The following is a 57,671-nucleotide window of genomic DNA, read 5'->3' as shown; positions in this document are numbered from 1 at the left end:
GCTGCAGGTGATTTTGACAATGATGGTTGGGTAGATTTATACGCGATAGGTGGTGAAGGGCAAGCCAATGTTTTATTAAAAAATCAAGGTGATGGTACCTTTACCGACCGAGCTAGCTTTTCAGGTGTTGCTCAAAAAAATAAAGGCAGTGGTCCTGCTTTTGGTGATTTTAATGGTGACGGCTTATTAGATTTATTTGTTGGTGGTGTCGGTGGCGATGCGGCAAAGCTTTATGTTAATCAAGGAAATGAACAATACCTAGACATTACTGCGAGTTCAGGTCTGGTACTGCCGGGTAATAATTTTTCAGGCACTTGGGCTGACTACGATAAAGATGGTGACCTTGATTTGTTTGTTACTCATTGGACCGAAGAACGTAGCGGTTACTTTGCCTATTTTTGGCAGAATAATGGCGATTCAACCTTTTCAGATGTCACCTTTGAAGCCGGTATAAAAAATACCAGTAATGCCGATAAAACCTTAACCGCAACATTCTCTGATATTAATAACGATGGTTGGGTCGACCTACTCTTAGTAACAGATTATGCGCAAACCCGTCTTTACAAAAACAATAAAGATGGCACGTTTACCGATATCACTGACCATGAAGTGATAACAGATAATACTGGCATGGGCTCAGCAGTGGCTGACTACGACAATGATGGCGACTTAGACTGGTTTGTTAGCGCAATATCTTATCGAGACGAACCGGCAAAGTTAGGTTGGCTGTCTCCAGGCAATCGCTTTTATCAGAATCAGGGCGATGGCACTTTTCTTGATAAAACAGACGAGCTTGGTGTTCGTCATAGCTCTTGGGCATGGGCGACTTGTTTTAGTGATTTCAATAACGACGGCTTACAAGATTTATTTGTTGTTAATGGTATGTATGGCGAAAATATTGAAAAAATGTTTTTAGACGATCCTTCTCGACTCTTTCTTGCTAATGGCGATGGTACTTTTAAAGAGTCATCCATCGATGTCGGTATTGATGACAAGTCGATGGGGCGAGGCTTAGTATGTTTTGATTATGACAAAGACGGTGATCAAGATATTTATATTGCTAACCATGATGAGCCACCTAAGTTGTTTTGTAATAATGGCGGCAGTAAGACGGGTCAGAATAACTTTATCAATATCAAATTGATTGATGCAACCAGTAACTCTCAGGCCCTAGGGGCAAGGATATATGTCAGTAGTGGTGATATTCGTCAAATGCGGGAATTAAAATCAGGGACAAATTATGTATCACAAAACCCGGTTGAAGCACACTTTGGTTTAGGTAAGTCGTCAATAATAACCCGTATACGTGTGGTGTGGCCTGATGGCGAAGAGTCAGTGATCACTCAAGTAGCGGTCAATAAATTTGTGACTATCGAGCGTATTTAGCCGCTATTGACTAATTATTTAGTTGCTAGCCAATAATTGTTAGAATCAAAATAAGTATAAAAATAATAAGTAGACCTTATGATTAAGCCGAGCAAAATGAAAATAGTAAAAAACATTATCCTGCCACTCATGTTAAGCCCATTATTATTAACGGCTTGCGGTGGTTCAAGTTCAAGCAGTAAAAATGAAGTGATTGTTGCTGCGCCAATAACAATAACACCCGAGCGAAGTGGACAGTCAGTTGCAAGACAGTGGAATGAAGTTTTACTGCATGCGATACGAAATGACTATGCGCGCCCTACGGTACATGCTCGAAATTTATTCCATATTTCATCAGCAATGTTTGACGCTTGGTCTGTTTATCGCCCGCAAGTGAAAGCTTTTTTATGGGGCAATAATGTTGCTGGGTTTAATTGTCTTGCACAAGCCGTTGATTTGCCTATCGACATTATCCCTTTTCAAGAGCAAGCGATAAGTTTCGCCAGTTATAAAATGATCAAACATCGTTTTCGCTTATCACCTGGAGCCAATAATATTATTGCCACAGCGGATGCTTTAATGACGCGCTTAGGCTTTGATGTTGATGATACTTCTGTCGACTATGCTAATGGTTCAGCTGCAGCTCTTGGTAATGCTATCGCCCAATGCTATATCAATTTTGGCTTACAAGATGGCGCTAACGAACAACAGTTTTACAGTAATCGCCATTACCAATCGGTTAACCCTGCGTTAGCTTTGGGAACTGGGCAGTCGGGTAACCCGACTATTGTTGACTTAAATCGCTGGCAACCCCTTTCTATTCAGGGATATATTGATCAAGCAGGAAACCCTGTTGACGATATGCCTGAATTTTTAAGCCCAGAATGGGGACAAGTTGTTCCATTTTCCTTATCTGCAAATGACAAAACTGTTTTTACCCGTGATGGATTTGACTATCAGGTTTACCATGATCCAGGGATGCCGCCGTTGATAGGTTCAGATACAGCGGATTTATATAAGTGGGGCTTTTCGTTAGTCGCGATATGGTCAGCTCATTTAGATGAGAATGACGGTGTCGAATGGGATATATCGCCAAAAAGTATCGGTAACATTAATAGCTTTCCAACAACCTTTTCTCAATATAATGAGTTTTACAATCAACTTGACGGCGGAGATACCAGTGCCGGTTATATCCTTAACCCAGTAACTAACCAACCTTACCAAGAGCAGATTGTGCCTCGTGGTGACTATGGCCGAGTACTCGCCGAGTTCTGGGCAGACGGTCCTGAGTCTGAAACACCGCCGGGTCACTGGTTTGTCATCCTAAATACCGTTAGCGACCATAATTTACTTGAAAAACGTTGGGCGGGTACTGGCGAAATATTAGGTAATTTAGAATGGGATATAAAAAGCTATTTTGCCATGGGGGGTACTATGCATGACGCGGCAATCGCAGCTTGGGGGATCAAGGGGCGCTACGATTATATTCGACCTGTTTCAGCCATTCGTGCAATGGCCGACCTAGGACAAAGTAGCGATGAGCAATTACCTTCTTATCACCTTAACGGAATTCTTCTTGTCGATGGTTACATCGAACTTGTTGGAGCGAACGATGCATTAGCAGGGGACAATAAACAAAATGTCGGAAAAATTAAAATTTATGGCTGGAAAGGCCCAGATTACATTAACAACCCCGCTACTGATAAAGCCGGTGTTGATTGGATTTTAGCTGAGAATTGGTGGCCTTATCAGCGTCCCTCTTTTGTGACCCCACCTTTTGCCGGCTATGTATCTGGGCATTCTACTTATTCTAGAGCCGCTGCCGAATTAATGACCGCAATGACAGGTTCACGATACTTCCCTGGCGGAATGAGCGAATTTGACGTGGTTGCCAATGAGTTTTTAGTTTTTGAACAAGGGCCAAGTGTCAATATGACCCTGCAATGGGCGACTTATCAAGATGCTTCTGATCAATGTAGTCTGTCACGTATTTGGGGAGGTATTCATCCACCTGCCGATGATATTACCGGTCGCTTAATTGGTGAGAAAATAGGTAAAAATAGTTTTGAGTTTGTACAAGACTATTTTAGTCAATAACCTTTAATGCGACTGCAAATAATAAAAAGAGAATAATAAAAATGTTGGCCATTCAAAAAAACCTTAGTAAATCTTTCTATATGCTATTGAGCCTACCCGCAACAGCGATGGGGTTTGCTTTATCAGTACAGATATCAGCGCTTAGCTGGATATTAACTACTCAATACGGTCTTGATATTCATCAGGTCGGCTTAGTGTGGGCCGCAGGACCTATTGCGGGGATTTTAGGACAAGTTATAGTTGGTATTATTAGCGATAATGTTTGGTTTTGGAATGGCCGTCGCCGTCCGTTTATCCTCATCGGTGGTGTGTTAGCCGCTATGATGTTATTGGCTTTACCCAATATTGATATTGTTTCTTCATCACTTGGCATCTCAGGATTGCTCGGCGTAGCGATTGCTGTTGCGTTAACCTTAGATTTATCGATAAATATTAGTTTTAATCCAACACGTGCCATTATCGCGGATGTAACCCCTGAAGGTGATGCTCGCACTAAAGGTTATACCTGGATGCAAACGGTATCAGGCTCTTTTGGTGTATTGGCTTATGCGGTTGGTGCTACGTGGGGGAACTTTATACTTATTTATTTAGGCGCAGGATTAGTGTTTTTTCTATCAATATTAGCTCCTTTTTTTATTAGCGAACCCAAAGAATTATTAGTAAGTCAACGCGATGTTATTCAAGATAAAGTCTCGTTTACAATGGTGTTGATGAACATAAAACCCTTGTGGGGCTTCATTATTTACGATATTTATGCGATGGCTTTACAAATATCAGGTATAAAAACCGATCATTACTGGGCTGAAGTTATTGCGGCAATCATTACCTTGTATTTTGTTGTTATTACTTTATTTGCTAAAGAGAGTTGCAGTGATAACAGCATTGGTTTTAGAAAAGTATTAGCCGCTCATTCCTTCAGTTGGATTGGCGTACAAACGATGTTTGTTTTTATTATTGCTTTTCTTCAAGACAAAATGCCAAGTTTGTCAGACGATGATTTAGGCAAAGTTATAGCGATGAGTTTTCTCATTTTAAGTGCAGTGTCTGCTTTATTACCGGCATTTGTGCTTGAACCGATAGCTAAAAAAATAGGACGAGTAAAAACCCATACCTATTGCATCGCCAGTATGGCCGTTGGCTATGGATTAGTCGTCATGTTTGGAGATGTAAAAGAAGTGCTTTACTTACTTATGGCGTTATTAGGAATTGGTTGGTCTGCTATTATTAGTTTACCGTTTGCCATTATGTCTGAAAAGGTTGAACAGTCTCGTATGGGCCTATATATGGGCCTATTCAACTTGTCTGTTGTATTACCGCAGTTGTTAGTTAGCTTAGCGATTGGTTTATTCATCAGTAAAGTTGCCGATAAAAGTGTAGTGTTTCAAATTAGTGCTATTGCACTCGCAATTTCAGCGTTGGCTTGGACGAAAGTACAGGAACATTCAAAAGCTTAATTCAGACAAAATAACCTTATAAAACGATAAGTATTAAACAACTTATCGTTTTTGTATCGATTTAATAACAGCAATTAAAGATTCTTTTCGTTTAATTATTAGCCATCTATAGACAAGTACCCCCAATTTAAATTATAAAATGCGCAACGTTATATTTTAGGAATTAAGATGAAAATTTTTCAACCGTTAGCTTTATTATTTTTTTGCTCGGTAATGGCTTTTAATGTTCGTGCCGATATTAATGAAAATACCACCATTAACGACATTCATCAGCAAATGCAAAGTAAACAATTAACCAGCGAACAATTGGTGCAATTCTATTTAAAACGCATTGCGACATATGATGACAAAGGAATGACGCTAAATTCAGTGGTGCAATTAAATAAAAATGCCCTCAAGCAAGCTAAAGCACTTGACCTTTATTTCCTTAAAAGTGGCTTTAAAGGCAGCTTGCATGGTATTCCTATTCTGCTTAAAGACAATATAGATACTACTGATGGTATGGCAAACACAGCAGGCTCAACTGCTTTAGCCAATAACTTTCCAGATGATGATGCTTTTTTGGTTAAACAACTCAAAGAAGCTGGCGCGATTATCTTAGGAAAAACCAATCTAAGTGAATGGGCAAACTTTCGCTCAACCGCTTCATCAAGTGGTTGGAGCGGTTTATATGGACAAAGTAAAAACCCTTACGATATAACAACTAGTCCTTGTGGCTCTAGTTCAGGTTCTGGTATTGCTGCTGCGGCTCACTTCGCTACGGTAACAATAGGTACTGAAACTGATGGTTCAGTGACTTGTCCTGCGGCAATTAATGGGGTTGTTGGAATAAAACCAACCTTAGGCACCGTTAGTCGCGACGGTATTATCCCCATTGCCCATAGTCAAGATACAGCGGGCCCTATGGCGAGAAATGTAACCGATGCGGTTATTTTGTTAGCGGCAATGGTAAAAGCAGACCCAAGTGATCAAGATGTAATGTCTTCAACGATAGATTACCTCTCACATTTAAAGCTTGATGGTCTTAAAGGTAAGCGTATCGGTATTGCTCGAAATCTAATGGGTTATCATCAAGGGCTAGACAATGTTTTTAGTCAGGCAGTACAAGACCTTAAAAGCCAAGGTGCAGTGATCGTAGACGACGTTAATTTTGAAAACAAAGATCAGTGGGGCGATGCTGAATTTGAAGTGCTGCTTTATGAATTTAAAGACGAGCTTAATAAGTATCTTTCAAAAACAGCACCAGGCATGCCAAAATCACTCAGTGAAATGATTGAATTCAATAAAATAAATGCTGATATTGAAATGAAATATTTTGGACAAGAAATATTTTTGATGGCACAAGCTAAAGGGGACATTACTGATAAAGTTTATCTTGATGCACTCGCAAAAGCGAAACGTTTAACACAACAAGCAGGCATCGATGCGTTACTTGAAAAGCACAATCTTGATATGATTATTGCCCCAACCACAGGGCCCGCGTGGAAAATTGATTGGGTTAATGGCGACCATTATTTAGGTGCTGCATCTTCTGCTGCGGCAATATCAGGTTACCCTCATATTACGCTACCCATGGGCTATGTACATGGCTTACCTGTTGGCTTATCAATGTTTTCCGGCAAGTTACAAGAAGGTATCTTGATTGAAGCTGCTTTTGGTTATGAACAAGCGACTCAACATCGCGTTGCGCCAAAACTACAGTAATTATCTCTGGTAAATTAATAACAACTAGATGAAGTAAATAATGCAGATGCACGGTCTATAGTTTTAGTACAAACATTTACTTCATATAAGAGTTTATAAAAATTATGGTTGATAACAAAAAATATATACCGGTCATTGTCACTTTGCTTTTCTCGATGCTTTTTATTAACAGCGCTTTTGCCAAGCAGACTTCAATAAACGTTGGGCCTAAAGTGGGTGACAAAGCACCGGCTTTAACGGTAACAGATGCAACAAAATCAGTGGTTAACATTGCGGACTTAACCGCTGAAAAAGGATTGATCATCTTATTTTTTCGTTCAGCTGACTGGTGTCCCTTTTGTAAACGCCACTTAATTGAATTCAATGAATATGCTGATAAATTTAAAGCGTTAGGTTACGGTGTTGCTGCTATTTCTTATGACAGTACTGACATCTTAAACGGTTTCTCTAAGGCGCATCAATTAACCTATCCTTTGTTGTCAGATCAAGCGGCGGCGACGGTAAAAGCCTATGGTATTCTTAATAAAGATTACCAAATGGGCGATGATAATTATGGCATTCCTTATCCTGGTGTTGTGATTATTGACCCTGCAGGGACTATCTTTCATAAATACTTTTTTGAAGGTTATCGCAAACGTGTAAAGTTTATCGATTTATACCAGCAGTTAAGTACCATCAAATAAGCGATAGATTTTAGTCGTATAACAGCCTCTACTTTTTAAAATAGTAAGGAATAGAGGCTAAACAATAATAAATAGATAATAATTAAAAAAAATGTTTACTTTCACGTTTAAGCTGTTTATAGTTGTTCTGTTAATTATCCCCCTCTCGTTTATTTAACCTATTGTCACTTGTGATTAGTACTTGTGATAATCAATGTTATGTCTTTCCCTTTCACAGTCAGTCATCACTCAAATTACTAAGCCTAAATTGTTGTCTGAGGTTATCAAGATCCATTATTTCTTGATCAGATATTTATAAATATCTAAACGTTTTCACACAGTAATATGGCTTTTATTATTAATGCGCAGCAGCGCAAATTAAAGAGTTTTATTATGTCTTATACATATAAAGGAACGATTTATTCAATTAAATCACCTATTAATTTCATTTCAGTTAACAAACACAATGTTGTTGTTAACGATCAAAATGGTACTAAGTTAATCAAGTTTGGCAATAACACCGATTCTAAATGTTTTTTAGAATGGATATACCAAGCTTAATAACAAGATAAACCCTCAATTCAACACCATGAGTTGAGGCAATGATTTAAGTCGAATCTTAGCGATATAACCACTAAGCTTCGACTAAATCGCTACTTTTACTTCACTTCACTTCAATCAATCCCCCTGATTTATCAGATTTGGCTAATCTAGCTACAATATTCTTTGCTAATTTCTCTAAATATTTATTAAATTATATTTATCTACGATATCGATAAATGATTAAGTTATCCTATGTTACGATTTTGATGCTAGGGTGTTTTACTTAGCTATTCATTAGCCGATGGCCCCGCTAACTGATATTAATAAAAATTAAGTTAACCTATTAAGACAAAGGAACAACATAAATGAACAGTGTTAAGCATGATGGTCTCGACTTTATCCCTTCAAAGGTTGTCTGCATTGGCCGAAATTATGTCGAGCATATTGAAGAGCTAAACAATGAAATTCCAGCAGAGCCGGTAGTTTTTATTAAGCCTAACTCCGCCATTTCTAATGAGATAGAAAGCCATCAATCTGATGAAATACACTATGAAGGTGAGATCAGTTTTATTATTAAGAACAATAAAATTTCTGGTATAGGCTTTGGCTTAGATCTGACAAAAAGAAAGCTTCAAAATGTGCTTAAATCAAAAGGTCTACCTTGGGAGCGAGCTAAAGCTTTTGATAAATCGGCCGTATTTAGCAACTTTGCCAACTGTGATGGCGATTATAAAAGTTATAAAATGGAGTTATTTATAGATAACCTTCTTATACAATTCGCTAATTACCCACTGATGATCAACAAACCTGAAATGTTAATCACAGATATACAAAGTTTCTTAACCCTTGAAGATGGAGATATTATTATGACTGGCACGCCTAAAGGTGTGGGCATTATAAATTCGGGTCAGTTATTTACCGCTAAAATATATAAAAATGAAGAAATTATTATTGAACAATCTTGGCTTGTTCAATAACTTTATAGGCGCTAGATAAAAAGGGCCATTAAATATAGCGCGACTAAAATAAGATGAACGCTTTAATTAGTCGCCCTCCAACGCTGCCTCATCGTTAAGGAAGGTTCATTAATAAAGTTGTTTTATGGCGAAAGGGACGTCATATCGACCTTGTTTAGCGTATATCACTTTATAAAACTTCCTTCATCTATCGATAGTGCAAAAGACTTATACTCCATGTCAGATTTTAAAATATGTTTAGCTAGCCAGCTATAAAGAAATATCGCTATTTTATGATGTATATCGATATTATAATGTGTGAGTTTTTCTTCTAGTAAATGAAATTTATTTCTTAGCTCAGCGTGCTTTCTTATATGATCTTCAGTGTCAGGATGATTCGGTAAGTTAAATGATTTCATTAGCCATTTTCTTTGTGTTGAGCGTTATGTTGATTTTTTTGTTTGAATGCTAACAACCACTTTTCAAAATCACTCGCACTTAGCGGTTTACTATAAAGAAAACCCTGATGGTTGCTACAGCCTAACTCACACAACTTATCTGCTTGTTCTTGCGTTTCTATACCTTCAGCAATGAGGCTAACGTTGAAGGTTTTCGATAGCAAAATTAATGCCATTACTATTGCTCTGTCTTCTGGACAATTTACAATATTATCAACAAAGCATTTATCAATTTTTACATTATCAATAGGTAAACTTTTTAAGCGTTGTAACGAAGAATAGCCAGTACCAAAATCATCAATTGCGATTTTGACTCCTAATTCTCTCAAAGCCACCAAAATAGCAGTGTGATGATTATTATCTTCAGAAAAAAGAGATTCAGTGACCTCAAGTTCAATAGCATTACCAGGGATCATCTCCTCTGTTAATACTTTTTGTACCTGAGCAAAAAGATCATTGCGATCAAACTGTCGCAATGAGATATTAATCGCCATAACCCCAGTAAACAAATTATTAATTCTCCACACTCGTAATTGCCGGCATGCGCTTTTTAAGACAAAGTGGCCTAGCTCTTTAATAGCTCCGTTTGCTTCTGCTATTGGAATAAAAAGGGCGGGTGATATAATCCCCTGCTCAGGGTGAATCCATCTAAGTAAGCATTCGATGCCATAAACTTCACCATTATCAGCATTTATTTGTGGTTGATACCAGACTTCAAACTGTTTATTTTCAATTGCTTGATAAATTTCTCTATCAAGTTCCATCCTACGTTTAATTAACTCTTTTTCTTTAGTATCAAATAATGAATAATAATTTCCTCCTGACTTTTTTACTTTCATCATAGCAACATCAGCAAATGAAATAAGCTCTTTAACATCAAGTGAATCTAAAGGAAATGTACTTACACCAATACTTATCGTTGTTTTAAACTCACCAAATTTGGTCTTAAAAGGTTTTTCAAAAAGGGATAATATTTGTTCACAAATTTTATCTAAATTTCTTAGTGACTTTTCTCCCTCAACAACAACTATAAATTCATCACCACCACTTCTTGCTATAATGTCATTGTCACGTAATTTAGCATTAAGCCTATTTGCGACACTCTTTAATAACTCATCTCCTACTTCGTGTCCTAGAGAATCATTAATAGATTTAAACCTGTCTAGATCACAAAAAAGCACAGCAAAGTAAGTGGGGGTTTCACGATGAAGTTCAGATAAATGTTCAAGTTTTTCAAATAATAGATGTCGATTAGGTAAGTTAGTTAATGTGTCGTGATAGGCATGAAAGTGAACTTCTTCTTCAGATTTTTTTCGACTGGTAATATCGGTAAACTGACAAATATAATTAGAAATGTGACCGTTACTGTCTTTGATACTGCTTATATTTAACCACTCAGGGTAAATTTCACCATTTTTTCTTTTATTCCAAATTTCGCCTTGCCAACCCCCTTCATTAATAAGCTTTTGCCAAAATTGTTTATAAAAATATTTATCTTGTTTTCCAGAGCTTAGGATAGCTGGGGTTTTTCCCCAAACTTCTTCTTGCGTATAACCGGTTATATGAGAAAAACCTTTATTGACTATTTGTATATAACCTTGATTATCAGTCACTACAATCGCTTCATTGGAGTGGTTAAAAATTTGTTCAATAATAGAAATATTAGATTTAGTAATATCGTTATAATTAGTTGCTTTAAAAAAGAGTAATGTTTGTTCTTCGTTATTTTTTGTTAAAGAAAAAAAACAAACGTCTACAGGAAGCTGTCTGTTATCTTTTTGCTGTAAAGTTGAGCTGAAGTGACCAAAGTCAGGGTTACTGTTATTTTGCTGAACTTTATCTGCAGAAAACTTGTGTATTTTATCAATTGAATAACCGAGTAAGTCGGTCTTATCAAGCCCTGTCATCAGTAAGTATTCAGTGTTTACTGCTACTAATATGTAGTTAGCATTTAATGTTAGAATACCCGCAGTTATTTCGTCTTTCATTAACGCTTTGTCCAAATAGCCCATATTTCATATTCCCTCATTAACAACATAGCGTGTCAGCATTATTAGTTGTTTTATAATCTTAGTTAAAATTAAGTAAAAAGCTCGTTTTTATGAAATTTATTTAACAACAATATGCGAGATAATGACTATAGTTAACTAAACCTTATCAGATGCTTAAGTTATAAATACCAATAATACACCTAAAGACTATATTCCTTTGTCGAGGGGGCGGGATCATAGGCTAATCCAAGTGTGTTATAGCTCTTATTGATAAATTCAGCCTTTGTGTGATAAAACATTATAAGTACTTTAATTTTTTAGTGAAATTTGTAACCTTTATCTTGCGTGTAACATCTAAAATAGTATCAAAAGTTAACGGGGAAGCCCTTCGATCGCGTTAATATAATCATTTCCTTATAACTGAAGACTTTATGAACAATGAACCACTAGAAAAACCTTATTCAGATTTACGCCTTGCGGCTATGGCGCCTAATACATTGCTGGGCACAATGCTTAAAATTACCGGGCCTTTTTGGGATAAGTTATTAGGGATAAGTAAACTGCGCAGGGTTTATGAGTCTTGTGAATTATCTGGATTAAACAAACAAGAATTTTCACAAAAATTACTCAATGGTTTAGGTGTTCAGGTTTCTGGTATTAATGGTGTTTTGGCAAAAATACCGCAACGTGGCCGTTGTATTATTGTCTGTAACCATCCTTATGGCATGATTGAAGGGGTTATTATTGCGTATTTATTAACCGAGGTTCGTGCTGATACTAAGGTCATGGCAAACGTCGGCTTAACAATATTTAAAGAAATTAAAGATTACTTTATCTTTGCTAATCCATTAAAGCCTAAAGCTTTGATCAATGGCTTGGCAATAAAACAATGTTTTCGACATCTCGAAAAAGATGGCTTGTTGGTCATATTTCCAGCAGGGCGTGTTTCTTTTTTTCAAGCGGATAAACAACGAATTGCCGATGCTGATTGGAATCGACTCGCAATTAAGCTTGCCACAAAAACCGACTCGCCTATCTTACCTGTTTTTATATCAGGTGCTAATAGCAAACTTTTTCATAATATGGGGAGAGTTTATTATCGTTTTCGACTACTAATGTTAGCGCATGAAATGTTTAAATTACAAGCACATAACATCGCTTTAAAAACCAATAATCTGCTCACCATAAAGCAACTTAATGAATTTAATGGTACTAAAAGAATGAATGATTTTGTCCGCTTACAATGCTATTTAAACGATGATAACTATTTTAGCCCTTGGCTTGAGCATGAGCAAAGAACATCATTTGAAGCGGTTATTCCTATGGTGGATAAAAAAGTAATGAAAAAAGAGCTTGCTCAACTGCCTGAAATACAACACTTATTAGATTTTAAGTCATTCTCTGTCTATTATGGTTATCAACAACAAATTCCACATTGTGTAGAAGAAATTACTCGATTACGGGAAATAACGTTTAGAACTTTAGATGAAGGGAGTGGTGAAGCGTGCGATACCGATAAATTTGATGCAACGTACATGCATTTATTTATTTTTGATCATAAAAATGAAGAGATTATTGGTGCCTATCGAATAGGACAGACCGACCTTTTACAAAAAAATGGCGATGTATCAAAACTTTATCTTGCGCAAATGTTTGATTTTGCGCCTGAGTTTATTAATCAACAACAACCTTGTTTAGAAATGGGCCGCTCATTTATCATTGCTGCGCACCAAAACAGTTTTCATGGCTTACTGTTATTATGGAAAGGCATTGGCGCTTTTGTCTGTCAAAACCCACATTACCGAACATTGTATGGCACGGTATCATTAAGCAAACTATATGATCCTCGCTCAGTTGCCTTAATTGATGAAATTATGGTGACAGATAAAGAGGGCGTTAGCGCTAAAAAATCCTTTGCCGGGCAACTTCATCCAGAAGTAAAAGATTTTATTAGCGCAGCACCTGTCTCTTTAAATCAGTTGTCGGCATTAGTGATGGGCATCGAAGAAGACGGTAAAGATGTCCCGGTATTATTGAAACAATATTATAAGTTAGGGGCTAAATTTCATTGCACGGGCATAGATGTTAATTTCAATGACACGCCAGGCTTGTTGCTTAGTGTTAATTTACCAGCTGCACCTGACAAGCTATTAAAACTTTATTTAGGTTCATCTAAAACCGCGTATATAAATTATGCTAAAAGTGGTGAGTTAAGTGCCATTTGAGAATAATAAATATTAAGCGAATTCAATGCTCTCTTCTTTTGGAGACAAAACTGTGTGAGATTTTTGTACAACATTATCAAAGTACTCAAAACAAATTTCACTTTCTTTAGCGAGACAAGTTTTTATTGATAAGTGAGATATACTGACTGTTCTCGCATCTTCTCTTTGCATATTAACCGCATATTTACCGTCTTTTTCTGTCGAAAAATGAAAATCTTTGTGTTGCTTTGATAATAATTCTTTACCATTAACAGACTGTTCAAAGCGATCTTCTCTCTTTTGGCGCACGTCAATAAAATCAAGACTTGATGATGTTATCGGTAAGTCAGCCTTACCATCAACGCTTACCTCAATCAGTTGCTTACCATTCCACTTTACGCAGTGAATTTTTGGTTTTTTAATCGATAAATCTTCAGGGAAAATGCACAGTTGAAAAGGTTGGAAAACCTTTAGATCCATAGTTTCTAATTGCTCAATAACACTCGTTTGGTTTTGCAGCAAAGAAAGAATAAGTTGTCCACGACTGATCACGTTATCGTGATTATTAGCCGGTGCTTGATAATTATTTAATAAAGCGAGCGATAAGCCTTTTTTGCTGACAGCTATCCATGTACCCGCACCAACAGGGTCTACGGGATAAATGGCGCCACTTATTGGATAATATTTAGGGGGAATAGCTAACAAGCGAGAACGTTGTTCATCACGATTGAAAAATAACTCATAACCATTATCATTGAGTAAATACGTTAACGTGCACATTTAATTAATCACAGATAAAAGTTTATTTTTACTTTTAGCATCAGTAGATTGTTCATTACACTGTCTTAAAAAAGTTGCTGTAGCAGGCGCCAAGCCAAAATCTTGGGGTAATTCGGTTGCTTGTAGCGCATTTTTTTGAGCAAAAGTTATCTGAGCAATCATCGCATAGTGATGAACAGCATGGCTACCGACAAAAACTAATTCTCTAGCAACAGAGGTTTGTAGTTTTTGTATATTTTTATTGGTTACCGATACTTCTGTCGCTAATGTTATCACTTGATTGAGCTTGTCTTCGGACATGCCTTGAATCCAATTAGCTATTTCATTTAATTTAGCGATAGCAAGTTCAGGAGATAACTCTATTTGGCCACCACGCATCCTAAGATCATAGTTAATCAACTTATTTTCAATACCTGACATTATCGCTAAATAATGATCAATAATATGCCGCATATGGGTGCCTGCAGAACTGATAAAGTTAGGTTGAACGATTTGTGTATAATTTTTTTTAGAGACAGTATTAAGATACAACTGACCTTGTTCAATAATTTCTAATTGACTGATGATCATTCTTTTTTAAATTTCCAATAGTAAAATTAATAAAATGAACTATTTAGACGTTCGACTCTTTAAGATAGCTTGTATAAGATCTTCTGGGACCTCTGGGCTCTGCTCAGCTTTAATAAACCCTGTTTGAGAAAGACGAATGGCATTTTTATAGCCCTCTAAGTAATCTCTGCATTCTGGGCACATACTTAAGTGCAGTTTAAATTTAAAGCTTTCAATGTAAGATAAATTACCGCCATGAAAATCATATAGAAAATTGTCAACCTCTTCGCAGGTCAACATACCTGGCATGTGCTGGGCTATTAATCGCTTAATCATTAACATATCAGTTTACCTTCCAATTTTTTTCTGCGTTCTTTATGTCTTCCTGTTCTAAAATAGTTTTTAAAAGTAACCTAGCTCGGTGTAATTGAGTTTTCACTGAAGCTTCAGATATTGCTAAAATTTCAGCCGTTTCTTTGGTACTTAGTTCTTGGATGTCTCTAAGCAGTAAAACGTTACAATATTTCTCAGGAAGTTGGTAAATAATATTATTAAGCGATAATTTTGCTTCACCTTTTTCAAATAGCATTTCAATATTATTATTTAGGTTATCGTTTAAGCTATGGCCTAAATTATCGGCAAATTGCGTACGCTCTCCATAGTCATTGTATTGCTGATAAAATGTTTCTATTGAGGTAGTGTTTTGCCTTTTTCTTTGTCGAAGCATCATTAGCGCTTCATTTACCGTAATACGGTGCAGCCAAGTCGACAGGTTTGAATTTTTTTTAAAAGAGGTGATATTGTTAAAAACTTGAATGAAGGCTTTTTGTAAACACTCTTGTGCATCGTCATCGGTGGGAAAAAAGCGCCATGCAAGGGTATACATTTTTGCGCTGTATTGACGTACTAATGCCTCGTAAGCGAAAGCATTATTATTGATCAGCCCCTCAACTAGTTCATCTTCTTTATCGATATCTTGGCTTAAAGTAGCGGAAGATTGTTTTTTCAAAAAAGTTGTAACCTTTTTAATTTTAGCGCATCAACTAACTAAGTTAACGAATAATTAATTGAAAATCACTATTTAATTTTAAGGCTGTTTTTTTAGTGTCATTAATGTTCACGATAATAGTAGCAGCCGTTACGGTACCTTGGGATGATGGCTGGTAAGCGATAACAGACCCAAGTGCACCTTTACCCATGAAAGAGTTATTGACCTCTAATAAATTAGTTATCGTAAAAGAAGTACTACAAAGCACGCTCATTATGATTATATAACGCTAAGCGGCAGTGTGGTGATGTTAAATAACGGTATTGCGTTTTCTGTAACCTGTTACTATTCGTCTTATTTATTATGGGTGGACTTTAACTGATAATAGGTAATAGGTAATAGATAAAAAGTGTTAACAGGCTTAAAGCAAAATTGCTTACGGGCACTTGATTACAGCAATTGAGTTGAAATATAAGATACTCTACCTTGTCTCTATTGCGTAATATAAAGCATTGTTATTGAGTCATCATAAGTCCCTGCAACTTACTTTTGCATTTCATGGCTTGCATAAATTTTTTCTATTGAGCCATTTTGTTTTAATTCTTTGATCACTTTATTTACCGCATCTTTTAGTGACTTGTCTTTAAAAGCCATATTCGAGTAGGTAAAGGGCCATAAATAATGTATGGTAAAATTGTTACGGGCTATGCTCGCTTCATCACTATAATATTTATTATTTAAATCATACCAAAATACGTTGATATCACCGACTCTAATCACCTTTTCTCCAGAAAGCATCAGTTGAGTGGTCTCTTTAGGGTGGGCATGCTCTGAATATTTTGTATTTTCTTTTGCTATATTCTTAAATTGTTCACCAAGCAGCTCTGTAGCTCCTTGGTATGCGGCAATAGACTTTCCTTGCAAGTCACTTATATTATTAATAATTAACTGAGCTGACTTTTTCGAAACTGCTACATCTCTAAAGCGAAACACTGGCTCTGATAAGTAGGCTTTTACTTTTGAACTGGGAAAAATATTAGAAGCAACATCAATTGACTTACCATAGTTAATTTCATGTAAGATCCGGTTATTACTCATGGGGATGTATTGCACTTTATATTGTGGCAGCTTTTTGAATATTTCATCAATGATTTCAACAAATAAGCCTTGTGTGCCTTTTTCAATAAAATAAGGAGGAAAGTTACCAACACCCACTTTTATGACTTGCTGCGCCGTTGACACCGTTGAGAATAAAAGTAGATAGGTAAAAAGTAGGCCGCTTAATATTTTTGACATGAATATAACACCACAACTAATTGTTCATTGATTAAGAGTGTAGTTAAATAATAGTAAATAAGGTAATTTAAATCTGTTGATATTATTAATCTTTTATTAATAAATAACAGCAAGTTTTAGGCTTTTAGTTGGCGGTGAATCATAATCGCGTGCATCATACTAAGCCGCGTTTATTCTCTTAATCGCGGGATCTGCTACCGACATCATTCAGTGATTTCTTATCAACTAAAATAAACTCGCTATTTAGTCTGCCATTGCCCTATAAAGCTTAGCTATAACAGCGTAGGATAACACTACTTTAGATAAAAACTTAGGTTTGCACTTCAGGTGCACTAACATAAATAATTATGCAACTAACAGCAAAAGCATCACTTACTAACGCTTTACTTATTTCTATTTGCACACCGCACTTTAAAGGTGATGAAGCAACAGAATCACTTGCAGAGCTTGCGCGCTTAGTGACAACACTTGGCTTCAAAGTGGTTGGCACTCAATCTCAAAAGCAGAGTTCGACTAAGAAAGTTAATGTACTGGGCTTGGGGAAATTAGCTGAAATAGCTCACCTTACGGGTAACCAGGGTGTCGTTGAAGGCTTAGATGACGCTGATGATTTACTCGATGAAACTGACATTTCTGCTGTGCCTTCAGATATCCCATCAGAAAACCTGCCTTTTGGTTGTGCAGATGTCGTGGTCTTCGATTGTGACTTAAGTCCATCTCAACTGCGTAACGTCGAAAATCAGTTAGGCGTAGAGGTGTTTGATCGCACCGGTATTATTATTGAAATATTTAGTCGTCATGCGCGTACTAAAACAGCAAAACTACAAGTTGAAATTGCTCGTCTTAATTATGTAGCACCACGACTTCGTGAAACATCATGTGGTGATAAAGAACGTCAGATGGGTAAAGGTGCAGGTGAAACAACACTTGAACTTAACCGCCGAGCAGTACGCGACCAATTAGCCGACCTTAAACGCGAATTGGTCAGTGTTCAACATGAAATGAAAGGCCGACGTACTCAACGTTCTGAGCTTTTTTGTGTGGCATTGGTGGGATATACTAATGCGGGTAAATCATCAATGATGCGAGCGATTACCGGTAGTGATGTTGTTGGCGAAAACAAACTTTTTGCAACACTTGATACCACAGTTCGTGCACTATACCCAGCCACACAACCACGGATATTAGTGTCAGACACGGTTGGATTTATTAAAAAGTTGCCGCACGATTTGGTTGCCTCATTCCATTCAACCTTAGCCGAAGCTCATGATGCTTCGTTACTCTTATATGTGGTTGATGCTTCGGATGCTTCCTTTCGTTCACAACTCGATGTCGTGCACGAAGTGCTGGCAGAAGTCGGTGTTGAAGACAGTAAGAAATTACTGGTACTCAACAAATCTGATCAACTTAGTATTGAGCAACAACAAGCACTGATGGAAGAGTTTCCTGATGCTATGATCACCTCTACTCGAAATCCTCTTGATATCACTAAGCTGCATAAATATATTGTTAACGCAGCGCAGGACGATATGATTGAAGATGAGATTATTATTCCTTATACCGCTAAAGGTATCATAGGTGAAATTCGATCGAGCATGAGTGTTACCAAGGAAGACTATGAGTATAGTCACATTAAACTTACAGTACGCTCAAACGCGATTGATTTAGAGAGATTAAAAAAGCGTATGCAGAACTTATAAAGTGATGGCTGTGCTGTTCATTAATTTGAGCAATGTCTGTGGTGACCCCGGTGATTTATTGCTGAGTCATTAATGTTCTGGGATTATACACGGATAAATATTTAAAAATCTAAGGTTTCTCTAGTGAATCAGTATGGTGTTCGAAGGTTAATTCATTTAAGTTATTTCAATTAATTAACTATTGGCTCTATACTGATTTTATTTTCAAGCCACTTTATCTGTGTGGCTTCATGGTCACGCTTAAAAGCATAGTTTTTAGTGGCGACTTCAATATTTACACCTGAAAGTATTGATTGATATGCTGTTAGCTCAAAAATCGCTAAATGCTCATTGATATTATTCGCTTTTTCTAGCCATTCTTTATTGAGTTTACCTAACAAGTATAAGTGCTGCTTTAATGCATGGGTAATACGATTTATCTGTTTAGTATTCTCGTTATCTAGGTCGTTAGCCTTTTGTAATAATTTATATATTCTAGGTAAGCGCCTAATTATTTTATAGTTTGCTTCATCTGCACTTATTTTTAATTCTTCGACAATTTTGGGCCAATAATTGAAATTTAAATAGGTCATTGCGCCACAAGCTGAACCAAGAGTGCCTATATGAACGGAACCTCCTGTGAGTACACGGCTACCAAACAACTTTCCATCCGCTTTATCATTAGTGATATTACCCACCCATAAATCACCTTCAACTGTAATGTGGCTATGAGAAATATATTGTGTAATGTTAATATCTTTTTTACAAAAAAAATCGACATATTGTGCAAACTGCGCGCTAATATCTCCATCTGCTTTGATCATTGTACTGTTCTTTAACTCATTTTTGTCTGATATTTGTCGACCAATAATGCCCAGTGCAATCGATATATTGCCGCCTGCAGAAATTGAAGCGGTTTCAACTAACCCACCAATGACGATGTCTTCAGTTGCGGATAATTGCATACCTTCACAAACATTGCCTTGCACATAAATAGAGCCATCAAAACGAATGTTTCCGGTGCCAACATCTATATTTTCAATTTCCAGTAACTTATGCACAGCGACACTATTATCTAAATACTTGGGCATACCATCAATAGCAGCAACAAGAATGTTGTTGTTTTCATCTAAAAAAGACGAACCTTCAGACTCCTCTAAAAAACATGTTTCACCTGATACTGCATCTATAGCCGCTCCGGTTACATCAAAGCCTTTAACACCATCGGTTGGTGGTATTAGCTTAGCTAATTTTTTACCTGCTTTTACATGAATTAAATTACCTAATTCACGCATATCTACATTGCCATTTTCGAGCTTCTTAGGACACATAATTTGCTCTGCGGGGTTATCGACTAAATATTTTACGTAACCATCCTTTCCATTTCTGCTCATTTTACCTTTTGCTATTTCGGTAGATATACTTTTACCTCCTTGAAGTAACTGCCCCTCTTTTACAATATTGATGATGTTTTCTTTAATGATACCCTTGGTTATATTGTTTTCTTTTAATACATTAATAACATCAGTATTTTCAATGGCTTTACCACCATAAGCTGCGGTAAATTCTAATGTAGCTGACATATTTTCAGGCCCCAATGTGACCTTTAAATTCGCATCAACAGCATTTGCTATGATTGAACTTATACCTGTCGTCGTTTTTGATTCATCACTCTCATCACTTTTAGCCACTTCTGCTAGTAGTAACTCCATCGCCCCGTCAATCAGTAAAAAAGTAGAATATGTAGATAATTTGAATGTTGTTTGTAGTTTTTTTAAGTTAGCTTTTGGCTGTCCTTTAACAGGCGTGATGGTCATTAATAAATCTTTATCTTCGTTTTGAAGTGTTAATTTTATATCACACATATATTCTTCATTGATTTGTCTGCATTAATATCAACTTTATCATTTAAATTGAGGTTAATTGCTAATAAATAAGGTGTTTACGGCTACTGCTGTAATATTGTTTATTATTTGAATACTAATAAATTCAGCCTGTTCACTGAATTGACAAGATTAAAGTTTATCGACTCGTTTTAATCTTTCAATGCGTGTTTTTTAGTCTGCTGTCACTGTACACCTAACTAACCATACGTTGATAGGTTTTATTATGTTTTATAAGTATTTACATAGATTTTCTAGGAAGAGCAACTACTATTAAAGGACGAAATCTCATAGGTTTGATTAATGGAAATAGTATTAAACACTTTCATCGCAAGGCAAGCGATTTTAGATATAAATCTTAAAACTATCGGTTATGAATTACTCTTTAGAGACAGTTTAGAGAATGTATTTAATGGGGATTCTCCAGAAAAAGCAACCTCAAAAGTTATACTTCAAAACCATATATTGGGTGATTTAGCCGATGTTTGCCTTGGAAAATTGGCCTTTATTAATTTTGATGAGTTTACCTTATTACAAAAATCGCCTTTGCTCTTTAACCCAAAAAATATCGTGGTTGAAATTATTGAAACAGTTAACATCTCTGATGAACTCGTTTTCAATGTTGCTCAACTTCATAAAAAGGGTTATGTCATTGCGTTGGATAATTATAATTTCGAAAGTAAATGGGAAGTGTTTTTTCCATATATCTCTATTATTAAAGTTGACATTGAACAGGTTACTTTCACTCAAATAGAAGGGCTGAAAAAACGCCTATTATCAACTAATAGTCATATAAAAATAATTGCTGAACGCATTGAAACGAATCAGCAGTACCAACAATTTAAAGCGCTAGCTATAGACTATTATCAAGGCTACTTTTTTCACAAACCCGAGATAAAGTCCGGCACGTCTATATCTCCTCTAAAAATTAATTTAATTCAACTTTTTTTAGAAGCTTACAAACCACACTTAGACTTCAACCAACTGACTGAAATTATTAGCCGTGATGTAACGTTAGTGAGCGGTATATTAAAGTTGGTAAACAGTGCCGCAGAGTGTTGCAATATTGAAATCACTTCTATTAAGCAAGCTATTACCTACTTAGGAACAGATAAAATAAAGCCGTATGTTGCAATTATATCAATGTCAGCATTATCATCTGAAAGTTCACCAGAACTTTTTATCGAGTCTTTAGTACGCGCTAAAATGATGGAACTCATAACGAAAGAAAAATCATTCAGTCACCTTAATGAAAAAGCTTTTCTAACCGGAATATTGAGTAATTTAGATGCCATATTAAATTTACCCATGGCAGATATTGTAAAGAGTTTTCTTTTTTCATCTGATATCAAACTGGCGTTATCTGAGCAACAAGGTGAATTGTCAGAACTATTAACATTGGCTAAGCATTATGAAGTATCAACGAGTAAGCGTGTTACTCGTTGTATTGACAGTAATAAAATTTCTGAAACTAGATTGTTAAATTGTTATTACGACGCATTAAAGTGGGGGATGAACATCTTTTAAGGTGGTAGCCCTTTGACATTTTATATCACTAGCAACTTTATCCTTAAATATTATGAGTTCAAGGTTACAGTGACTAAACTTACGAATAACACTAACAACTAATTTTGGGAATGTCTTGCCAGTTACTCGTGTACTGTGGACTTAAAAAGTGCCGTTTCATTTGCCAGGAGTCTGATTTTCCCTCTGCGCCCAAGGTCAATGTCCCCTTACCGTAACGACTATTAATACTATCAAGACAATTCATTAGTATTGGGTTTGAATGATCAGATAAAAATAAATCAGCTTGTTGATGTTGTCTGCTTTCCAAGGCGATTGCACCGACACCACAACGATAAAAATGCACACCGGGTATAAATATTTCAGCGAGTATTAAACTGACCGCTGTAGCAATATCACAACTATTATCTGTTGCTAAAGGAAAAGTATAAACCATTGTTTGTTTATAATAATTTTCATCATGGGGGGAGCTTGAAGCGAACACGAGCAGTTTTTTGATAAGTGAAGATTGACACCTTACTTTTTTAGCGACTATCGTACTATGGGTAGTTAAGGCTGCTTGTAATGTATGTATATCTACAATACGTTGACCAAAACTACGTGTAGAGAATATTTCCCGTTTAGGTGCTTTTACATCATCCCAGCTTAAACAGCTAATCCCCTTTAATTCGTTAACCGTACGTTCAGTGATAACACTAAATTGCTTGCGCATAATTTTAGGGCACTGCATTGATAATTGATGAGCTGTGCTAATATTTTGCTGCTTTAGTCGCTGAGATATTTTATTACCAATACCCCAAACCTCATTTACCGCCATTTTTTCTAATATTTCTTTCGCACTTTGCGCGTTATCAATAATGGCAACACCCTGGTAACCGTCAAGTTTTTTAGCTGCATGATTTGCTGCTTTAGCTAAGGTTGATGTTGTGCCAAAGCCAACTCCCACCGGTAACCGAGTTTCTTTCCAAATAGCACGTCTTATTTCATGGCCGTATTGGTGCCAATCTTTAATAACGCCACTATAGTTTTTAAAATGTAAAAATGACTCATCAATTGAGTAAATATATTGGTCATCACAATACCTAGCAATAACATTCATCATTCTTTCACTTAAGTCAGCATATAGCTCGTAGTTGGAAGAGCGTACCACTACACCATGCTTATGTAGTAAGTCCTTTATCTTAAAATAGGGGGTGAATTTTGGAATACCCAGCCGTCGAGCAATAGGACAAACAGCACAAATGCAGCCGTCGTTATTCGTTAAAACAACAACGGGCTTGTTTCTTATGCTCGGGTCGAAGACTTTTTCTGCGCTGGCATAAAAAGATACTGCATCAACTAATGCATACATGCGGTTAATTCAGGAGCTTGATGATGGAGTCGAATAGAGCGAGTAACAATACCTTCTAATTGAAAGTCGTCTTCGGGCTTGATGCTAACTGGCGCAAAATCTTTAGACGCTGATAACAGCCGAGCTTGCTTTTTATCAATCAACTTACAGACAAAGCAGCCATTGTAATTTGCCACGATGACATCACCATTTCTGGCGGTGAGTGAGCGATCAACGATAAGTAAATCACCATCAAAAATGCCCACACCCTGCATGGACTCACCAGATGCTTGGCCAATAAATGTGGCATTAGGATGCCTAATAAGAAGTTTATCTAATGATAACCCCAGTTCTTTATACTCGGCTGCGGGTGATTCAAACCCTGAAATACCTGCTTCAATGTAAATAGGAATAACTTTCATTACTTAAATCTCACCTGTGTTTTTATACAGTATAGTTTCTAAGTTGATTATTGAACAGAATAATTTAACATTGCTTACGAGTAATGATTACTTTCATTTTGAAATATAGCCGTTAAAATCAGCGCTGCATAAATTTATAGGGTTAACTTAGATGCATGAAAATGCCAATTCGTTAGTGGTACTTGATTTTGAAACCACAGGACTATCACCCAATCAAGGTGATAGAGCGATAGAAATAGGTGCGGTTAGAATTGTAGACGGTAAGGTTACCGATAAATTTCAATCATTAATGAATCCTGGTTTTAGGATCAGTGGTTTTATTGAGCAATACACCGGAATATCTAATCAGATGCTTGCTAAGGTCGGCTCTTGTGGTGAAGTGATGGCACGATTTGCCGATTTTCTGGGGGACGATAATTTACTTGCCCATAATGCTTCCTTTGATCAAAAATTCTTGGACGCTGAGTTTAATAACATTAATCGAAAATACTTTGGGCAATTTATTTGTTCATTACTTGTCTCTCGCAGAATCAATATAGACGCACCTAATCATAAATTAGGTACGCTTATTCGTTATAAAAATATTCCATCAGATGGGGCTTTTCATCGGGCGTTATTTGATGCTGAGATGACGGCAAAATTGTGGTTGTTGATGCTTGATGATATTGAAGAAAAAATTAACCACGAGTTTGTACCTTTTGCATTAATACAGAAGTTATCAAAGACAGCAAAAAGTGACGTAAGTAAGCTGTTAACTAAATGGTAATTTATCTTGTTGGTTTTTAATTTTTTATCTCAGGTATACTCACAGTTCAACGTTTATTAGAGTTAACATTATCGACTATCCAGATAAAAAAGCCCCAGAAGAAATAGATCCCATACTGCCTTCTATAGCTGTATCAAATTTACAGCTTAAAATAGCTACTTTTAATTTGTTTAATTATCTTGAGCCGCCCAATGCTTTCTATGAATTTGAACGAATTTATAGTGCTGAGCAGTGGCGTAAAAAGCAACATTGGATTGCTGAATATTTACGTGAATATCAACCTGACATTATTGGCTTCCAAGAAGTCTTTAGTCCTGAGTCTCTAGAGCAATTAGTTGCAGAGCAGGGCTATTGTTATTTTGCCGTGGTTGATGAACCACAAGTGATAGATGATTTTATTTATAAACGTCCTGTTGTTGCCATAGCATCTCGTTACCCTATTGTTGAAGTTGCTGCGGTAAAAGCAAACACTGAGCTTGCACTATCATTAGGTTTAACTGATAAATTCTCTTTTAGCCGAAAAGTGTTAAGGGCAACGGTTGATGTGCCTCATATGGGTAACTGTGATTGTTATGTTGTGCACTTTAAATCTAAGCGCTCTATGATTGAAGTCGATGATAAAAATATAAGTCGCACGCCAGAGCAAACTATTATTGAAAGCCTAAAAGCACAAGTGGCAGGTGGTTGGGGCTCAACGATACAACGTGGCAGTGAAGCGACGTTATTAATGATTGAAATCATAGCGCGGCGTGAGGCTACCGGCCAGCCAATGGTATTAATGGGGGACTTCAATAATACCTTAACTGATGGTGTGCTAAGTCATCTACTGACTAACACCCTAAGGTTTGTCTCGGCCATTGACCGTGATGCCTATCTTGCTAAATATTGCTTGCAAGATGCTTGGGATTTATTTCAAGTTGCAGTGAAAAATGAAACTCATCAAGAGGAAAAAATACAGCGCACTCCGACACATTATTTTGGTGCGAGCAGCTCAGTACTTGATTATATATTATTATCATGTGATTTTGACGCTAGTTATCACGATAGTCTTTATCAGGTCAGTGCGTACGACACCTATGATCGACATTTAATTAATCCTATCTTTGAACGAGATGGCGAAAGTACCGATCACGGTATTGCCTTGGTTACACTAACGTTAAGATCATAAATTAGCCAAAGACCCAATAAAAAAGGCTCCCAAAGGAGCCTTTTTTATTGGTAATTCTGAGTTTATGTTTTTTTACGTTGCGCTTTAATTGCCAAACCGAAAAGTGCTAGAGCGAATAACCACAGTGTTGCAGGTTCGGGAACTTGAGTGACGGCAATGCTATCTGCAGAAGCTCTGGACTCGCCATTGGTACAATCTTTTTTACCAATAACAGTATCAGCACCAAATTCAATAAAATTACTTGCTGAATAAGCGCCGCCACAATCATCGCCTATGCCCGCTATCATTGAATCAGCACCTGTTTGAACAAAACCTCTAGCAAAAATATAACCTCTAGCCTCAGCGCCGGCGCCGAGTTGTGTGTAACCTGCTGAGCCGGTTTTATCGCCAAGAACATTCCAGATAATAGTGCTGTTATCGGTAACATCTTTCAATAACACTGTTGAGTTTGCAGAGAAGGTCAGATAGTTGGCGATATTAAAAATCCAAGAGCCATCGATACCTTTACCATCAAGCGTTAAGGTTTTACCTATCGCGATGGTTAAATAATTTATTGTGCTGTAGATACCCGCTTCAAGTGTTTCGTCGTTGGTGCCAAAAGTGGTTGATACAAGTTCTGTTCCTGTCCCCATGTCTTTTATATCTTGTTGCACAGACATAATGAGCGCTTCCTGACTATCAACGATGGTGGGCAGTGCAACCATTTTCAAAGAATTAGCAGTAAGCGTACCAACGATTTCAACACTTGCACCAATGGTGGTGGTGGTTCCAGCATCAACATCGCCCCCGAAAAGTGAGCCTGCACCAACGGTTACTGTGCTGCCAGCCAAAACATTGCCGCCAACCTCAACGGTTGCCGATATGGTTACTGTTGTGCCAGCGCTTAGCTCGCCATCAACTTTTGCACTCGCACCAATAGTTGCTGTGGTACCTGCAATAATAGAGCCGTCGACAACAGCAGAAGCGCCTAGGGTAACGGTTGTTGTACTTTGAATATAGCCATCGACACCGGCAGCTGCGCCAAGTGTTACTGCGGTTCCAGCCTCAACGTTACCACCGACAATTGCATCAGCTGCTAGTGTTATCGCAGTAGCACTTTGGATATTGCCACCAATAGTTGTTCGTGCGCCCATGGTTATATAACCACTGGCATAAAGCGACTGGTTATTTAGTTCTGAGCCTAGCAAAGGTTGAAAACTCGCTTGTGCGTCAGACACAGCAAATAACACCACAATACAGAGGATTGAATTGATAAGTTTCAAATTAGACACCATTTCATATAGCTGAGCGTTCAGCATATAAAAAAACTTAATTTTTATAGAACAAAAAAACTTATTCCAAGAATTGTACAACTGTATAATAGCAGATAAGACGGTGTGTTGTTTGTTATTCGAACATTTATATCGTAAGTTATTGTAATTATTTTCTTTTGTTTTTTATTACAAAGCAGGTGATATGTTCATAAGTTAACATAATACGTCAAGAGGTTAACATGATGCACAAAAAGGTTAGCGAGATGTGATGCAGGCAGATCACAATTATAATTGTCTTGTTAAATAATGTAGTAAAACGAGCTATAGCCAAAATGCATAGTTAGCACAAATATAAAGGCCACTTAAGGGCTATTTTTAAATATTCAAAGGTTATCTGTGCTTTCTATTCACTATCATAGCTATGTCTAAACCTAAACCTAATAACCAAATAGTGGCAGGCTCAGGTACGTCAACTGCTCCGCAACCTTGATGTCCAATGATACTGATTGTTGCAGCAAATGTGACGGTACTGCTTACTGAAAAAACACCACCAAAACGGTCATTTATCTGTGCTTTCTATTCACTATCATAGCTATGTCTAAACCTAAACCTAATAACCAAATAGTGGCAGGCTCAGGTATGTCAACTGCTCCGCAACCTTGGTGTCCAATGATACTGATTGTTGCAGCAAATGTGACGGTACTGGTTGCTGAAAAAACACCACCAAAACTCTCATTTATCTGTGCTTTCTATTCACTATCATAAATATACCTAAACCTAATAACCAAATAGTGGCAGGCTCAGGTACGTCAACTGCTCCGCAACCTTGATGTCCAATGATACTATCTGCGGCAAATGTGACGGTACTGGTTGCTGAAAAAACACCACCACAACTGTCACCTATACCTGTTACTAAAGAAATAGCCCCGCCATCAATGGCTCCCTTAGAAAGAATATGACCTCTAACTTCTGCACCTGCCCCAAGTGATGTTAAGCCTGCTGTGCTTTCTCCCAGTACATTCCAAAGAATACTGCTGTTATCGGTGACGTTTAACAATACGACCTTGGAGTCAATGCCAAAGCTTAGATTATTGGCAATATTGAAAACCCAAGAGCCATCCATACCATTACCATCTAAGGTCAGTGTTTTTCCTGCGGCAATAGTGAGATAATTAACAGAATTATAAACGCCAGCGACGAGTGACTCATCGTTGTCGCCAAAATCATCCCAATCTAGTTCTTGATCGGTTACCAATGCTTTTAGCTCGGCTTGCACCGTGGTAATTTGATTTTCTTTACTGGTAACAACAGGAGCAGGAGGTGGGGCTTTTGATGAGTCGCTGGTAGCTGGTCCACCATCAATAATAACATTAGCAGCAATGGTTGCCGTAGTTCCGGCATCAACATTTTGATGAATATGTGACCCCGCAGCTATGGTCACTGTGGTTCCTGCTACAACATTCCCCATAACCTCTGCATTTTGCTCTAATGTTACTGTGCTTCCTGCTTCAATATTTCCCTCAACATACACACCGGCGCCGAAGGTTGCTGTGGTACCCGTTTGAACCTTACCGATAACGTTTACATTGGCGCCTAGCGTTGCGGTAGTGCTCGCTTCTATATAGCCATTGACAATAACATTATCGCTTAGGGTTGCTGTAGAGCCAGCCTCAATATTGCCACCAACTTGGCCATTGGCCGCTAATGTTATTGTGGTGAGGGCCTGCATATTACCATGAGTAATCACACCATCAGCCATTGTTATCGTACCGTTAGCATAGACTGATAGATCATTGAGGTCTGAATCTAACAGAGGGTGAAAACTTGCGTTTGCACTAGAAACTAAGATTATCGTTAAGATAAATAAGAGGTGTGTGAGGCGCTGCATAGTAGACTCCATGTCATATATCTCAAAATTACAGACGAAAAAACTTAATCCATAAGTTGTATACTTTACACAATATATAATAGGAGGGAGCAGGGTATTTGTACAATAAACGCACGCTTAATTGTAAATATAGTTACCTTTAGTTGTTAAGTTACTGTAAATTTTGTTTATTTTTTTTCTAATTTATCAAATAATTGTTGAGCCAATTGATGTTCTTCAAAATCATCGGGTAAAGCTATTAATTTAATTAATACTTTTTTTGCCTCATGGATACGTTGCAACTTTGCTAGGGCATAAGCAATATGGTATTGAATATCTGGGCTAGTGGAAGATAAGCTGAATGCCTGCCTTAAGTAAGATAGACCCAAATCTAACTCTTCAGATAAAACCAATGCCCAGCCAATAGTATCTATAATGGAAGGCATTCTAGGGTCAAGGTTCAAAGCTTGTTTAGCGGTTTCTATTGCCATAGTAAAGTTCTTATCTCTAATATAAATAGTCGCTAAATTATTCAGTGCTAACGCTCTTTTTGTTGGTGGTATATTATTTTTAAGCAGTATTTGATATTGTTTTTTTGCTTTTTCAAAGTGTTTATTTTCTAGCAAATGATCCGCCAACAAATGACGATGCAATAACAATTGAGGATATTCAGTGATAAGGTTATTTAATTCGGCAATAAATTTTTCTGACAAAGAGGCTGTTTTACTGATTTGATATAACTTACTTAAAGCCGTTAAATTAGTATGATCTTGACTAACCGCCTTTAAGTATGAATTAAAAGCTTGAGGCTTATTATTGCCAGCATTATAAATATCGCCTTGTAAAATAGTAAGCTCGACATTGTCTTTAGGTATTCTTTGTTGAGTTTGTGCAAGTAACTCAATGGCTTCGTTAATTTTATTTAATTGAATTTTAATCTTAATAAGTTCAATAACAATGGGTAATGAATTAGGCGCAAATTTAAAGGCTTTTTCCCGACTATACTCTGCGCCAGCAAAGTCTTCTACTTTTAGTTGTAGTCGACTTAGTTTCATTAATAGTGGCACATTTTCATCAACCAATCCCGCCAATATATCTAATTTACGTTGAGACTTTTTCGGTTGATCTAATGATAATAATACTTCAGCTTTTTTAAATAAAGCCTGAATGTTTAGTCTGTTATCCCGCAACATTTGGTCAATAACTAACAGTGCATCTTGCCATTGTTGTTCAGCAATATAAATATTCGTTAACTCAGTCAGTGCAACTGTCTTTACTGATGGTATTTTAGCTTGCTGCTCAAGCCCAGCAATAGCCGCCTCTTTATTACCAAGACGATATTCAACTTTGGCAAGTAATAATGCACTTTGATTATTATTTTTATTTTTATTTAGCACATCGCTCAATATCTTTCTTGCTAAGTCTAGTTTGCCAAGATTAAGTTGTAATAATGCATAACTGGTACTGATTTCACTATTTTGTGGCTGCTTTAAATACAATCTTTCTATAATTTTTTGGGCTTGGCTAAATTGTTGTAATTCAATCAATATTTGTGCAGTTATCAAATGATAGCTGACATTCTCTGGATAAGTATCGATTAATGGTGTTATATAATTTAAGCTTTTTTGGAAAGCTCCTACCCTTAATGACAACAGTGACAACGCGTATTGATAACTTTCACCCCCTTTGATATTTGCATCTTCTAATAAAGCAAGCGCTTGCTCAATACGGCCAGAGCCTTCTAGTACATTGGCTGAGAGAATCAACACCGCTTCATCTGTAGGGTAATCAACGCGCAGTTTTGATAAAACAAAATCAGCTTTATAATTTTGGTCAAATTTAAGATATAAACCAGCTAATATCAAGGCGTACTGTTTATTGAAGATCAGATCTTTCTCATTCTTTTCGAGTAATAATAAGGCATGTTTTGGTTCTTGCTGTTGCTGGTAAACATCAGCAAGCAGCATAATCTCACTCATTTCAGTTTGAGTAGAGCTTTGACTTAGATATCTTTTGAATTTACTTTCAGCTTGTATCCAATTTTCTTGAGCATAACTGCTCATGGCATCAAGCAATAATAATTGCGGCTGAGAAAGGAGATATGACTCATCAAGCTTAGATAATTGATTACTGAGTTCAACAAGCACTTTTTTTGATAATTCTACTTGGTTAAGCTCTTTTAAAATGAGAGCTTTCATAAATGTTGTTTGAGGGTCATTTTCTGCGGTCTCAAGTACTTTATCTGCAACCTGATTAGCCATGTTAAAGTTTTGAATATCGACATAACAGCCGATTAAAATTCGCAACGTTTCAATATTCTTCGGATTCAGTTCATTCGCTTTAGTTAGGTAGTTAATAGCATCATTAAATTGACCATCACTACGAGCAAGATGACCTTTTAATTGCCAGAGTATTTCGTTATTAGGCGCAATTTTGTTCGCTTTAGTAAGCAGTACCTTAGCGTTGATATTATTTTTTTGATAAATATAAACTGTTGCTAACCCTAATAATGCGTCAATATTATTGGCATACAGAGTAAGGATACTTTGGTAGGTTATTTTGGCGTTTTTTAGGTCATCTAAGCTAATATAAGCTCGTGCTTTTATTTGGTTATACGCTAACTCTCCTTCTTTTTTAAGCGTCATCTTACTGGCAAATGTTAAGGCTTGATCAAACTTACCTTGATTTAAAATGCTCTCACCAAGTGGAAAAACAATCAAATTATTATCAACACCTTGAGCAAGTAGATCATTGAGTTCTTGCTCAGCAGCAGGGTAAGAATTTTTATCTATTAAAACCTTAGCGAGTAATAATTTGGCCGGTAAATTACGTTCACTTTGCTGCAAAGCATTTTTTAAATGAATATAAGCTGTTTCAATCTTTCCTTGGTTATAAGCTTGAAGTGCGGCTTCATAATGGTTTTTTTCGCTGTTTGCTGCCATTGCCGCATTTACCATTAACACAGCAGCTATTTGAATAAAGGAGATAATTAATTTCCGTATTTTTTTCATCATGACTTATGGCCTTTATTTTCTTCTAACAACATCTCAAACAACAATGTATTAAAAATAGAAATTTGAATTTTATGACTATTTAAGTCATCAGAAAAACATTAAGTGTTGGCTTTGAAAAATGAACCCGTATTAATTTGCTACGTGCTAATCTAACAATTAGCACGTCAACAGCTAAATTATAACCTTGCTGATTAAAGCTCTGTGGTGAAATAAACGATTACGGAGATTATGAACAATATCCTGTCGTTCATCTTTGTAAAAAGCTGGGCCTGATCACTAGGCCTAAAATTTGATAAACTATGTCTAAGTAATAAACTGCCATTCATTGAGGCTTGATTTCAAGGACCTCATGGTTACTAGAGCAGAAATGGATTGGTTGAATAGCATTTATGCTACTTATAAACCCCATTTATCCATAATATTTTTATAGGTGCCATCGGCTTTTATTTGTTGTAATGCAGCAGATAAAATAGTCACTGTTTTATCTGCTGTTTTAAGTCCAGTCGCGATGAAAAGATCGCCAGGAAAATCATGTAGTTCAATAAAAGGTTTAATGTCATCTTTGTTAAACCCAATACTCTTCATTTCTCTATCTACTGCAATAAAGTTTGTTAAAATAAAGTCTATTCGTTGTTCAAAGAGCATGCGCCACATATGTTTATAACTAACGGATAAATGTAAATTTTTTTGCTCTAGAAAGCCTGTGTTTTTTAAATATTGCTCCGAGTGATAGCCACGGATTGTACCCACGACAAACGACTTTGCCTCTTCAATATTACTAATATTGATATCTTCGCGGTTGCGAAGACCCACCAAAAAAGCTTTGCTCTTAAATATTTGACCAACCCACTGGAAAAGATCTTTGCGGTCAGAACTCTTCATTAAAGAGAGCATAAAAATATTTTTATTATTTATGGCTAAATCATAACTACGTGCAAAAGGTATAAACTCGATTTGAGCAGAAAACTGAGTTTTAATCATTAAAGCTTCAATAACTTCAACTAAAGCTCCAGCAGGTTTGTTATCTGCGCCCATAAAATGAAAGGGGGGTAAATCTTCTGTAACAAATCTCAGTTGCTGAGCATAACTTGCCCATGAGAATACAAACAATAATAGAGCAACAATCGCTTGCTTAACTATATTATTCATATCGGCTTTCTAGCCAATTTTGATTGAGGGAAAATTAAGATATTGATACTTACTCTATTGCACAGTGTTTACCTATTAGTATTGTATTAATAATAAAACGAGTGTTATTGCAAGGGAAGATTACGATTTTTTAGTAAATAAGGCAGCAGGTATCTGTCCAAACTTGGTGTTTTTGTATCATTAGGGGGCACTACCCTGTTGACCTGCTATTGAGCTTTGTATTGCTTAGCAGGGTGAATGTGTTGACACATTTACATTTATTATCAGGTAATTGTTGGCTAAATAAATAAGCGACTGTCTATTTTCTATAGCCGATATTATCGAAAGGCTAACTGGTTGCTAGATGTTTATATAGTTGTACATAATTGACTTCTAAACTTGAGGTTGTACGCCAAGTTTTGGTTAGGAGACTGTAGGACATGCCTATTTCTGTCACCAAGTGCATATGTGCTAGCGTCGCCATAGTGTTTAATTCAAGTGGTGTTACAAAGGCACGCCAGCTGTGTGTACCTATAGGTAAATAACGCATAATATATTCAGCGCCAAGAATGCCTACTAGGTAGGATTTAATCGTGCGATTTAGCGTTGCCATTACCACACAGCCACCCACTTTGCATAATTGGCTACACTGTTTTACCAAGTCTTTTTGGTTGGGAACATGCTCGATGACTTCCGCATTAATCACCACATCGTAGCGATTTCTATCGCTTATACTGGTATGTTGCGCATGTTCGTGGCGATACTCAATATCAAGTTGAGATTTCACCGCATGGCGTTTTGCTACTTCAATACTTATCTCACTCACGTCTATACCGACCACTGTGGCTCCGGCTTTTGCTAAAGGTTCGCAAACCAGACCTGCGCCGCAGCCAACATCTAAAATTTTTAATCCTTGCAGCGGTGCTATATGATTAGGGTCGCGACCATAGAAGGCGCAAATTTCTGCAATAAAATACGCTACGCGTACTCGATTGAATTCGAGTGCCGTTTTGTATTGACCGTTTGGATCCCACCAACTTTCAGCGAACTTATTAAATTTAGCGATTTCTGCTGGACTAAAATTACCAGCTGGCGTGTGTTTAATGGTATTATTTTTCACTGGACTAAGCTTACTTTTGTCTAACATGGTAGGTATATCCATTTTATTTTTGTTAATTAACACAAGGCACCTTTATGGACAATCAACTGAATGTATTAGGTACAGATTTAGAGTTATGTTGTAGTAATACGGGCTATACCCGAAAAGGGTTTTGTTTTGTGCCCGAAGTTGACTTTGGTAACCACAGTGTCTGCGCAATTATGACCGACGATTTTCTACAGTTCTCAAAATTACAAGGCAATGATCTGATCAGCCCTAATTCTCAATATAATTTTCCTGGCTTAAAAGCGGGTGATAAATGGTGTTTATGCGCTGTTCGTTGGTATCACGCTATTGCAGCCAATGTTGCTCCACCTATTGTGCTTGAGGCAACCAACCAAAAAGCACTAACAGTGGTCTCATTAGATGTTTTAAAGGCCCATGAATATCAGCGTTAAGGCGTTACTCTTGTTGATAAAATAACGAACAACACCGATACCACTGTTTAGGTCGAGTTAGCGACTTAATAATCAAGGTCGTATAGCAGAGATACCAATAACATCATTATAATTTTTTTATCTCTTGGCGAAGTGTGGTGTTGCTATCGGTGACGATTTTCTCCAGTACGATCACTCTTTCAACCAGTATAGCTAATTTCTCTTGTGTTGCTCTGGCGGTATGACTATTAGTTTCTTTTTGTAACGCTAATAATTGTTGATTGGCTGCTGATTTGTAACGAAAGTAATGGCGAACCAAGATAATTATTAATACCGGTGATGTCAGTATTATCATGACTAAAAATAATTCAAACATAGCTAATTCCCTTTAAATACTTTGAGTGGTTAATGTCGCTTTTGTACTTGTGGCCGATTGATTTTTCCACAAGTTTAAAAAGGTTATTTCACGCTTTTTACCACGGCAAACAAGCAGATGAATGTAAAGCAAAGTTAAAAAAATTGAGCTTGCTTTAAATATATTGCCCGCTAAGTCTCCCGCTGCACCACCTGACATGCCAAATATTCCGTAAGCTGCATTCATGAAAATATGCATCCATAAAGGGAACCAAATTCGATAACCAGATTCACAAAATAACCATGCAAACCAAGTACCGGCTACCGAAGTTATTGCGAAAGCTGCAAAGGCTGACATTAGGTCATGCCCTTGATATATATGCCCAAAACCAAAGATAACAGAACTAAATAAGGCAGCAGGTATAAATCCTAAGTGGCAATATTGAAATAAAACGCCAAACAATACCGCTCTAAAAAGAATTTCTTCGAACACCCCCGCGTATACCGAGCCAACCATTATCCCTGATAGGGCAAGGTTCAACTCGCTACTTAAATAGGCGTAACCGATTGTCATCGGCAAGCAACAGGCAACCGCCGCTAAAAAATAATGTTGAAATCCTGCTATTTTTAGACCTAAAATCTCAGTTAAATCAACGTCCTTAAATAGTAAGCTTGCCACTAACACTAAGGGACTATATATAAAGAGGTAGCTCGCGGGTGTTAATAAAAGGTGGGATTGATTATCTAGTGCCAGTAAAGCTTCACTCCAAGTATCTCCCCAAAAGTATTTCATTATATAGCGACAGAATATAAAGGTAGTGATCATTATTAGTGTTTTAATTTTGTTATTCATATTTACCTGCTTAACTAAAGTTTAAATTTCAAATTAAGCATGACTAACACTCAATTGAATATCCATAAATTAGGGGTAAGCTAATAAAAAAGGTATTACTAACAATATATTGGGATGATTAACAAGCTTTTGGGACTAATGACAAGGCTTGTTTTATTGTCTCTACATAAGAACGAGATACGGGGATAGTAACATCAAGGGGTTTCATCATTAATTTCAAACCGCCAGCATTGCCGGTGCTAAGTTCTACTAAGGCTAGGTTTACAGCATAAGATCGATGGCAGCGCATCACCGTTGAGTCAACAGGAAGTTGTTTTAAGATACTGATCAGTGAACTGCGTAATAATTGATAGCTAACGTTGTTATCTTTAATAATGACTAACTCACAGTAATTGTCAGCGGATTTTATAAATAACAGCTGTGATAAAGCTACTTGTAATTTGTCGCCTTTATTATCACCGGTTAAGGTTAATGGCTGAGTTGATATTCGCTCGCTATTAACAACATTTTCATTTTGTTGATTCGTTGCATTGTCAGTTTCGATAACTTGTCTTGGTAAAGCCGTTTTCTGCGCATGGCGATTGACAAGATACATAAAAATGATTGGAAACAGTCCAATAGCAAAAGTATATAAAATAAACAGTAATTGGTTTTGCCAATGCCAGGAGCCAAGAATAGCCACGACAAAGTAGCTGTGATTAAAGGCCGAAACTATAGCAATGTATAAACAAGGTATGATGATCAAACGTAATATGTTGTTAATCTTCAGGCGAGTTGAAGCTATTTCTAATGCTCCAGAGAGTAATAGCGCGCAAAAGGTTACCAAGCCATACCCGGAAAGTCGTAAGAATTTGAAGGGAATAGTATGGTTGTTGGTGCCAAAAGGCTGGAATACAAATAAAACGAATAAGGTAACTGTGGAGAAAAGTACCGCACGCTGTAAAACTACTTTTCTGGATGCAAAATCATCCTTCAACCACAGGCTCATTATTTAAAATCTTTTGAATATACAATGGATAAGAAAAGTAACATATATTAACCGTTAGTTGCTGATATTTTTAAAATTAATAGCACTAAAATTATCAATGAAGCCTTTGTAGTTAATTAACTCTTATAACGGGATATTGCCACTCACTGATTATTTTATCAATCTTTCCCGTTATCTTCAGTTGATTAATTGCATAGCGTAACTGTTCAATTATATAGGGTGATGTTTTTATATTACAGGCAAAATAATAGTCTAAGGGCTTTGTATTTAGTTGGTAAACATTTTCAAATAAATTAGGGTTTAAATTATTAAATTGAGCGCGATACCTAATGGTATATCCATCGGCTAAAATCAAATCGATACTTTTACGCTTAACTAACAGCATTAATAATGAATGAGTATTATTAACGACAGTTAAATTGAGACCTTCTGTAAAGCCTTCTTTCACTAAAAGTTGGTGGGTAACATCATCACGGATCACGGCAATCATATGTTTCTTTGCATCTTCTAATGAAGTAATACTTAGCTTTCGTGCAGTTAAACCGATAAAAGAAATATTACGCTCGGCGATGGTATTTACCCAAATAAATTGCTCTTCACGTGCTGGGGTTCGGGCAATAGAATAAATACAGGTGTTTTCTTTATTCAAAGCCATATTAAGTGATCTCGCCCACGGATAGACATTGATATTGAATGTGTACGGTGTACTCGACAGCGCCGAAGAGACTATTTCTGTGGCGAATCCCATTACTTTATTGGGTGTATCTATTTGAAAAGGGGGCAGGTGCTCGGTTACGATTTCAATATGAGGCTGAAAAGTAATCTCTTGTGAGCTTGTTGATAGCGTAAAAAAGCAAAGAAACAAGGTTAAGTATTTGATTTTATTGTAGGTGGTCACTATAGGGTTAATCTTCCTTGATTTATAGATAAAAAAGATTAACACTAAAATTGCTGAAAAACCACTCAACAAAGTCGCAGCGAGAAATTACTGAGTGTTTTACATGATGGTATTTCTCTATACATTACTGCAAGTTTTGGTGTGGCTGATTTTAATGCTCAAATGAATGAATTATAAGATCTGATAAAACTTGCTGATGTGGCTTTATATAAAGCTAAAAACAGTGGGCGAACTATCGTTTGTCAGATGCAAGAAACACCTAAAGAAAATGACAACGAAGCAGTAAATATTATCCATACAGTAAACTAGAATCACCATAACCCCGCTATTTTATTATCTTAGTTAGTCTAAAAACATTATTTATATTAAAACCGACTTTTTAAAGATTTAACGTTAACTTTTTGTTAATATTGTTGTTTAGCGTTATATTACTTTTTTTGTAAAGCGTGATAAAATTTCAACATAACAAATCAATGAATAAAGAAAAGTTACACTTTATTTTTCGTTCATCCCCTTTTTGCTCATTATATATCGCCACTTAAAACGGTTAAACCAGATAGTCGTTTTCGTTAAGGTATTTTAATGACCAAAAAATATATTTATAAAGGAATATATGTGAAAAAGTTAATAACGATTGTTTTATTTATTTTATCTGTTCAAGGATGTGGAGGAGGTTCTAGTAGTGACAGCACTAAAGCTAATGGAACGAACACCGATGTGGCCGTTGTTCCTCTTGATTATAAAAGTATTAAATATAAAAATGAAATATCAAACAAATATAACGCTGTTTTTAGAGGGGGGATCACTTTAAAAATTCCTCTTAGTTGGTATCAAGAACAAAGCCTTGATCCAGAGCCTCTTGTACTTAGTACTTTTTATTCCGAAGGTACTTCTCCTAAAGTTATTACTATCGTAAAAACTGACAGTTTTATTCAAAGTAGGCAAGGACTTTCAAACATAAGTGAAGTCTCTTCTAAGCCCATTAACTTTTCGAGCTTTGAGGGAACAGAGATTATATTTACGGCGAATATTGACGATGTTGCGTTAAAATTCATGCAAAGTTATGTGGAAGTGAACTCCGTTTACTATTCTATTTTCTTTTTTTCGGAAGCCCAAGAGTTTGATCGGTATATCGAAGTTTCTCGATATATTGCCCGGACTTCGCACTTGAGTATATTAACGCATGAGACTACCGAGATAAGTGTAACAAAGGCAGATGATGATTTTTTATTGTTGATTTGTGAACCATCAGCACAGAATTCTAATGAATATCAGCTCTATGGCAAAATTATGTCGCAGGAGCTCACTTTTAGTGAACAATTTTTAATTGATGATAAATCTTTAGGTTGTTTAAATGTCAATGCTAAATACAGTCAGGGTTCATATCTCGTTGTATATGGCGCTGATTATAATGATCGACACCTTGTTGCTAAAAGAGTCTCAAAAACGGGAGTGGTTTTAGATGATGTTCGTATTCCAGTATCATTTTATAGTAAATACATAGATTTATATTTAGAACGAGAGTTTTCACTTAGTAATAACAACAAAGAAATAAACATTCTTTTTGATGGTGATAAATATTTAGTTACTTGGCGCTGGAAAACAGGAAATAGCAGTGAACATATCATGGGGCGTTACATTGATACTTCAGGTGTCACTTCAGAGATATTTTCTATTCATGAATATGTAGACGGTCTTATTGATAATACGATTAAAGCGGCTATTAGTAACAATCAAATTTTAGTTTCTTGGTCAATTAAAGAGTCGAATAATGATGATTTCCCTATAGTTACCTATGGAAAATTTATTAATGATATTGATATTGATGTTGTCAGGAAAATTGAACCTTCAATCATAGATGAAAATAATGTAACTACTGCACGATTCCAAGATTTAACACCCATCGATAATGGCTTTGTTTTCTCATGGGTACAAGGGGGATATTGTAGTACATGTGAAGGTTTGAGTGACGAGGCAATTAAAGCCAGAATAATTAACCGTGATGGTTTGCTAACAGATGTAAAGGTATCTTCTAACGTCATAACTGTCGCAGAGCAAACTACTTCTGGAGGTGCTAGCATTGGTGAAGCAGGAGATAGAAGTTATTTTAATATTCAAAACTTAGATAATAAGTTACTTTTCTCTTGGATCACCGGGGGAGCATTTGAAGAAACTATTTATTACATGGTTAGTGATCAAAGCCTAACTGAAATGTCAGATATTACGATCAGAAATAAAAAAATAGGTTACATGCCTAGCTTAGCTGAAATAAAGGTCACTTATTCTGAAGATAGGTTGTTTATCTTTCAGACTGCCTATAAAGGTACGGCTGTTTGGGCTGAAAATAAACCAAGTCAGTAGATTAAATAAAAATAGACAGTTGAATCGTTTCGGTTGCAATATCGGTCGTTTATTGTCAAATAGTTCACTGACAATAGCCTTGAAAACCTGTGGTTATAGTACTTAATCGATACGATATAGCTAGGTTATTTTAAGACGTTGTTGGGGATTGTTGAATTTAAAACTGCCTGATACGGGCAGTTTTATTTAGTTAGTAAAGGTTAAAAACTGATAGTTAATGACTGGGCTATCAGGTAAATATCTATAATTAATGGCTTCAAAGAGTCGGTTTGCTTGCCGACATCTAAGCCATTAGGTTAATACTATTTTTGTTTTATTTTTACTTAACGCCGTAACACCAGAACCAATAACTAAGATCACTGCACCGACAATACTGGTAGTATTGAGTGGTTCGTTTGTAATCGCTCCTGGAGAAATATAATTAATGATCTGCATAAAAATTAAGGTCAATAACGGCGTTATGGCTAATGTTGCGCTAACACGAGACGCTTCCCAATGTTCAAGAGCTTCTGCAAAAGCGCCATAAGCCAAAAGCGTATTTGCCCCACAAAAAATCAACAGTAACCAGCCTATAGTATCTAGTTCAAACACTAAAGACGGGGCCGACAACGGTAAAAACACCAAGGTTCCCGCTAAATAAATCAGTATCATAATTTCTTCAGAGGCAAAGTTTTTCAACAGTTGCTTTTGTGCTAAGGCATAAATAGCCCAAAGAATTGCCGCAAGAATAATAAAGAAAAGGCCAAGAGCATAGTTACCCTGAAAACTAAATAATTGTTCAAATCGCTGATTAAAAAATAATACCAGTCCTAAGATAAAGGTTAACAAGCCCACTTTTTGTTTGGTATTAAACGACTCTTTAAAAACACAAACACCACCAATAAGTAATAACATCGGGGCTATTTGAATCATGACCTGTGTGCTTTCTGGTGATGTTAAGGCCAAGCCCATCATATAGAGAATGTAGTTTGCTAATAAACCAAAGACGGTAAGTATCATTAACACCAGGACTCTATTGTTCTTAAGTGATGATAATGAAGGTAAGCGTTTGGTGATGACTAAGTATCCGCCCAAAAATACGGCCGCAATAAGAAAACGAAACCAAGTAATGGTATTTACGTCCATATATTGCAATAGCTCTTTGAGCGCAATCGGTAAAACGCCCCATAATATTGCCGTAGTAAGGGATAAAAATAACCCCAGTTGCCATCGACCACTAATTTCATGCATAGGAAAAGCTCAGCTTAAAATGCCACATTGAGCATTTCTTTAAAAGTGAGATATTATCCATAAACTGCTTGAAAAATACTATCGTTATTAACGCTAGTATTGTGTTTTATCAGAGATAAAAGCGAAAGTTATCTTATAAGCAGCAATTAAAGCCATCAGCTTTAACAAAGAGGGCGTTTGAGTGTAATTACCCATAAATATCCTAGATGAATTGAAAATGGTTAAACTGAGCTTAAAAGAATACTGGTCTCACTGTTAAGCACTCCTTCTATCGTTCTAACATCACGCAGTACGTGGTCAAACTCGAGTAAATTTGATGTTTTAACCTCAGCCACTAAATCCCAAGTACCGTTAGTTGTGTGAATCTTATCAAGTTGGGCAATACCACGCAGTTTATTAATCACTTGTGTGGTCGACCTACCGACAACTTCTATCATCATTATAGCTTTAACGACTTCAGTCTCTAACTCATCATGAGCTCGAATCGTGAATCCCAAAATAGCGCCAGAATTAATCAGTCGATCCATTCTATTTTGTACTGTGCCACGCGAGACGTGGAGTGACTTTGCCAACTTAGAAATAGAGGCCCTAGCATCAAGGCGTAAAATAGCAATGAGCTCTTTATCAATAGCATCGTAAAGAAATACCCGCTTCTTCAGGTTCTTGTTATCGGTCATACTCGGCTCCAAATTATCATTTTGACAATAAAACTAAACAATATGATAAATATTTACTCAATAATTGCAACATATTGCCATTTTGATTAGCACCTTCAGCAGATAGTATAGGGTTCAGTTAAATAACAGCTTTGTATAGCGCTCTGCTTTATCTGCCAAGAGAGAAATTATGATAAAGCATAAAATACAAGGTAACAGAGAGAAATTATGCCAGTATTTCCACAAGCACCAAATGCGGTCGTGATGATCCGCCCACATCACTTTTTTCCTAACGAAGAAACAAAGCAAGACAATAGCTTTCAGTCAACAGAGCTTGTAAACCAAGACCAAATTAAAGCCCTCGCTTTTGATCAAGTAACTAGCGCAGCAACCATACTTGCAGCAGAAGGGGTTGTTGTTCACCTCTTTGAAGATGAAGGACTTGAAACACCCGATTCAGTATTTCCTAATAATTGGTTTTCAACACATAGTGGTGGTCAAGTCGCAATTTACCCTATGTATGCAAGAAATCGCCGCAAGGAACGCCGCACAGACATTATCGCCATGCTTAAACAACAATATCGTGTGCAAGTCGTTTTTGATTATTCTGGATTAGAATATGATGATATTTACTTAGAGGGTACTGGTGCTATGGTGCTAGACCATATTGAACGCATTGCTTATGCGGTTAGTTCAAAAAGAACCGATTCACATGTCCTTGAACGCTTTTGCGCTCACTTTAATTTTGAACCTATGGTTTTCGATGCTCAAGACAAGAAGGGCACTCGTGTTTACCATACCAATGTATTAATGTGTATTGGCAGTGATTTTGTCATGGCCGGCTTTGAAATGATGACCAACCCTAAACGCCGAGATGAAATTATTAAGCGCTTTGAAAATGCAGGTAAAAAAATTATTTATTTAACTGAGCAGCAAATCAATCAATTTTGCGGTAATGCACTCGAATTGCAAGGGACTTCAGGGCGCATACTTGCGCTTTCGTTAACTGCCTATAACGCATTAACACCACAGCAAATAACCTTGCTAGAAGAAACAGTGAAATTAGTTCCTCTGAATGTCTCTGCCATTGAAATGGCTGGTGGCTCAGTACGTTGCATGTTGGCAGGGGTTCACTTGTCAAAAAGATAATTTATTGATTAACGATTGAGTCAAAAAAATTAAGCATATAATTTAAAAAAGTATCGTACTATACTGAAAATTAAAGAGTAAATAAGGCAAGTAAATGGTTAATGAGATTGTAAGCGCTATCAACAATATCCTTTGGGGCCAAGGCCAAATATTAATTTACTTGTTACTTTTTGCCGGATTTTGGTTTTCGTTCAAACTTCGCTGGATACAGATACTGCAATTCAAATATATGTTTACGGTGATGAAAGGCAGTACGCAATCTGACAAGTCAGGTATTAGTTCTTTTCAAGCTCTATGTACGGGGCTTTCAGCGCGAGTTGGTACGGGTAATTTAGCGGGTGTTGCCATGGCTATTTCGCTGGGTGGCAGTGGCGCGGTATTTTGGATGTGGGTCATTGCATTATTGGGTATGGCGACCGGCTTTGCTGAAAGTGTTCTTGGCCAGTTATATAAAGTGCGAGATGAACATAAAGAATTCAGGGGCGGCCCAGCTTATTATATTCGGGCAGGACTCAACAAACCTTGGCTGGCTATTCTTTTTTCGCTTTGTCTCTTTTTAGGCTACGGTCTTACTTTTAGTGCAATGCAAGCCAACACCATCGCAGATGCATTAAACAATACTTTTACCATCCCTCGTGAATATTCAGGCGTAGTTATTGCGGTACTCGCCGGAAGTATCGTTGTAGGTGGCATGCGGAGTATTGCTCGATTTGCCGAACTTATTGTACCTTTTATGGGGTTAGCCTTTGTCGGGACAGCGGTCGTTATCACCTTGATGAATATTCAACTTTTACCCTCAATGTTTGTCGATATATTTTATTCAGCTTTTGGTTTAAATGAAGCGGGTGCCGGCGCTTTAGGTGCAGCAATTAAGAATGGCATTCAACGAGGCTTATATTCAAATGAGGCCGGAGCAGGTAGTGTGCCTCATGCAGCCGCAGGCGCTTCACCTGTTCCTAATCATCCTGTTGCTCAGGGGTATGTACAAATGCTAGGGGTTTTCTTAGACACCATGGTGCTTTGTAGTTGCACAGCTGTAGTTATTTTGTTGTCAGATATTAATATCAGTGGCGAAATGGAAGGTATTCGAATGACACAAGATGCGATGACGAGCCATTTTGGTAGTGGTGGAAACTATTTTGTTGCCGCCGCGATTACCTTATTCGCTTTCACTTCTGTGGTTGCTAATTATGCTTATGCTGAGAGTAATTTACATTTATTTAAACTAGACAATAAAGTAGGGCGACTCTTTTATACCAGCATTTATCTATTTATGGTGTTTTGGGGAGCAACGGCTTCGTTGAAAGAAGTGTGGGGATTAGCAGATATGGCACTAGGGTTAATGACGCTGGTGAATATCTACGCCATTATTTTACTGACCCCAACCGTATTGAATTTAACTAAAGACTTTCGCGAGAAACTCAAAGAAAATGGTAAGCCTACCTTTTTACTTGATGATGTCGAAATACAAGGCAAAACAGAGCCCGGTGTCTGGACCGCGAATAAAGCCAAAGAAACGTTATAAGTGCTTTGATATATAAAAAGCCGCTTAAAGATTTTAGACGCTTGTTTCATGGCGCTATAGGTTATAGACAATAGGGATTCATTGACGGCTTATTATGAACACCATGAATTTAAACGACGACAAAATATAACATGCTGCGAAAAACTATTAGCATAGTTATTTTGTGAAATAATATGTAATAAACTATGGGCTCAAAACGTCTATCGTTAAGTGTGCTTTAAATCCCCATAAACAGTAATTCTCGTCATATGTAGACTTTTTCAATAATATTATAAGTTTTATTCAACTACTCGATAGGTTTGCGTATAACTTCTGGAAGCATTTAAATGTTTGTATCCAATAATTTTCTTAAATTTTTATAATGGATGTCCAAGTTATGAAAGCTAAAATCTAGGGGGGGGATTTTAGACATAAAAAAACCGCAATTAAGCGGTTTCTTATCATAAACGGTGGTTTGTTTATCGCCAAATCTAAAAGTTACTAGGTATAACTAATGGATTAAAAAGGTCTTTATTTGTTGGAGCGGGGAGGGAATCGAACCCATTTTACGACGTTAATTATCAACGACTTATAGTTAAATCAATAACTTAGTGTTAGTGCTTGTCCATGCTTATCACAGTCTGTCATTTTTAGGTGGTCAAAAGGTGGACACTAAATGGTAGTGTGGCTTATAGCACTTGATTAACAGTTATATTTAATAATGCCTTCTATTTAATAAAAATTATTTCATACTTTGTTTGTTAATTTTACTCGTGAGCATGTTTTTGAAAAGAATTTTTTAAATCCATGAGTATCTAAATATTAATCATAAATATTTTACTATGTTATAAATAATAGGTTTAATTTGGTTCATGCAAATGGATGACTAATACTTCTAAATGACAACTAATTATTTGCTTAATCATTAAAATATATTTTATATCAACACATTGGGATTATAAAGTTTGAATTTGTTGTATTCTTTATGTAAATTAAATATATACAAATCTTTTTATGTAAGTTTCTATAATTTAGTTTTTCTGCGTTAATTTTTTGCAAATCATGCATTAAAACATTGAAAATGGATTTTCATATGCAAAAAAAGGTATTTCATGTGCTCAATTAAAACTAAATAGATAAGAAATTAATGAATAAAAAACATGCTAATAATAGTATCTCCCAGTTAAAGTCTAATTATGCTAGAAATATTCTCAGAGGATTAATTGGTGAATCCAAATCATACCAAGTTCGAAATGCACTGAAAAAAATAAAACTAAAGTGTAGTTTTATTGATTATAAAAATTCTTTGGTAATATTGCGAAACAATAAACTTTTTGATTCAAATACCTTTACTCGTAATTTTAATAAAGTTTGTTCCGAAGGTGTTCATGAATCAGTAATATATCGTGAAGATGAAATAATTGATGAGATAAATACACATCAGCATAAAATTAATGAATTACTAATTTTATATCGTAACTTATTATTTGCCAGTCAAAGTAGAAACTTTAGATTATCGTTAGATTTATGCAATGAAATAATTGAACAAAAAGGTGTTTCATGTTTCTTTGTTAGAGTTTTATTTTTCATTAGAAATCATACAGAAAATGTTGATGAATTTGGCAGTGTAGCTGATGACGTTGATGGAATATTGAATAAGATTGAAATTGAAAATACTGGATATTTAGAAAGTGCGATAAGGGAATTAAGTAACCCTCGGACTGATTATTTTAATATATGTAAAAAAATAATTGATTCAGAAGAAAATAATAATATTAACTATATAGCTCGAAGTTTTATCTCTCATGTATTTAGAAGTAAAGAAGTATTTCTTAATACTCTAAATGCATACTTTTCTTTCTCAATAATCGACTCATTTTTATATTACGCTAGTTCCAGTCGATTAAAATTACCTTTTACAGAAAATGTTTATAACATTGATAAAAGGTTAATTGAATCCTTTTATTCACTTTCGTGTGTACAAATTGATGTTACTTTATATTTGTCTACAAAAGATGAAAATATGGATTTGAATTTTTTTAGAGAAAATTTTTTATTGATTGAACTACAGGATAGTTTTAAGTACAAGACCATACATGCTTCGATTTACAGCAAGAATGAAGCAAAGGAAGAAGAAAGAACACCAATAGAAAAGAAATTAATGAATGATTATTTTAAATCAATTCGAACTTTAGATGATTTACGACATTGTAAAAAAGAATCTTATAGTATCAATTTACATGAATACGACTCTCGTGATTGTAGTTTCTTAGAGAATTCTAATGCATTATTATTCTTTATAGAAAAAAATGATGCAGAACTTAACGGGCAAAGTGAACAAGAAGATAAATTTGTTCAACTTATGTCACATACCAGAGACATAGGCTTTATTTGTCCAGAACATTATCTTAACAAATTAGAAAATAATGCAAAAACTTTTGAACTAAGGTTGGTAATAGCATGTTTATTATCCATTAAATCAAATAGCAGTATCGTTGACCATAGTTTAAGAAAAACTATACAAGAAATAACTGTCTCAAAATATAATGCTAACCTAAAAGATTTGATTGAGTATGTTTATTCAGTCTCCCCATCTGTAACTGAACACCTTGTGCAGGTTTGCGATGAAACATTTCTGAGTAAATTATTTCAAATAACTAACATGCCAAATAAAGCAATTAAAGACCGCTCAGGGATATTGGATTGGTATGGGCATAAGATTGATGATTCTTCTTATATAGAAAGGGCGAAAAATCTTACGATTGACATTCAAATTAGCAAAGCAAAAGGTACAATCGATGATTCAAGAATATATGTTGATCCAGTTAAATTCACACAATGGATTAATGATAATGTGTTAAATGATCTTACTCTTTTATTAGAGAGTACTTGCGGAAATGAAGAAATTTTTAGTGTGAACATTAACTGGAATAAAGTAAAAACGGGCATTTCAACTAATGAGCAGATCTCGTCTTTGTTATTAAGATGTTATGCCGAATTTTGCAACAATAAACTTTTTGGAATTGCATCATATCTAGGAAGACGGATACGCCATGGTACTTTTAAAGGTACTGGTTTGAAAGAAGCACGAGAGTTTCCTTCAGACAAAAAGTACGAAAATATTTTCAACAATCATGAATTTTCAGAACGTTATTCACTTTGGTTGAGATCTTATAAAAATATGTTTGAAAAGCTTAAAGTTGATCATTTATACATCAACAGTAAAAAGAAACCTGAAGGTTTGATTTATTGTGAATTAAACTCAAATTTTAAAAAAATATCTGCAAATCATATGTTTATGGAGATTTATAATTCTTACACCCGAAATGGGAATAGTTTGGAAATACCATATTTAATTACAGAATTTTGTTGGCGATTTATTGAAGAAGACCTAGCTAACATAAGAAAATTTATTATGGAAAATAAATCTAAACATGCTGTATACAATTTTGATTGTAACTCAATAAAATCATTAAAAAATAGGGAAGTCAAAAATTTTTGCCAAGAACTAAACTCAGCAACGTCGGATAAATTTCGGACCATCTCTGGCTGGTTTAATAAGCCATCTATAGCGTCTCCTTCTGTAGAGCTAAATCTATTGTTTCAAGCTGTGATCTCCGAAATCAAAGGTTTTTTTGGTGATTTCGTTCCAAAGATTGTAATTGGTTCTTCAGATTTCGTCATTAGCGGGGGCGTGTATTTTGCTATTTATGATGCTTTATATGTACTCATTTATAATGCTGCCTATTATGGAAAAAAAGTTGGTGAACTTGAGTTTGAAATTGAGTATAGAAAAGAAGGTCAACTTATTAAATTGTCAATTATATCAGAAGTAGATTCACATATACTTCTAGAAGAGGCTAAGATTCGAATTAACGAAGCATTAAGTGCAGATTTTGAAAATGCCCATATAATTGAAGGTAGAAGTGGTATCAAAAAATTAAAACGAATGGAAATGGATGAATATATTAGCGATGTAAATTTTCAGTTTGAAAATGAAAAGATAAATGCATCTTTTAATTTTTCTGTGGATTATTAAATATGAAAATACTTATTGTTGAAGATGATTTATTTAAATTTTCGGAAATCGAATTACTTGTAAATAAAGTATTGGATCATTCGATTATTAATAGGTGTGACAATGTGTATGACGCAATCAAATTTTTGAATAGTCATACTCCGGATAAACTTATTTTGGATATGTCACTCCCAAGTCACTCTGCAAGGGTTGGTGAAGGCAGTCCCCTTTCGATGCCTTCTGGTGGTATTGAAATCATACTAGAGTTAAGATATTTAAAAAAATTTAACATTCCAATTATCATACTTACACAGTATCCAGATATTGAGATTGAAAATGAATATTATTCAATTGAAGAGTCAAAAATTGAAATAAAAGAACTATATGGGATGAACAACTTAACCGTTGCTTATTATGAAAATGATAAAGATGAGTTCGATCATTCTAAGAATGATTGGGAATCAGAAACACAAATCTTTTTGGAGTCGTAAATGCGTATTCTTTTGATCGAAGATCAGAATGATAAAATTGTATCAATAAAACAATGTATCAGTGATACCTTGACTGAAAATAAATATGAATTAATTCCTGCTGATTGTCTAGCTGACGCTAGAAGATTAATTATTGCAGAGTTATTTGATCTGATTATATTTGACATATATCTTCCTCTAAATGATGCCAAAGATAGTCCCGTCACTGATATATCTTCAGATATCATTCGAGAATTTTCAAAAAGTAAAAACTATCAAACAGAAGCAATTGCTATAACTGGATATGATGTTACACAAATTGAAAACCTGCATTTATTCAATGAGTCAGGAGTTACCGTTGTTAGCTATTCTAGCGATGATACTAAATGGCATGATAGTTTAAAACTCAAACTCAATAGAATAGTTGATAAAGTAAAATATGACTTTTTGATATTTTGTGCTCTATCTAAAGAAAGACAAGCATATTCACAATCAAATGCTAACTTTGGAGATCTTAAAATAATAAGGGGTTTAAATTGCCAGGATATTAAAATAGGAGGTTATTCTGGTTTATGTATTACACCAGCTAGAATGGGTCTTGTTAGTATGGGGATTGTAGCTTCTAAAGCTATTGAATTTTTTCAACCTAAAATTGTTGCTATGAGTGGTATTTGTGCAGGAGTTTTAGGTGAATCAAATCTTTTGGATTTAATTATAGGTGATGTTTGCTGGGAGTATCAGACAGGTAAATTTAAAGATAATTCATTTAAACAAGAGCCATATCAATCAACGATTGATTCCAATGTAAGAGTTGAAATTGATCAATTGATACAATCTAAAAATCTTTTAGGCAAACTCAAAGAAGGTCTTTTTGACTCTGAGTTAAAAGATTCTAAGGTAATTATTGCTCCTATATCCTCAGGGTCTGCAGTAATAGCTAGTGCTTCTAAAATGGCAGAAATAGGTACCCAACATCGTAAAATGGCTGGCCTAGAAATGGAAATGTATTCACTTTATGAAGCCGCGAGTCAGTCGCCATCTAAGCCTTTATATTTTGGTGCTAAGGCTGTTGTTGATTTAGGTGATTCATCTAAAGGTGACCAGCTTCATTCTTCAGCGACAATTATTTCAGCGAGATTTGTTGTAACGTATTTAGAATCGAGTTTACCAACATTGTGCTAAGTGAGCCTTGTAGAGGATTAACCAGGACACCCATAGTTAATTTGAAAGATAGCATTCCCTCTACTAGGCTTACTAAAAGAGTCAAAGTAAAAGGATTTTCTTTATGACTACTGCCAGAAAAAAACTGATTAGTTTAGTTGATACCCCATATTACCACTGCATTTCTCGCTGTGTTCGCCGAGCTTTTCTTTGCGGTGAAGATAAACTCACAGGTAAGAGTTTTGAGCACCGCAGAGGCTGGATTGAAGATAAGTTACTTAGTTTAAGTCAAGTTTTCGCTATTGATGTATGTGCTTATGCGGTTATGAGTAATCATAGTCACTTAGTGCTGTTTATTGATGAGCTAAGGGCTGAATCATGGTCGACAGAAGAAGTATTACAGCGTTGGCATAAAATATTTAAAGGCACTTTTTTAACGCAACAATATTGCCGTGGTGAATTGATTGCCGAATACTTACTTCCAACATTAAAAAATACGGTAGCCTGCTATCGCAGTCGATTAATGGATATAAGTTGGTTTATGCGTGTTCTTAATGAGCGTATTGCGAGACAAGCCAATCAAGAAGATAATTGCACCGGCCGGTTTTGGGAAGGGCGCTTTAAGTCACAAGCTTTACTCGATGAATCAGCGATTTTAGCCTGCATGGCCTATGTTGATTTAAACCCTGTTAGAGCCGGTATGGCAGATGCGCCAGAGAGTTCACTATACACAAGTGTAAAAAAGCGTGCCATCGAAGCTATAAAGGGTAAGCAACCCAAAAACCTGATGCCTTTTGTAGGTGATCCCAAAGCTAATATGCCTAAAGGCCTACCTTTTGAATTAACGGATTACCTGCAATTAGTCAAACTAACAGGGCGTTGTATAAAAGAAAGTAAAAAAGATTATATTGTTCAAAGCAAGCCAAAATTATTACGACGTTTACATATCAACACCGACAACTGGTTAACACTCACAAAAGATTTTAGACGCTTGTTTCATGGCGCTATAGGCAATAGGGATTCGTTAACGGCTTATTATGAACACCATGAATTTAAACGACGACAAAATCTGACATGCTGCGAAAAACTATTAGCATAGTTATTTTGTGAAATAATATGTAATAAACTATGGGCTCAACCGTCTATCGTTAAGTGTGTTTTAAATCCCCATAAACAGTAATTCCCATCATATGTAGACTTTTTCAATAATATTATAAGTTTTATTCAACTACTCGATAGGTTTGCGTATAACTTCTGGCAGCATTTATATGTTTGTATCCAATAATTTTCTTAAATTTTTATAATGGATGTCCAAGTTATGAAAGCTGTATCAAATGATTCTTCTTGAGTTTTTATAATGGGAAGTTATGAAAGCTAAAATCTAGGGGGAGGAGATTTTAGACATAAAAAAACCGCAATTAAGCGGTTTCTTATCATAAACGGTGGTTTGTTTATCGCCAAATCTAAAAGTTACTAGGTATAACTAATGGATTAAAAAGGTCTTTATTTGGTGGGCGGGGGTCATCTAGTTTTGCGCTGTATCTGTTTGTTTTTTATGTTTGTTTTTATTTTTACTTTGTCTTTTTGGTACTAAACGTAGTACTAAAATAAAATATCATAAATTATTCCTATAGACGAAAAAGCTATAGTCTTGTCGTTTTTCAAGGATTATCCACTTAGTCTCAGCTCAGCTGCAATAAGTCGATGTTATAGTTCCTTTCTAATGTTACTTAGATCTTATTGAAAGCTGTGGATATTAGCAATTATAGACGAGAGCAACAGTGTAATAAATACAAATGACCGAACTAAACCTTTTCACCCCATACGCTTTCTTTCATCTATGGACGCTAAATTTTGCCACACTCGAGACATTAGATTACTAGCGTCAAACAACACTTTGTATTAGATCTTGTATCGATAGCGCCTCGTTAACAGCTGTTATGCGTCCAAGTATAAAGACTTAGCACTAATTGCAAAACCTCTAGCATCAGTGCCACCTAATTTCATTTACCTAAGCCAACCAATTACATTTAACTGTGCCACAATATTTCGACCTTATTAGATTTGTCGTCTTTGGATATATTGAACACTGCTAATTCACAATTTTCCACTAAGAACATTAGCATCAACTAACTAAAATTAAATTTGGATTAGATATTGTATCGATATCGCCCTATTAAGAGGCAAATGATAGTTTGCTAAAATAAGTGACAAAGGAGAAAGTAGCCAACTGTTATGTGGCTTTTATTGAACCTATAGCACAATAATGAACTTCTTTGTCGTTGACTACACAGTCGACAGTTAAACTGTAACCTTGCCGGACAGGATCAATACCAATGGTACACTCAGAAGACTCAAGGCTATCACCTTCATATCTTGGCGAACAAATGAGTTGTCGAACTACCTCTCCATCCATTTCAAATGGAATATCAACTTAGACAAGATAGAAACCATTTCCCCAATTATTCTTTGGTTGACAATTAACAAACCCCAAACCTTTAACAGAAAAACAACGCTTCCTTTTGGTCCAATGAATTCCCACTGCTCATTAACTTGTATTACATGAGATTACATCAAACCCTCGTTGCCAACGCCGCATTCACCGGCTTGTGCGGTGTAATGCTTTGTTAGCTCATTTCAGTTTGTCGAGTTCATCCATATTCATAGATGACCAAAAATTTCTTTCAAAGTGGAAGTTATGCCATTGACCAGTACCCACTTGCTCATGCCCTTCCTTTACTTTTTCTCTCAACTCATCTGCCGAGGCTATTCCGGTAACTATAGAAAGCTTTTGAAAATGCTTATGTTGAGCTGCTCTTACGAAAAATGGATAACCATTACCATGAGATGAATAGTGGAGTGTTTGTGGGTACCATCGTACTTCTGGAGTAATGAAAGACATTAATAGGGTTAATAACTCAGCTTGCATTACATCCCCAAATGGCAAGTCTTCGCGATCGGCCTGCCGCTTCAATAACTCAGCAGCAGGGGCATGCAGCTTTCTTCCTTCCGGTGCCAAGATGGCCTGCAGTGTTTCTGAATATCCGTAAAAACAGTCAAATCTTTCAAAATTTGATTTTCCATAACTTTCTGAAGATGGCATCAGGTAATGAGAAGTAAAAATTTCATGTAGTACATTATATGCCCCAGATTTTAGTAGGGCTGCAACTATATAAAGAAAAGTTTCATATACGAAAATAGAGTGAGCTTCACACCAAGAATCACTCCAGCTGTTCATTTCAGCGGGTCTAGATTTCAGCTCTCTAAGCTTTTCAAGAACATCTACTAATGACTCTGAAAAATCTGCCTCATCGCAGATTTCACTTTCTAGTAGCACCCAATCACAAAGGTGATTTCTTATAGCTTTAAGTTTACCGCAGTCCTCTAAAACCTTTTCTCCCATAGATTCAGCTTCTGGTCGCTGCCGCACTCGTAGATCGTCAGCATATGAAATACATGCATCAATAAAATCTCGTCTGTAGTGCTTCAAACCTTTTTTATCTTGGAGGACCGCTTGCTTTAATAAATTGAACTTAGCAAATGCTTCGCCTGTTGGAACTGGTGTGTCACTTGTTATGAAAGTAGGAGCTTTACCTTTTTTAGGTTTTACATGCTGAGGCTTTCCATAAAGGAGGCGGACTAGCTGCTCCCAATTTTCGTTTTCAGCTTCTGAACTTGAAAAGTTTATCCACATTCTTGATTTCATAAACGCGGGCAAAACTGGCTCTCCATCATCTCCAAACTCACATACAATCGGTATGAACTTAGATTGCTTCACTTTTTGATACACTTCACCAGAGATGATCTGTGACTCGGTACCCACACCAGCTTTACGGGCATTCGCTTTTTCAGAATATGCCCGATCACATATGACCAATACATGAGTAACTTCCGGATCAGTTACCATGCTCTCCATGAATGCGTATTTGTCATCACCTTCTTTTAGATCATAAATATCTAAAATAACATCTATACCATCGGCGACAAGTCTATCAGCCCAATGCTTTACTAATTCTTGGTGTGTTTGGTCTGTCCAACTATATGAGACAAATACTTTAGGTTCTTCCATAATTTCCATTCTTGCTTTGAGAGCTAACAGTGTATTAGTACGTATTTCGAATTAAACCTTTGATAATTTCTGATTAACTCGGTCGCGTACAATAATTTTCATAATATTTTTAGTAACTTACCAGTAAATTTTACTGCATTCAACTTCATCTATGAATTTACATAACGAGCCATGAGATATATGAGCCAACAAATGGTACGTTATGCACTACTCAACGAGAAATAAAAACAATTGTGTACTGGTTTATTTGGTATAAACGAACCTTAATAGTGACTTTACATAACGTCCTAATGTACTTAGACAGCTATTCATTAGAAAATATATGACAATAATATTGAGGGTAATGTCTTTTGTGCGCATTTTGGAAGTGATTAGCAGTTAAGTTAAAACTTCCGATTTTGTCTTGGTAGAAGTCAATTTAGGTTACTCCGTAATGCTAACTATGGGCAACTTTTCAAACTAAAACTCCTAGTTATGCCCAACGCCAAATAACAAGCAGATAAACTGACATTCATCCTCAATGCACGGTTCAATATTTAAGCATATTATTTATCAAATTAATTGTAATAGGCAACATTTTTTGAGTCATTTTTACTTGCTAGTTATATCGACCTGTAGTCAAATGGACTGTGGGTATTTTACTAGCTCAAACTATCAGAGAAAATGAAGTATTGAGGTATTTTTGCAGGCTTTGTTTTGCAAGGAACTCGGATGCAACCAACTTGTGTTAAATCTCGGGTTACGGTGACTAAAAAGTGCTTTGAATCGTGCAACCATCGCGTACATGGGAGCAACGTTTTTGTGATGAACTGCTCTCGTTGCAGCCGACATTTGAAACGATGATTAAGTCCATACTGTTAGCCATGTTAAATAAACTTCACCGTTAAGTTCACGGTAAAAAAATCAAACAGATTCATTACAAATAGGACGATATAATGAGCAGCATGGCACAAGACCTACACGACCTAGGTTATGGCGTTGAATCATTGGATGGGGATAACGGCCAAACGACAACATACCCATATATAGAAAAACTGTACCCAATTGAAGACCTGTATTTCTCATTCAAAACAGCTTGGAATTACCTGAAAAAGAACTCATATGGATGGGCTAATGGATATTCGATGGTACGCAACCCAAATGACACGCGCTACTTCAGTATAAAGCTAAACGGTAATCCATCGCACAATGTATTAGACCCAAGAGAAGGCTGGCACGAATCAAGATTAGCCCAAGTAGAACGAAGTGCAATCAAACAGGTACCATAATAATGAAATACATATTAATCGCGTTATTAGCAATATCGTCGTTCGCTGCGTAAGCTCATAAAGATAATGTTCAAATATGGTGGTCATTACAATAAATACACGCTTCAGTATGAGTGTCACAAATGGTTCAGCAATAACAGCGATTCCCCCGTTTTATTAGCATAAACGTAAGTATAAGAAGGATGAAAATGGCGACTGGGTAATGGATGAATAAGGTCATATGGGATGTGGTAACCTGTTCTTTAGCTGTATAATTGCGCTTTCATTATTGACGTTTTTTTAAGCTCTGTGGCAATAGTGAATATAGCATAAAACGTCTCAACCTCATTTAATGTTCGATAGTCTTATTTTTAATGTCCCGTCTCATTATGGTGGCGCAGGAGCCAGTCATAGTGAGAAATTATCAGGGTTGATACGTATATCTTTCAGACACTATGTAAACGGACATTTATACCGTTATAAATTTATATCGCTAGCCAAATTTGCGTACTTGTTTAAAAAGGATTTACGGCTAACGGTTTTCTTTAATCCTTTAGCATTATAAAAAGTGATTATATAGCCATTATAGTTTTCCTTAATATCTTTTACGCCTAGCAGAGATGCATTAATACTAGCAATATTGAACTCTTGATTATCGATAATTGAATTTGTCATGGCTTACTTCGAGTGTTGCAGGTGTTGGTAGTTTAAATCATTACTCAACAGGACTGTAGTGGCTAAGTAAAATTGTTCACTAATAGATCATGAACGATCGCTTTGTGGCAAAGCTGACCTTAAACTTTTAGGGAATTACGTCTTCAATACGTATAACTTGAACGTTTAAATTGAGCATTTAGAGATTATCAAGATGGCAAATTTGGTATTAAACAAAATTTTTTGCTATGAAATTAAATCTAGTAACCACAATATCTAATTTCTAATGGAATAGAGTGGGTAGTCCCTAATATGATTTTTGCAACTGAGAACAAGAAGTTTCAAATTTGAGTGTTTTGTTTATGAATCAATTAGACTTAATCCTCTGCAAACCAATAATAATTAATCTGTCATGATTAATTCATAACTAATGGGTGATTAATGAGTTCAAGGTGCGGTACTTTATTTTTAAGAGAGCAGGCGGCTAAAGGTATTATTTATAACTTTTTCAATCTGACAGGGGGTGATTTTTTCTCAATGCAAATAGATGCTCATGAATACTTAACAAAACATTGGAGCAATTATTATGAAGCTGTTCATGAATTTATTATTGAATTGTCAGCTGATGAACGAAAATTGTTCTGGTTAGAGTATCGTGAAAATAGAAGTTTCGTTAATTGGAATAATGTGGTTAAAGCTAACGTAAACTCTCCGCTTTATAATGTTTTAGATGATGTCACCAAAATTTGTGATTTTGTAACTGATTTCGAAAAAAAGGTACAAGCTATTGATAAGAATTGATCTGTATTTCCATGACTTTTAGTTATTCAAATTCACTTGGTTTTATATAGCAGACCTAGAAATATCCTGAAGCGGCATTTTGCCAATAGAGACCATCTAGTCTTATATTATTAAGCTTGCGCATTACTTATATAAAAGTGCGCAGTTTAAAAAGTTGAATAATTATTTTAATCTTATTTATATTATATGGTTACAGTGCATTCTGTTATAAAAGCTAATGTATGATTAATTCGATTTGTTCAGGTTTTCTATCTTGCGTGCAGACATCTTCCTAGTGACAAATTCTATTTTTGCTATATTTCTTTCAATCGCTAAATCTGCCAGAAATAATTCATCATATAGTTTCACCGTAGTTTCAATAGATGGTTTATTTTCTAACGCTTTCCTAATGATCAATACTTTTTGCATTACTTTATGAATACGTACTCTAGATAACATTAAGTCATCCTCAGGCGTTATTGCTTGAATTTTATGTCCTGAATTATTATAAAAAAGATTAGAATAGCCGCCGTGTTTGAAAGCATTTTGAGAACCATATGGAGGGCCTCTTCGCTTTGGTGTTGCTCTAGCTTTGACAATTGGATTGGATTCAACTTGCAGTGTAACGCTTTCCTTTAACGTTCTTACCTTTATATAACGAC

At 36.0% G+C, this 57,671-nt stretch carries 49 protein-coding genes (2 of these 49 cut by a window edge); 22 read left to right on the top strand and 27 right to left on the bottom strand.

Annotation, left to right across the window (positions count from 1 at the left end; genetic code table 11):
- The 7 genes from H4J62_RS09265 to H4J62_RS09235 form a co-directional block, all read left to right on the top strand.
- On the top strand, positions 1-1,386 hold the 3' portion of the coding sequence (locus H4J62_RS09265) for a CRTAC1 family protein (protein WP_182214109.1). It extends 339 nt beyond the left edge of the window; the window shows 1,386 of its 1,725 coding nt (coding positions 340-1,725); its start codon lies beyond the left edge, outside the window; the stop codon is at positions 1,384-1,386.
- A 96-nt stretch (positions 1,387-1,482) separates the two neighbouring features.
- On the top strand, positions 1,483-3,462 hold the full coding sequence (locus H4J62_RS09260) for a vanadium-dependent haloperoxidase (protein WP_182214107.1): 1,980 nt from the start codon (positions 1,483-1,485) through the stop codon (positions 3,460-3,462).
- A 41-nt stretch (positions 3,463-3,503) separates the two neighbouring features.
- Positions 3,504-4,916 (top strand): MFS transporter, encoded by a 1,413-nt coding sequence (locus H4J62_RS09255; RefSeq protein ID WP_182214106.1) that lies wholly within the window; start codon positions 3,504-3,506, stop codon positions 4,914-4,916.
- A 168-nt stretch (positions 4,917-5,084) separates the two neighbouring features.
- Complete coding sequence (locus tag H4J62_RS09250) at positions 5,085-6,620, top strand: amidase (protein WP_220470057.1); 1,536 nt, start codon at positions 5,085-5,087, stop codon at positions 6,618-6,620.
- 104 nt (positions 6,621-6,724) lie between these two features.
- Positions 6,725-7,303, top strand: a complete 579-nt coding sequence (locus tag H4J62_RS09245; protein WP_259364631.1) for a peroxiredoxin family protein — start codon at positions 6,725-6,727, stop codon at positions 7,301-7,303.
- Between the two features lie 372 nt (positions 7,304-7,675).
- On the top strand, positions 7,676-7,843 hold the full coding sequence (locus H4J62_RS09240; RefSeq protein WP_182231334.1) for a hypothetical protein: 168 nt from the start codon (positions 7,676-7,678) through the stop codon (positions 7,841-7,843).
- A 347-nt stretch (positions 7,844-8,190) separates the two neighbouring features.
- Complete coding sequence (locus tag H4J62_RS09235) at positions 8,191-8,802, top strand: fumarylacetoacetate hydrolase family protein (RefSeq protein WP_182214104.1); 612 nt, start codon at positions 8,191-8,193, stop codon at positions 8,800-8,802.
- A gap of 397 nt (positions 8,803-9,199) precedes the next feature.
- On the opposite strand, the gene H4J62_RS09230 is transcribed toward H4J62_RS09235, so the two are convergent.
- Positions 9,200-11,251 (bottom strand): EAL domain-containing protein, encoded by a 2,052-nt coding sequence (locus H4J62_RS09230; protein WP_182214102.1) that lies wholly within the window; start codon positions 11,249-11,251, stop codon positions 9,200-9,202.
- 410 nt (positions 11,252-11,661) lie between these two features.
- Here H4J62_RS09230 and H4J62_RS09225 point away from each other — a divergent pair, with 410 nt between their 5' ends.
- Positions 11,662-13,455: a lysophospholipid acyltransferase family protein gene (locus tag H4J62_RS09225; protein WP_182214100.1), complete on the top strand. Its 1,794-nt coding sequence runs from the start codon at positions 11,662-11,664 to the stop codon at positions 13,453-13,455.
- A 12-nt stretch (positions 13,456-13,467) separates the two neighbouring features.
- On the opposite strand, the gene H4J62_RS09220 is transcribed toward H4J62_RS09225, so the two are convergent.
- From H4J62_RS09220 to H4J62_RS09195, 6 genes are all read right to left on the bottom strand, one after another.
- Positions 13,468-14,214, bottom strand: a complete 747-nt coding sequence (locus H4J62_RS09220) for an NRDE family protein (protein WP_182214099.1) — start codon at positions 14,212-14,214, stop codon at positions 13,468-13,470.
- Positions 14,215-14,784, bottom strand: a complete 570-nt coding sequence (locus H4J62_RS09215; protein WP_182214097.1) for a hypothetical protein — start codon at positions 14,782-14,784, stop codon at positions 14,215-14,217.
- A 39-nt stretch (positions 14,785-14,823) separates the two neighbouring features.
- Entirely contained in the window at positions 14,824-15,105 is a 282-nt protein-coding gene (locus tag H4J62_RS09210; RefSeq protein WP_070374390.1) for an anti-sigma factor, read from the bottom strand.
- A 1-nt stretch (position 15,106) separates the two neighbouring features.
- Positions 15,107-15,772 (bottom strand): sigma-70 family RNA polymerase sigma factor, encoded by a 666-nt coding sequence (locus H4J62_RS09205; RefSeq protein ID WP_182214095.1) that lies wholly within the window; start codon positions 15,770-15,772, stop codon positions 15,107-15,109.
- A gap of 43 nt (positions 15,773-15,815) precedes the next feature.
- A complete protein-coding gene (locus H4J62_RS09200) occupies positions 15,816-15,962 on the bottom strand; it encodes a hypothetical protein (protein ID WP_157470823.1) in 147 nt (48 codons plus the stop codon).
- Positions 15,963-16,294: 332 nt separating this feature from the next.
- Positions 16,295-17,047 carry an ABC transporter substrate-binding protein gene (locus H4J62_RS09195; protein WP_182214093.1) on the bottom strand — a complete coding sequence of 251 codons (753 nt, stop codon included), beginning with the start codon at positions 17,045-17,047 and terminating at the stop codon, positions 16,295-16,297.
- Between the two features lie 347 nt (positions 17,048-17,394).
- Here H4J62_RS09195 and hflX point away from each other — a divergent pair, with 347 nt between their 5' ends.
- Positions 17,395-18,747, top strand: a complete 1,353-nt coding sequence (gene hflX / locus H4J62_RS09190) for a GTPase HflX (protein WP_070374388.1) — start codon at positions 17,395-17,397, stop codon at positions 18,745-18,747.
- A 170-nt stretch (positions 18,748-18,917) separates the two neighbouring features.
- Here the strand turns inward: hflX and H4J62_RS09185 are convergent, their stop codons facing one another.
- Positions 18,918-20,591, bottom strand: coding sequence for a DUF342 domain-containing protein (locus tag H4J62_RS09185; RefSeq protein WP_182214091.1), 1,674 nt, complete (start codon positions 20,589-20,591; stop codon positions 18,918-18,920).
- Between the two features lie 321 nt (positions 20,592-20,912).
- On the opposite strand from H4J62_RS09185, the gene H4J62_RS09180 reads away from it, so the two are divergent.
- Positions 20,913-22,136, top strand: a complete 1,224-nt coding sequence (locus H4J62_RS09180) for an EAL and HDOD domain-containing protein (protein ID WP_182214090.1) — start codon at positions 20,913-20,915, stop codon at positions 22,134-22,136.
- A gap of 91 nt (positions 22,137-22,227) precedes the next feature.
- On the opposite strand, the gene H4J62_RS09175 is transcribed toward H4J62_RS09180, so the two are convergent.
- Together H4J62_RS09175 and H4J62_RS09170 are read right to left on the bottom strand one after the other, a co-directional pair.
- Positions 22,228-23,484 (bottom strand): Y-family DNA polymerase, encoded by a 1,257-nt coding sequence (locus H4J62_RS09175; RefSeq protein WP_182214088.1) that lies wholly within the window; start codon positions 23,482-23,484, stop codon positions 22,228-22,230.
- Positions 23,472-23,885: a LexA family transcriptional regulator gene (locus H4J62_RS09170; RefSeq protein ID WP_146801079.1), complete on the bottom strand. Its 414-nt coding sequence runs from the start codon at positions 23,883-23,885 to the stop codon at positions 23,472-23,474. Before H4J62_RS09170 ends, H4J62_RS09175 begins: the two co-directional genes overlap by 13 nt.
- 151 nt (positions 23,886-24,036) lie before the next feature.
- Here H4J62_RS09170 and H4J62_RS09165 point away from each other — a divergent pair, with 151 nt between their 5' ends.
- Both H4J62_RS09165 and H4J62_RS09160 read left to right on the top strand, forming a co-directional pair.
- The gene (locus H4J62_RS09165) at positions 24,037-24,651 is read left to right on the top strand and encodes a PolC-type DNA polymerase III (RefSeq protein ID WP_182214087.1); all 615 of its coding nucleotides are present in this window, start codon (positions 24,037-24,039) and stop codon (positions 24,649-24,651) included.
- Between the two features lie 166 nt (positions 24,652-24,817).
- Positions 24,818-25,819: an endonuclease/exonuclease/phosphatase family protein gene (locus tag H4J62_RS09160; RefSeq protein ID WP_259364632.1), complete on the top strand. Its 1,002-nt coding sequence runs from the start codon at positions 24,818-24,820 to the stop codon at positions 25,817-25,819.
- A gap of 62 nt (positions 25,820-25,881) precedes the next feature.
- Here the strand turns inward: H4J62_RS09160 and H4J62_RS09155 are convergent, their stop codons facing one another.
- The 7 genes from H4J62_RS09155 to ubiG all read right to left on the bottom strand — a co-directional run bounded on the left by H4J62_RS09155 (position 25,882) and on the right by ubiG (position 34,264).
- The gene (locus H4J62_RS09155) at positions 25,882-27,081 is read right to left on the bottom strand and encodes an ice-binding family protein (RefSeq protein ID WP_259364633.1); all 1,200 of its coding nucleotides are present in this window, start codon (positions 27,079-27,081) and stop codon (positions 25,882-25,884) included.
- A gap of 381 nt (positions 27,082-27,462) precedes the next feature.
- Complete coding sequence (locus H4J62_RS20760) at positions 27,463-27,570, bottom strand: PEP-CTERM sorting domain-containing protein (RefSeq protein ID WP_404842525.1); 108 nt, start codon at positions 27,568-27,570, stop codon at positions 27,463-27,465.
- 65 nt (positions 27,571-27,635) lie between these two features.
- Positions 27,636-27,713, bottom strand: a complete 78-nt coding sequence (locus H4J62_RS20755) for a PEP-CTERM sorting domain-containing protein (protein WP_404842524.1) — start codon at positions 27,711-27,713, stop codon at positions 27,636-27,638.
- Positions 27,714-27,808: 95 nt separating this feature from the next.
- The gene (locus H4J62_RS09140; RefSeq protein ID WP_182214084.1) at positions 27,809-28,960 is read right to left on the bottom strand and encodes an ice-binding family protein; all 1,152 of its coding nucleotides are present in this window, start codon (positions 28,958-28,960) and stop codon (positions 27,809-27,811) included.
- Positions 28,961-29,127: 167 nt separating this feature from the next.
- Complete coding sequence (prsT, locus tag H4J62_RS09135) at positions 29,128-31,953, bottom strand: XrtA/PEP-CTERM system TPR-repeat protein PrsT (protein WP_182214082.1); 2,826 nt, start codon at positions 31,951-31,953, stop codon at positions 29,128-29,130.
- Positions 31,954-32,349: 396 nt separating this feature from the next.
- Entirely contained in the window at positions 32,350-33,102 is a 753-nt protein-coding gene (locus tag H4J62_RS09130) for an ABC transporter substrate-binding protein (RefSeq protein WP_182214080.1), read from the bottom strand.
- Positions 33,103-33,430: 328 nt separating this feature from the next.
- Positions 33,431-34,264 carry a bifunctional 2-polyprenyl-6-hydroxyphenol methylase/3-demethylubiquinol 3-O-methyltransferase UbiG gene (ubiG, locus tag H4J62_RS09125; RefSeq protein ID WP_310733539.1) on the bottom strand — a complete coding sequence of 278 codons (834 nt, stop codon included), beginning with the start codon at positions 34,262-34,264 and terminating at the stop codon, positions 33,431-33,433.
- A gap of 11 nt (positions 34,265-34,275) precedes the next feature.
- Here ubiG and H4J62_RS09120 point away from each other — a divergent pair, with 11 nt between their 5' ends.
- Complete coding sequence (locus H4J62_RS09120) at positions 34,276-34,638, top strand: DUF2237 family protein (RefSeq protein ID WP_182169595.1); 363 nt, start codon at positions 34,276-34,278, stop codon at positions 34,636-34,638.
- Positions 34,639-34,744: 106 nt separating this feature from the next.
- On the opposite strand, the gene H4J62_RS09115 is transcribed toward H4J62_RS09120, so the two are convergent.
- The 4 genes from H4J62_RS09115 to H4J62_RS09100 form a co-directional block, all read right to left on the bottom strand.
- Positions 34,745-34,993 (bottom strand): hypothetical protein, encoded by a 249-nt coding sequence (locus H4J62_RS09115; protein WP_182214078.1) that lies wholly within the window; start codon positions 34,991-34,993, stop codon positions 34,745-34,747.
- 12 nt (positions 34,994-35,005) lie between these two features.
- Positions 35,006-35,824: a CPBP family intramembrane glutamic endopeptidase gene (locus H4J62_RS09110; protein WP_182214076.1), complete on the bottom strand. Its 819-nt coding sequence runs from the start codon at positions 35,822-35,824 to the stop codon at positions 35,006-35,008.
- 118 nt (positions 35,825-35,942) lie between these two features.
- Positions 35,943-36,812: a LytTR family DNA-binding domain-containing protein gene (locus H4J62_RS09105; protein ID WP_182214075.1), complete on the bottom strand. Its 870-nt coding sequence runs from the start codon at positions 36,810-36,812 to the stop codon at positions 35,943-35,945.
- Between the two features lie 112 nt (positions 36,813-36,924).
- Entirely contained in the window at positions 36,925-37,710 is a 786-nt protein-coding gene (locus H4J62_RS09100; protein WP_182214073.1) for an ABC transporter substrate-binding protein, read from the bottom strand.
- A 582-nt stretch (positions 37,711-38,292) separates the two neighbouring features.
- On the opposite strand from H4J62_RS09100, the gene H4J62_RS09095 reads away from it, so the two are divergent.
- The gene (locus H4J62_RS09095; RefSeq protein ID WP_182214071.1) at positions 38,293-40,071 is read left to right on the top strand and encodes a hypothetical protein; all 1,779 of its coding nucleotides are present in this window, start codon (positions 38,293-38,295) and stop codon (positions 40,069-40,071) included.
- A gap of 291 nt (positions 40,072-40,362) precedes the next feature.
- Here H4J62_RS09095 and H4J62_RS09090 read toward each other — a convergent pair whose 3' ends face one another.
- Positions 40,363-41,301 (bottom strand): DMT family transporter, encoded by a 939-nt coding sequence (locus tag H4J62_RS09090; protein WP_182214069.1) that lies wholly within the window; start codon positions 41,299-41,301, stop codon positions 40,363-40,365.
- 221 nt (positions 41,302-41,522) lie between these two features.
- A complete protein-coding gene (locus tag H4J62_RS09085; RefSeq protein WP_182214067.1) occupies positions 41,523-41,978 on the bottom strand; it encodes an Lrp/AsnC family transcriptional regulator in 456 nt (151 codons plus the stop codon).
- 207 nt (positions 41,979-42,185) lie between these two features.
- On the opposite strand from H4J62_RS09085, the gene ctlX reads away from it, so the two are divergent.
- From ctlX to H4J62_RS09055, 6 genes are all read left to right on the top strand, one after another.
- Entirely contained in the window at positions 42,186-43,106 is a 921-nt protein-coding gene (gene ctlX, locus H4J62_RS09080; RefSeq protein ID WP_182214066.1) for a citrulline utilization hydrolase CtlX, read from the top strand.
- A 94-nt stretch (positions 43,107-43,200) separates the two neighbouring features.
- Positions 43,201-44,631 (top strand): sodium:alanine symporter family protein, encoded by a 1,431-nt coding sequence (locus H4J62_RS09075; RefSeq protein WP_182214064.1) that lies wholly within the window; start codon positions 43,201-43,203, stop codon positions 44,629-44,631.
- A gap of 1,126 nt (positions 44,632-45,757) precedes the next feature.
- A complete protein-coding gene (locus H4J62_RS09070; protein WP_182214063.1) occupies positions 45,758-48,649 on the top strand; it encodes a hypothetical protein in 2,892 nt (963 codons plus the stop codon).
- 2 nt (positions 48,650-48,651) lie between these two features.
- Positions 48,652-49,119, top strand: a complete 468-nt coding sequence (locus tag H4J62_RS09065) for a response regulator (RefSeq protein WP_182214061.1) — start codon at positions 48,652-48,654, stop codon at positions 49,117-49,119.
- The gene (locus H4J62_RS09060; protein ID WP_182214060.1) at positions 49,120-50,280 is read left to right on the top strand and encodes a hypothetical protein; all 1,161 of its coding nucleotides are present in this window, start codon (positions 49,120-49,122) and stop codon (positions 50,278-50,280) included. It abuts the gene before it with no gap.
- A 103-nt stretch (positions 50,281-50,383) separates the two neighbouring features.
- Positions 50,384-51,358, top strand: coding sequence for a transposase (locus tag H4J62_RS09055; protein ID WP_182214058.1), 975 nt, complete (start codon positions 50,384-50,386; stop codon positions 51,356-51,358).
- 1,134 nt (positions 51,359-52,492) lie between these two features.
- Here the strand turns inward: H4J62_RS09055 and H4J62_RS09050 are convergent.
- Together H4J62_RS09050 and H4J62_RS09045 are read right to left on the bottom strand one after the other, a co-directional pair.
- Positions 52,493-52,675 carry a hypothetical protein gene (locus H4J62_RS09050; protein WP_182214056.1) on the bottom strand — a complete coding sequence of 61 codons (183 nt, stop codon included), beginning with the start codon at positions 52,673-52,675 and terminating at the stop codon, positions 52,493-52,495.
- Positions 52,676-52,891: 216 nt separating this feature from the next.
- On the bottom strand, positions 52,892-54,328 hold the full coding sequence (locus H4J62_RS09045) for a toll/interleukin-1 receptor domain-containing protein (protein ID WP_182214054.1): 1,437 nt from the start codon (positions 54,326-54,328) through the stop codon (positions 52,892-52,894).
- A 1,124-nt stretch (positions 54,329-55,452) separates the two neighbouring features.
- On the opposite strand from H4J62_RS09045, the gene H4J62_RS09040 reads away from it, so the two are divergent.
- Positions 55,453-55,596, top strand: coding sequence for a hypothetical protein (locus tag H4J62_RS09040; RefSeq protein ID WP_182214052.1), 144 nt, complete (start codon positions 55,453-55,455; stop codon positions 55,594-55,596).
- A 456-nt stretch (positions 55,597-56,052) separates the two neighbouring features.
- On the opposite strand, the gene H4J62_RS09035 is transcribed toward H4J62_RS09040, so the two are convergent.
- Positions 56,053-56,250 (bottom strand): hypothetical protein, encoded by a 198-nt coding sequence (locus H4J62_RS09035; protein WP_182214051.1) that lies wholly within the window; start codon positions 56,248-56,250, stop codon positions 56,053-56,055.
- Between the two features lie 420 nt (positions 56,251-56,670).
- Here H4J62_RS09035 and H4J62_RS09030 point away from each other — a divergent pair, with 420 nt between their 5' ends.
- Positions 56,671-57,030 (top strand): hypothetical protein, encoded by a 360-nt coding sequence (locus tag H4J62_RS09030; RefSeq protein WP_182214049.1) that lies wholly within the window; start codon positions 56,671-56,673, stop codon positions 57,028-57,030.
- Positions 57,031-57,255: 225 nt separating this feature from the next.
- Here H4J62_RS09030 and H4J62_RS09025 read toward each other — a convergent pair whose 3' ends face one another.
- A protein-coding gene (locus tag H4J62_RS09025) for a hypothetical protein (RefSeq protein ID WP_182214047.1) crosses the window boundary here: on the bottom strand, positions 57,256-57,671 show its 3' portion. It continues 115 nt past the right edge of the window; the window shows 416 of its 531 coding nt (coding positions 116-531); its start codon lies off the right edge, out of view; the stop codon is at positions 57,256-57,258.

The sequence above is a fragment of the Colwellia sp. BRX8-5 genome, from assembly GCF_014077325.1.
Classification (GTDB): domain Bacteria; phylum Pseudomonadota; class Gammaproteobacteria; order Enterobacterales; family Alteromonadaceae; genus Colwellia_A.
Note: the sequence above shows the minus strand (reverse complement) of the source record. Positions and strands in the feature narration are given on the sequence as shown.

Excerpts from the sequence above, each read along its gene's own strand:
- H4J62_RS09085 (WP_182214067.1), bottom strand. The coding sequence starts at position 41,978 with ATGACCGATAACAAGAACCTGAAGAAGCGGGTATTTCTTTACGATGCT.
- H4J62_RS09200 (WP_157470823.1), bottom strand. The coding sequence starts at position 15,962 with ATGGGTAAAGGTGCACTTGGGTCTGTTATCGCTTACCAGCCATCATCC.
- H4J62_RS09105 (WP_182214075.1), bottom strand. The coding sequence starts at position 36,812 with ATGAGCCTGTGGTTGAAGGATGATTTTGCATCCAGAAAAGTAGTTTTA.
- hflX (WP_070374388.1), top strand. The coding sequence starts at position 17,395 with ATGCAACTAACAGCAAAAGCATCACTTACTAACGCTTTACTTATTTCT.
- H4J62_RS09215 (WP_182214097.1), bottom strand. The coding sequence starts at position 14,784 with ATGATCATCAGTCAATTAGAAATTATTGAACAAGGTCAGTTGTATCTT.
- H4J62_RS09120 (WP_182169595.1), top strand. The coding sequence starts at position 34,276 with ATGGACAATCAACTGAATGTATTAGGTACAGATTTAGAGTTATGTTGT.
- H4J62_RS09050 (WP_182214056.1), bottom strand. The coding sequence starts at position 52,675 with ATGGATGGAGAGGTAGTTCGACAACTCATTTGTTCGCCAAGATATGAA.
- H4J62_RS09090 (WP_182214069.1), bottom strand. The coding sequence starts at position 41,301 with ATGCATGAAATTAGTGGTCGATGGCAACTGGGGTTATTTTTATCCCTT.
- H4J62_RS09250 (WP_220470057.1), top strand. The coding sequence starts at position 5,085 with ATGAAAATTTTTCAACCGTTAGCTTTATTATTTTTTTGCTCGGTAATG.
- H4J62_RS09070 (WP_182214063.1), top strand. The coding sequence starts at position 45,758 with ATGAATAAAAAACATGCTAATAATAGTATCTCCCAGTTAAAGTCTAAT.
- prsT (WP_182214082.1), bottom strand. The coding sequence starts at position 31,953 with ATGATGAAAAAAATACGGAAATTAATTATCTCCTTTATTCAAATAGCT.
- H4J62_RS09230 (WP_182214102.1), bottom strand. The coding sequence starts at position 11,251 with ATGGGCTATTTGGACAAAGCGTTAATGAAAGACGAAATAACTGCGGGT.
- H4J62_RS09260 (WP_182214107.1), top strand. The coding sequence starts at position 1,483 with ATGAAAATAGTAAAAAACATTATCCTGCCACTCATGTTAAGCCCATTA.
- H4J62_RS09075 (WP_182214064.1), top strand. The coding sequence starts at position 43,201 with ATGGTTAATGAGATTGTAAGCGCTATCAACAATATCCTTTGGGGCCAA.
- H4J62_RS09045 (WP_182214054.1), bottom strand. The coding sequence starts at position 54,328 with ATGGAAGAACCTAAAGTATTTGTCTCATATAGTTGGACAGACCAAACA.
- H4J62_RS09255 (WP_182214106.1), top strand. The coding sequence starts at position 3,504 with ATGTTGGCCATTCAAAAAAACCTTAGTAAATCTTTCTATATGCTATTG.
- H4J62_RS09220 (WP_182214099.1), bottom strand. The coding sequence starts at position 14,214 with ATGTGCACGTTAACGTATTTACTCAATGATAATGGTTATGAGTTATTT.
- H4J62_RS09175 (WP_182214088.1), bottom strand. The coding sequence starts at position 23,484 with ATGTATGCATTAGTTGATGCAGTATCTTTTTATGCCAGCGCAGAAAAA.
- H4J62_RS09030 (WP_182214049.1), top strand. The coding sequence starts at position 56,671 with ATGAGTTCAAGGTGCGGTACTTTATTTTTAAGAGAGCAGGCGGCTAAA.
- H4J62_RS09225 (WP_182214100.1), top strand. The coding sequence starts at position 11,662 with ATGAACAATGAACCACTAGAAAAACCTTATTCAGATTTACGCCTTGCG.
- H4J62_RS09055 (WP_182214058.1), top strand. The coding sequence starts at position 50,384 with ATGACTACTGCCAGAAAAAAACTGATTAGTTTAGTTGATACCCCATAT.
- H4J62_RS09040 (WP_182214052.1), top strand. The coding sequence starts at position 55,453 with ATGGTACGCAACCCAAATGACACGCGCTACTTCAGTATAAAGCTAAAC.
- H4J62_RS09245 (WP_259364631.1), top strand. The coding sequence starts at position 6,725 with ATGGTTGATAACAAAAAATATATACCGGTCATTGTCACTTTGCTTTTC.
- H4J62_RS09210 (WP_070374390.1), bottom strand. The coding sequence starts at position 15,105 with ATGTTAATGATTAAGCGATTAATAGCCCAGCACATGCCAGGTATGTTG.
- H4J62_RS09240 (WP_182231334.1), top strand. The coding sequence starts at position 7,676 with ATGTCTTATACATATAAAGGAACGATTTATTCAATTAAATCACCTATT.
- H4J62_RS09110 (WP_182214076.1), bottom strand. The coding sequence starts at position 35,824 with ATGAATAACAAAATTAAAACACTAATAATGATCACTACCTTTATATTC.
- H4J62_RS09195 (WP_182214093.1), bottom strand. The coding sequence starts at position 17,047 with ATGTCAAAAATATTAAGCGGCCTACTTTTTACCTATCTACTTTTATTC.
- H4J62_RS09235 (WP_182214104.1), top strand. The coding sequence starts at position 8,191 with ATGAACAGTGTTAAGCATGATGGTCTCGACTTTATCCCTTCAAAGGTT.
- H4J62_RS09060 (WP_182214060.1), top strand. The coding sequence starts at position 49,120 with ATGCGTATTCTTTTGATCGAAGATCAGAATGATAAAATTGTATCAATA.
- H4J62_RS09095 (WP_182214071.1), top strand. The coding sequence starts at position 38,293 with ATGACCAAAAAATATATTTATAAAGGAATATATGTGAAAAAGTTAATA.
- H4J62_RS09115 (WP_182214078.1), bottom strand. The coding sequence starts at position 34,993 with ATGTTTGAATTATTTTTAGTCATGATAATACTGACATCACCGGTATTA.
- H4J62_RS09180 (WP_182214090.1), top strand. The coding sequence starts at position 20,913 with ATGGAAATAGTATTAAACACTTTCATCGCAAGGCAAGCGATTTTAGAT.
- H4J62_RS09130 (WP_182214080.1), bottom strand. The coding sequence starts at position 33,102 with ATGAATAATATAGTTAAGCAAGCGATTGTTGCTCTATTATTGTTTGTA.
- ctlX (WP_182214066.1), top strand. The coding sequence starts at position 42,186 with ATGCCAGTATTTCCACAAGCACCAAATGCGGTCGTGATGATCCGCCCA.
- H4J62_RS09140 (WP_182214084.1), bottom strand. The coding sequence starts at position 28,960 with ATGCAGCGCCTCACACACCTCTTATTTATCTTAACGATAATCTTAGTT.
- H4J62_RS09170 (WP_146801079.1), bottom strand. The coding sequence starts at position 23,885 with ATGAAAGTTATTCCTATTTACATTGAAGCAGGTATTTCAGGGTTTGAA.
- H4J62_RS09165 (WP_182214087.1), top strand. The coding sequence starts at position 24,037 with ATGCATGAAAATGCCAATTCGTTAGTGGTACTTGATTTTGAAACCACA.
- H4J62_RS09035 (WP_182214051.1), bottom strand. The coding sequence starts at position 56,250 with ATGACAAATTCAATTATCGATAATCAAGAGTTCAATATTGCTAGTATT.
- H4J62_RS09065 (WP_182214061.1), top strand. The coding sequence starts at position 48,652 with ATGAAAATACTTATTGTTGAAGATGATTTATTTAAATTTTCGGAAATC.
- H4J62_RS09185 (WP_182214091.1), bottom strand. The coding sequence starts at position 20,591 with ATGTGTGATATAAAATTAACACTTCAAAACGAAGATAAAGATTTATTA.